Consider the following 53,467-nt stretch of genomic DNA (forward strand, 5'->3'; position numbering starts at 1 on the left):
GGGGGAGCTGCCGGCAGGCTGAGGGGGACGGGGCGCGGCGGAAAGCTTCGCAACCCGCCCTACGGAAGAACCTTCTCTCCGCCTTCCCACGGCGTAGCGAAGCGGAAGACCGTGGGACCGATCTCCTGCTCGCGACGCCTATCCTGCTGTTGGGAGATGGGTCCCATGGATCGCTGCGCGACCATGGGAAGGCGTCATTGAGAGCTGTAAGCTTTGAAGGCGAGTGGGAGACTGTAGGGCGGAACACCGTAGGTGGTTCGCCATGACGCGGTTGCGCCCAGGAACGGCGGCACGCTGCTCGAGCCGCCCTACGGTACTGCGCTTATAGGCAGTGAATAGCTTCGCCGGTCCGACCTACGGGGCGATGCTCCCCGTATGGAGTCTGCCCCTACTCCGCTGCTTGCTTCTCGTACTCTTCGCCTTCGGCGATGAGTTCCTCTGCCTGGCTCTGCAGGGTGACGTAGTCGACCTTGCCGGTGCCGAGGAGAGGGATCTCCTCGACGTGGAGCACCTTTTTCGGCACGGCGAGTTCGGGTACGCCGTGGCCTTGCGCCCAGGAGAGGAGTTCGGAGCGGTTGGGGTTCTCTTCCTCCGTAAGGAGAATGATCTGCTCGCCCTTCTTGGGATCGGGCATGATGACCGCGGCGTGGACGTTGTCCGGCCAGACCACCGAGGCGCAGTTCTCGACCACGGCCAAGCTGACCATCTCGCCGGAGATCTTGGCGAAGCGCTTCACCCTGCCGCGGATGGCCACATAGCCGCCGCCGTCGATCTGTACAACATCGCCCGTGTCGTGCCAGCCCCCTTCGAGCGCCGTCACTTCCTTGGTATCTGGATCGAGATAGCCCGCCATGATGTTCGGCCCACGGACGAAGAGCCTTCCGCCGCCGGAGAGCCCCTCGATATCCTCCAGGCGGCACTCGATGCCGGGCAGCACCTTACCTACCGTACCCGGACGGATGTCGCCGGGCTGGTTGACGGCGATAACGGGGGCGGCCTCGGTGGCGCCGTAGCCCTCGAGGACGGAGAAGCCGAACTTGCGCCGCGCCAAGTTCCTGGTCTCGTCGCGCACTTTCTCGGCGCCGCAGACGGCGTAGCGCAGGCTGCCAAGCGCTCCGTCCCTCGCCTGCTTGAGGTAGCGGGTAACGAAGGTGTCGGTGCCGAAGAGGATTGTGGCCTGGTGCTTACGGATCATCTCGGGGATGATCTTGACATGGAGCGGCGACGGGTAAGCCACCTGCTTGTGCCCGCCGATGAGCGGGAAGAGCGAGCCGCCGGTGAGACCATAGGAGTGGAAGATCGGCAGCGGGTTGAAGAAGATGTCTTCCGGCTCGAGCTGCACATGGTCCCTGATCTGCTCGACATTGGCAACGAGGTTCTGGTGGGTCAGCACCACGCCCTTGGGCTTTCCTTCCGTACCCGACGTGAAGAGAATGACCGCGGGGGTCTCCGGCTTGACGCCGCGGCGGACGAGGAAGGGCAGCTTCTCGCCGATGGCGGCGCGGATCTTCGCGCCCTTGCCGAGGCCGTCGCGGATCTCCTCCAGGATGTGAATCTCCGCCTTCGAGGAGAGCGCATCGACGAGCCCTTCGAGGCCGCCGATCTCGATGAACTTGGAGGAGGTGATGATGTGCTTGATGTCCGCGGTCTCGAGCGCACTGAAGAGCGCCTTCTCACCGGCGGTGAAGTTCAGCATGGCCGGCACACGGCCGTCGCAGTGAAGCGCCAGAAGCGTGATGACCCCGCCCGCGCTGGTCGGCAGCAGCACGCCGACATTCTCGCCGCGCTTGGTGAACTTGGAGAACGCGCTGCCGAGGGCGAAGGCGCCCCTGACCGCGTCCTGGTAGCTGATCTCGCGGCCCTCGGGCTCGACGAAGGCGATCTTGTCGCCGCCCACCTTGCCTTTAGTCTCCATGACCTTGGCGAAGACGGTGGAGCGGGAGCGCGCCCAGATCTTGCGGCGGGAGCGCTTGGCGGCGTCCTCGCGCGCCTTCTTGGCGGCCTCGATCTCCCGCGCATCGGCGGCGGCGATCTTCGCCTCGATGGCCTGGTTCTTCTTCTCTTCTTTCTTGTCGGCCTTCTTGCTGGCCTTGTCGGCAGCCTCGGCCTCCGGCTCCTTAACGGTTTCCTTCGGCTCGTCAGAAGCTTGGCTGTTCTCTGCAGCCTCTTCTTTTACCTTGTTTTGCTTTTCTGGCGCCGCACCGTCCATCACTGGCCTCCGACCTTCAACTCGTTCCGGCCTAACGCATAGGGGTTCGCATGCGACCTTTCAACGACGCACAGAAGAGCCTTAATGCCAAGGCCGCGAGGACCCAAACTTTGTTTCGGATTGAGACGCTGCTGGGCAAGCTGCCGAGCGTGGCGCTGAGCCTTGTGCTTCTGGGCCTGGCGGCAGCGATCCCGGCGGCTCTCCTCACGAAGAAAGAGGTCGAGACCGTGACCCCCGCCTATCTCGAAGTTGATGTATCCGGCGAGCCTGGGCGGCTGGCGAGCTACCGCCGAGAGGCTGCCCTGCCCAACTGAAGGCGGCTCACCCCTTGAACAAGATAGCGGTTTGACCGACAGGGGAGCGCCATGAAGGAACTTCCCGACCTCCCCCTCTACCGCCCGAATGTCGGCATCTGCCTGTTCAACCGGCGCGGCGAGGTATGGCTCGGGGAGCGGCTGACGGCGCCGGGCTCCCGTGAGGTGAACCCCTATCGGTGGCAGATGCCCCAGGGCGGGATCGACCCCGGCGAGGACATCGAGGAGGCCGCCTTTCGCGAGCTGCACGAGGAGACGGGTGTGCGCACGGCGCGCATTCTTCTGACGACACCGGGCTGGCTCGCCTACGACTTTCCCCCGCGCTACCGCCGCAAGGGCAAGAAATGGATCGGCCAGCGCCAGAAATGGGTGGTCATGCTGTTCGAGGGCTCCGACGACGAAGTCGACCTCAACGCCCACGAGCCAGCCGAGTTCGAGCGCTGGCGCTGGGCGCGGCTTGACGAGCTCGAAGGGCTGATCGTGCCGTTCAAGCGGCAGGTCTATGCCGAGCTGGTCGATGCGTTCAGGCCGCTGGCGGCGGTGATCGAGGGCGAGCTGCGTTAGGCCTCGGTCAGGGCGGTCAGGACGGCGTCCGGTTTCTGGTGGAAGAGGAAGGTGCCTGCTCCTGGCACGGTGCGCTGCTCGTAGCCCTGCTCTCTGGCGAACTCGGCAACCAGGCCGGGGGCGTTCTGCCGGTCCTCCTCCCCGACCAGCATGACGACGTCGCAGGGCGCTTCGGGGAGGAGGACCTTCCAGTTGGCGCTGGCGAGGAGCAGCTCCGCCACCGCCCCCTCCGGTCCGTTCTCGAGGGCGGTCTTGGTGCCGGACTTGATCAGGCTGCCGAGATGCTCGTCCGTGATGGTCCGGTAGTCGGTAGGCGTCGCTTTGAAGTAGCGCTCGAGGAAGGTGTCGTCGTAGTCGGCGATGGTCCGCGCCAGAGTCGCTCTGGTGTAGTGGCTGGCCACCGACGGAGCGTGGCGGGCGAGGAAGAGCGGTAGGCGCTGCTCGGGGCTCATGGCGAAGAACTGACGGGTGGTGAAGATCGGGATCACCCCTCCCGCCGTGACTAGCTTGCGCACAAGACCGGGGAAGTGGCGCGCAAAGGCGAAGGCGTAGGACGCGCCGCCATTGACGCCCAGTAGGCTGATCTTCCCTATACCGAAGTCCTGCAGAAGCGCATCGAGATCGTCCGCGAACGCCAGTGCGTGCCCTTTCCTTCCCTTCGCGCCGTCCGTGCCGCCGAGGTGAGGGCGCCAGGGAACGATGAGCCGGAGGCGCTTGTCTTGGAGAAGCTGGGCCGTTCCGGGCGCCAGGAGGTTGCCGCCGAAGAGGGGGTGGAAGACGAGGACCGGCTCACCGTCTTTCGGTCCGTAGGCGGTGTAGACGATGTTACGCCCGGACGGCGCACGGAAGCTGCGCTCCACCGGTCGTCTGCGGGCGCTGCCGACCTCCGCTGCCCCGCCGCCGTGGAGCTTCGAGTAGCCGACGAAGAGCGCGACGATGTCGAGGCGCGACTTCGCACCCAGCTTCTGCATCAGCCTCTTGGTCTGGTTGCGGACGGTGCCGAGGCTGGTCCCCCTCTCCTCCGCCACATCGCGAAGGTCCTGCCCTGCGATGATGGCCCTGGCGATGTCCCGTTCGGCGCCGCTGAGACTGAAGGTTTCAGCGAAGGCCCCGCCGCTCCTGCGGTTCCAGGTGAGGGCGATGGGCTGGGCGAGAAGCTGCTGCTCATGGGGAGGGCCGAAGGGGGTGAGGGAGAGGTGGGCGGTGCGCCCGCCCTCCTGCTCAGCCGAGAGAATGCCTGCGAAGCGCTCCCTCGTGCCGCCGCGCAGGGCCGAGGCCAGTGCCCGCTGCACCTTCTGTCCGCCAAAGGTCGCCGCCGGTAGGGGCTGGCCGGGCGTGACGGCGAGGTCGCTTTTGGCGCGCGCGTTCGCTTCGGCCACGACGCCCCGCCTGGTCAGGGTGAAGGCGGGAAGGCCGAGGCTCTCCAGCCGCTCCAGCATCTGGCGGGCCGAAGAAAGCTCCGCCCCTGCTCGCTCGAAGAGGTCGAGGGCGAAGCGGAACTCGCCCTCCACATCGGCGAAGGGGCCGCCCTCCTGCCTCTCGGACGCTGCGTAGTAGTCGGTCAGCCGCTCCTGCAAAGCATGGGAGAGATCGGCGTAGCTCTCCGGCGCTACCACGACGCGGTAGGCCAACGCGATCAGCTCGCCCCGGTCCGGTTTGGCCGTCGGCTCGTCAGTCGCTCGCGGCAGGGCGTTGGCCATGGCACTCCCGTTCAGAGGTAACGCTTCTGGGCGAAGCGCGCCGCGGGGTCAAAGAGCAATGGCCCAGATGGGCCAACCGTTTCCGATCCGCCTCAGCGCGGCAGCTCGCCCGCACCGATGGTCCGCACCAGCCTCACCGCCTCTGGCGAGGACCAGTCAGCGGGGCGGCGGAGGACACCGATCCGTCGCCCCCTGGCATCGTAGATGGCCGTGACGGGGAGGGTCAGCCTGCCGTCGCCCAAGGCCCGGCTGAGAGCGAGTTTCGGATCGAGAGCCACACCCAGCTCCTCCGCGCCGATCCGCTCCAGCATCGCCCTCTGTCGGCTGCCGTCGCCCCCCTCCTGAGCCGCGGCCAGCACCAGATAGTCGTCACCCAGCTCTTCCTGAAGCGCCGCCAGGGAGGGGAGCTCCTCGACACACGGCGCGCACCAGGTGGCCCAGAGGTTCAGGACCAGCACTTTTCCTGCTGCCATCTGGGACAGGCTCACCTGTCCCTCCGGCGTCTCCAAGGTGACCTCCGGCAGGGGGGCGGAGGGAAAGCTGCGCTCGAAGCTCGCCATCTCGCCGACGATATAGCGCGGGCTGTCCGCCTCCCAGGGCTTCGGCTTGCCGCCCATGGAGGAGAGCAAGACGAAGACGAGGGCGAGACCGCCAATGCCTGCAAGGATCTTCATCAGGGTGTAGGCATCAATACGCGGCATATGGGCCAAGCTCCTTTGGGTCAGCAGCTAGTGCTTTCCCGCGGCAAAGGCCACGTGGTAGGGCGCCGCCCATGAAACGCCGTATCCTTGCCGCCGCCGTCCTTCTCGTCCTCGCAGCCGGTTGCGGCAAGCGCGCTCCCCTCGACGTGCCGCCCCCGCCGCAGGGCGCCCTCGCCTCACCGGTGGGCTGAGCGATGCATCATTTCCAGTACCAAAACGGCGCCCTTCACGCCGAAGAGGTTCCCCTCGCCCGCATCGCCGAAGAGGTCGGAACCCCGGTCTATGTCTACTCGGCTGCCACCCTGCGGCGGCACGCCAGCGTCTTCCGCGAGGCCTTTCCGGCGGACACGGTGACCGCCTTCTCCGTCAAGGCGCTGTCGAACCTTCATGTGCTGAAGCTTCTCGCGAGCGAGGGCCTCGGCGCCGATGTAGTGTCGGTGGGCGAGCTGGAGCGGGCCTTGCGGGCGGGCATGAAGCCCGATCAGATCGTCTTCTCCGGCGTCGGCAAGAGGAGAGAGGAGCTGCGCGCCGCCCTTCGCGCCCGTATCCTCCAGTTCAACGTGGAGAGCGAGGCGGAGCTCCGCACCCTAAGCGAGGTGGCAGAGGAAGAGGGGATCGAGGCATCCGTCGCCCTACGGATCAATCCGGATGTGGATGCCCTCACCCTGCCGGGCATCTCCACCGGCAAGAAGGACGACAAGTTCGGCATTCCGTGGGAGCGGGCGCTGGAGACCTACACCCTCGCCCGTGACCTGCCCGGTTTGAAGCCGGATGGGCTCGATTTTCACATCGGCTCTCAGATCACCTCTCTCGGCCCCTTCGAGCGGGCGGCAGAGCGGGCGGCATCGCTGGTGCGGGAGCTGCGCGGGGCGGGCTTCGACATCCGTAGGCTCGATCTGGGCGGGGGCCTCGGCATTCCCTATGCGGATGGCGACCAGCCGCCCCTTCCCTCGGCCTATGCCGAGGCCGTGACCAAGATCACGGCAGGGCTCGATGTCCAACTCATCTTCGAGCCCGGTCGGGTCATTGCGGGCAATGCGGGGGTGCTACTGACCTCGGTGGTGCTGACCAAGCATCAGACCACGAAGAATTTCGTGGTGGTGGACGCGGCGATGAACGACCTCATCCGCCCCGCCCTCTACGGCGCGACCCACCGCCTTCTGCCGGTAGCGCAGAAGGAGGGTGATCCCTCCGCATACGCCTTGGTAGGCCCGGTCTGCGAGAGCACGGACAAGTTCACCGACGCAGCCATGCTGGCAGACCCCCAGGCTGGGGACTTGTTGGCCTTCGGCACGGCTGGGGCCTACGGCGCGGTGCAGGCGTCGCAGTACAATACGAGGCCGCTCGTGCCCGAGGTGCTGGTGGACGGTGGTAGCTACAAGGTGATCCGCAGACGGCCTACGCTGGACGAGATGCTGGCGTTGGAAGAGTAGTACCGAACATCGTCATCCCGGCCGTAGCGGAGCGGAGCGCCGGGACCCATGGACCAGTCGGTCCTCTTAAGTTGCTACCTCCGTCCAGGGTTCCCGGATAAGCCTCGCGGCTTTCCGGGATGACGGTGTAGCTGGGACTACCGCAAACGATCCTCACGCGGAGAGCTGTACGTGCCCTCCTCGTCATCATCGCTGCGGCGGCGGTCGTCGAGGTCGAAGGAGAAGCGCTCCAGCCTCGTCTCGAAGTCGCCGGAGGCGTCGAGGTCGCGGGTTCGCTCCTCGTCGGTTTCGCGGCGGCGACGCGAGGTGACGCGGTCGTCGCTGAGGGCTGCCGGGTCTCTTCGGTAGCGGCGCTCCTGGGACTCACGGCGCTCGGTAGGCTGACGGCGGCCGCCGCGCTGCTCGGAGAGCTCGCGGGCGAGCTCCTGCTCCTCCTCGCGCAGACGGCGGAGGCGGGCTTCGAGGTCCTCGGCGCGGCTCTCCTGACGGGAGCGTTCCTCCGCTCTGTAGTCGTCTTCGTCATCCTCGAAATAGAGGTCGCGGCCCCCGCCCTCATCGAAGCGCTCATAGCTGCGGCTCTGCGGCGCGTGATCGTCCTCAGGCAGAACATTGTGCAGGAGGTTCAGCGTGCCCATGAGGGTCGAGGGCGAGGTCAGCCAGACCCGCGCCCGGTGGCTGTCGCGCACGAGGTCGGGGAAGCGGTCGTGAAGGATCGTGTACGCCGCTTCCGAAGGCAGGAACAGGATCGCGCTGTCGGCGGTCTCGCCCCTCACAATGCAGCGGTCGGCCACAGAGAAGATCGAGCGTAGGACCGTTCTGCGGAAATCATCCTCGGCCTTCTTCGCCTGGGGCATGTTCTTGCGGACCGCGTCGCGGCTCGGCAGGCGGTTGAAGCTCTCGATGGGGAAGCCGCCGTCGATCGCCACCTTGGAGCGGCCGCCCGAAAGGCCGATCACGCAGTCCGCGATCTGACCGTTGGAGAGGCGGGCGTTCAGCTCGTACTCGTCATCGTCGAGGGTCGAACGGACGACCTCGGAGAGGCGCATGGTGACCGAGCCGTCGCTCTGGGCGCGCTCGAGGAAGCTGCGCTCCAGACGGCCGAAATCCTCTTTCAGCCCGTCGAAATTATCGCGGATCTGACCGATGGCGGCGTGGCTCGCCTCAACATCGCGGCGGAAGCTAAGGACCTCGTCATGCATGGAGCGAAGGTCGGCGCGGATCGGCGCCATCTCGTCGAGCCGCGTGCCAACCACGCGGGAGAGGTCGTCGAGCCGGTCGCCCTGGACCTTCATGTGATCGGTGACGCGCTCGACCATGGTGGTCAGGCTGTCGATGCGGCGGCGGGTGGCAGCCCCATCCTCGTCGTCGGTCTTGATGCCGTGCCGGTCGAGCTTGCGGTCGATGGAGGAGAGGAAGAGGTCGAGGCGGCTCGACTGCTCGTCGCGGATGCCGGTGAGCTGGCGGCGCATGTCGTCGCGCAGATCGTCGAGCCTCGAATGCTGACGACGCTCGCTCTCTTCGATGTAGTCCTTGATGAAAGGGGCCATAAACGGAGCGTCCTGGTCTTCGTAGCGTCCGGCGGAGAGCCTGTCGTCGTAGCTCGAGCTTCTCGTCTCCTGGTAAGAGGCCTGCTGCTGCGGCCTGTCCCATTCGGTACTGCTGGCTGGGGCCTGATAGAAATCGTCCCGGCGGCTCTCGCCGATGGCCGCCTCGCGGCGCGGCTCGACCCGCGGCAGGGGCTGGGGCTCGGGGACGGGTTCCGGCTCGGGCTCGGGTTCCGGCGTTCTCAGCGGCACCACGTTCGGCGCCGCCTCGGGGTCGCGGCTCATGGGCGGGGCGGCGAGCTCCGGCTCGTCGTAATAGGGATCGGGCTCGACCTCGGTGGTCAAGGGGCCTGGCTCTGCTCGCTCTTCGCGGGTGATGCGGATCGAGGAGAAGTCGTCGTCCCGGTCGGAGAAGCCGCTCTGGCTCGCCGTGTCGAAGCCCTGATCGAACAGGTCGCCGCTATCGTCGTAGAAGTTCTTGCGCCGGTTCAGGCGGAAATAGGTGATCGCCAGGGCGCCGAGCACGGCGAGACCCACCACCGCGAGGATGATGTATTGCAGGGTATGTCCACCACTAGCCATTGTCTCGTTCGCCCCCGTTACCTGCTCGAGCGCATCGCCCAGAGCCTCGTCCACGACGATCTCCACGCGCTGCATCCCGAATGGGTTCAAGTTCCATGCCATCCCAAATCACCGGCCACCGTTCCTGCCCCATCAACCCTTATCCGAACGCGGTCGGGACAGTGCTGAGCAGGTGTTATGTCATCAAACTTTCCCCAATGCGAGACGCGTGCCACCACGCGGCGCGCGCCAGAGTTGCAGGAAAGTCTTAGATTGTCGTTAGACTCTGGCCCGCCTCCTCAATATTGACCCCGAAGCCCCCGAAACTTAGGTGGAGTTCTATGGCTGTACGCGAGATTCTCACCGTCCCCGATCCCCGTCTGCGCGAGGTCTCGAAAGAGGTCGCCGCAGTCACCGACGAGACGCGGGCGCTCATGGACGACATGCTGGAGACCATGTACGCGGCCCCCGGCATCGGCCTCGCCGCCATCCAGATCGGTGTGCCCGAGCGGATCATCGTCATGGACCTCGCCGATAAGCACGAGGAGCCGCAGCCGCGCTACTTCGTCAATCCGAGGATCATCGACCCGTCGGAGGATGTCGCGCCCTATGAAGAGGGCTGCCTCTCGGTGCCCGACGCCTTCGAGGAGCTCGACCGGCCCGCGCGCTGCCGGGTGGAGTATCTCGACTATGAGGGCCGCCCCCAGGTGCTGGAGGCCAAGGGGCTGCTCGCCACCTGCATCCAGCACGAGATGGACCATCTCGAGGGCATCCTCTTCATCGACCACCTGTCGCGCCTGAAGCGCGAGCGCATCCTGAAGCGGCTGAAGCGTGAGGCGAAGGCCAAGGCGGCGGAGAAGCCTGAGAAGCCGGCCAAGAAGCCCTCCCTCCCCTTCCTGGCCGCGGAGTAGGACTTGCGCGTCGTCTTCATGGGAACGCCGGGTTTTGCCGCCCAGGCGCTGAGCGAGCTCGTCGGCGCAGGCCATGACATTGCCGCTGTCTACACCCAGCCGCCCAGGCCCCGCGGGCGAGGCCATAAGCTGCAGCCCTCCGAGGTCGGTGCCCTAGCCGAGGAGTACGGGCTGGAGGTGCGGACGCCGAAGACCATGAAGGCCCCCGCCGAAGCCGAAGCGCTGCGCGCGCTGGAGGCGGATGTGGCGGTGGTGTTCGCCTACGGTCAGATCCTTCCTCAGGCCGTGCTGGACGCGCCGAAGCTCGGCTGCCTCAACCTTCACGCCTCCCTCCTCCCCCGCTGGCGGGGTGCAGCGCCCATCCAGCGCGCCATCATGGCGGGCGACGAGGTGACCGGCGTTCAGGTCATGCGGATGGAAGCGGGGCTCGACACCGGGCCGATCCTCCTCTCCGAGACCGTGCCGATCGCCGCCGATGAGACTTTCGCTACCCTGCACGACAAGCTGGCGGGCGTCGGCGCCGGGCTCCTCCCCCGAGCCCTGGCGGCCCTCTCGCGGGGCGGGCTCGAGGAGACGCCGCAGTCCGAGGATGGGGTGACCTACGCCCGCAAGATCACCCCGGACGAGACCAAGGTCGACTGGAGCCGCCCCGCCGCGGAGGTGGACCGGCACATTCGCGGCCTCTCCCCCTTCCCCGGCGCCCATACGGCAATGGAGGGCGTCCGGCTCAAGCTGCTGATGAGTGCTATGGGCGGCGAGTCCCGCGATGCTCCGGGCACGGCGCGTCAGACCGAGGAGAGCCATCTAGCCGTCACCTGCGGCGATGGGCGCGAGGTGCTCGTCTCCCGCCTCCAGCGCTCGGGCAAGCAGGCGCAATCCGCGCCGGATTATTTTCGCGGCGCGCCGCTTCCTCTTGGTACGGTTCTTCAGTGATCGCCGAGCCCTTCTGGCGCTACCGGCTGGAGGTCGAGTATGATGGCGGCCCCTTCGCAGGCTGGCAGCGGCAGGAGAACGCGCCCTCGGTGCAGGCTACAATCGAGGACGCAGCCCTGGTCCTCGCCCCCGGCGAGGCGCACTGCTACGGGGCGGGGCGCACCGATGCGGGGGTGCACGCCCTCGGCATGACCGCGCATCTCGACATGCAGCGCGAGATCGACCCCTTCAAGCTGCAGGGCGCCCTCAACGGAATCATGCGTCCCGCCCCTGTCAGTGTTCTGTCAGCGGAGCTTACAGACAAGGACTTCCACGCACGGTTCTCCTGCACCGAGCGGCGCTATCTCTACCGCATCGTCTGCAGGCGTGCTCCCCTCGCGCTCGATGAAGGGCGGGCTTGGCGGGTGACCCAGGAGCTCGATGCGGAGGCCATGGCCGAGGCCGCGAAGCTGCTCGAGGGCACCCACGACTTCACCACCTTCCGAAGTGCCCATTGCCAGTCAAAATCGCCGGTGAAGTCGATCACCGAGATCCGCGCTCAGCGGCGCGGCGAGGCCATCGACCTCCACCTCCGTGCGCCGAGCTTCCTTCACAACCAGGTGCGCTCCATCGCGGGCTCGCTAGAGCGGGTCGGCATCGGGCGGTGGAGCGTCGGTGACTTCCGTGGGGCGCTGAAAGCAAAGGACCGTACACGCTGCGGCCCCGTCGCCCCTGCCCACGGTCTCTACTTCGTAGAGGCGGTCTATAGCTGAGCTTCGGGCTCCGAGGGCACCTCGATGGCCTCGACGGCGACCGGTTCCGGCAGAAGGCCCAGGACCGAGAAGATCGCGCTGGCCACGAGGCCTGCAAGGAGGGAGACCACCACCAAGAGCACCAACGTCCCGATGGTCGCCATGGGGGTGGTCTGGAGCGTCTCCCTCACGATCCCCCACCGCACCCAGATGATCAGCCCGAACACGATCAGTGTTCCAAGCTCGATCAGGGCTGGGACGCCGATCAGAACCGAGAGACCCATGAGAAGCCCTAGCAGCGTCCTGAAGGCGAAGGCGGCCCAGTTGAAGGCGATGATCAGCGGGCTGATCCGCCAACCCGCCCCCCTGCGCCTTGCAAGCCTCGTCAAGACGAAGAGCTGAAGCCCGAACCCCAGGAGCAGCGTCACCGTCTGCGTGATGACGGTAACGGCGGGGCTGAGATTCGCCGCCTCGGCGAAGGGCGTGTCGACCAGAAGCTGCCGCCCCACCATCGCCGCGAGAAGGTGGCCTGGGATCATCAAAGGCAGCGCCCAGAAGCTCGCGAACACCGCCTCGGCGGAGAGGTCGCGCCGCTCCTCCCAGCCGGGCTTCTTGCGCGCGAGGTCGAAGGCGAGGCCGATGCCGTCCGCGATACGCCTTGCGCTGATCATGCGGTCAGCTTCCCGTAGCGCTCGATGATGAGGGCGTAGATGTCCGTCAGCTTCTCGACATCTTTTGCGGGCACCTGCTCATCCACCTGGTGCATGGTGGCGCCGGGCAGGCCGAACTCGACCGTCGGGCAGACCTTCGAGATGAAACGGGCATCGGAGGTGCCGCCCGAGGTCGAGGGTTCGGGCGTCTTACCGGTCACCTCCTGTACGCTCGTCTGCACCAGGACGGTCAGTTCCTCGTCCTGGTTGAGGAACGCCTCGCCGGAGACGCGGGGGTTCCAGGACCAGCGCGCACCTTCGGCCGCGGCGTCGATGGCCTCGTGCAGGCTCTCGAGCAGACGCTCGCCGCTCCAGGTGGGGTTGAAGCGGACGTTGAAGCGCAAAGCGGCTTCCGCTGGGATCACGTTCTCCGCCGTCTCTGCCGAGGTGATCGCGGTCAGCTCAAGGTTGGAAGGCTGGAAGTGCTCGTAGCCATTGTCGAGGACCAGCACGCGGAGCGCCTCGGCAATGCGCACGGCGACGGGGATCGGGTTCTCGGCGCGGTCGGGGTAGGCGACGTGGCCCTGACGACCGGTCACGGTGACGACGCAGTTCATGGAGCCTCTGCGGCCCACCTTCATCATGTCGCCCAAGGCCTCGCGGCTGGTCGGCTCTCCTACCAGGCAGTGGTCGATCCGGTGGCCCTGCTCCTCCATCCATCCGAGCATCTTCTTGGTGCCGTCGAGGCCGGGGCCTTCCTCGTCACCGGTGATGAGGAGGGCGAGGGGCGGGGTGTCTTCGGCGCGAGCGACGGCAGCCACGAAGGCCCCGATGGCGCCCTTCATATCCGAGGCGCCGCGGCCCTTGAGCATGCCGTCCTCGACCTTCGGCTCGAAGGGATCGTTCTGCCAGTCAGCGGTTTTCCCCGGCGGCACCACATCGGTGTGACCTGCGAAACATAGCCTTTTGCCCCCCTCCCCGCGGGTCGCATAGAGGTTCGGCACCTCGCCGAAGGTCTGGCGGTGGACGGTGAAGCCCAGCTCCTTCAGCCAGCTCTCCAGAAGGTCCTGGGCGCCCTCGTCCTTCGGGGTGACCGAGGGGCAGGCCATGAGCTTCGACGCCAGAAAGAGCGGATCGGTGAGGTCGGACATGGGGAGCTGTTGAGCCGCGCCGCGCCGGGGGGTCAAGGCTAGGGTCCGGACCCTAGGCCGCTTCGGGGCTCAGCGCCTCGCCGTAGCGGCGGATGGCGGCGATCTTGTTCTCGAAGGGCTTCCAGTCGTCGCGTTCGGCGATGGCATCCCAGATGCTTTCTACCTCTTCGAGGAGAAGGGTCTGCGGTTCGTCGGCGAAGACCGGGTGGGTGAGCCGCTCAGGCCGCAGGGGCGAGCGCTCGTCAATGCGCACAACGACGTCTTCGGCACCATAGAGTTCGGCATGGGGCGAGCGCGAGCGCTTGTCCGCCCCGGCCCTGCCGCCGAACAGGTCGAAGAAGGCTCGCTCGAAGGGCAGACCCGTGCGGTGAAGGAAGATGAAGAGGTCCGAGGCGAGTTTGTGGTCCTCCTGCGGCTCTCGCTCCTCAATCCCTAGACGACGCAGCACCGCGGCCGCGAAGGCGTCGGCGTAGTGGTCGGGGAACGTCGCCAGCGCCTCCTGCAGCGCCTTCTCCTCGCCGATCAGCGAGAGCGCATGGGCCAAGGCCGCGAGGTTCCAGTAGAAGGCCTCCGGCTGACGCCCGAAGGCGTAGAGGCCCGTATGGTCGAAATAGGCCGCCGTGAACTGAGGATCGAGGGTGGTCAGGAAGCGCCATGGTCCGTAATCGAAGCACTCGCCCGTCACGTTCATGTTGTCCGTGTTGAGAACGCCGTGCACGAAGCCCGCCGCCATCATGCCGGCCACCTGCACCGCCATGCGTTTGGTGACGGCTAGAAGGAAGCCCGGCGGGTCTTCAGCGCCCGCCTCGGTCACGAGGTGCTCACAGCTATAGCTGAGTAGCGCCTGCATCCCCTCCTCGTCATCCATGGCCATCAGGCGCTGAAAGCTGCCAAAGCGGATATGGCTGTGGCTGAGCCTGACGAGGACGGAGGATCTGGTCGGTGAGGGCTCGTCGCCGCGCACCAGGCTCTCGCCGGTCTCGATGAGGCTGAGGCTCCGTGAGGTAGGCACGCCGAGGGCTTCGAGGAGCTCGGTCGCGAGCACCTCGCGCACGCCGCCCTTGAGGGTGAGCCGCCCGTCGCCCGTGCGGCTGAAGGGGGTCTGGCCGGAGCCCTTGGTGCCGAGGTCCATAAGGCGCCCCCGGCGGTCGCGGAGCTGTGCGAAGAGGAAGCCGCGCCCGTCGCCGATCTCGGGGTTGTAGCTACGGAACTGATGGCCGTGATAGGCCAGCGCTAGGGGTTCGGGCAGATTGTCCGGAAGCGGATCGAAGCGGCCGAGATGGCGGGTCCAGTTCTCGTCGCTCAGACCGTCCAGACCCACCTCGGCGGCAGCCCGATCGTTACGGAACCGAAGGACCGTCTGCGGAAAGTCCGCAGGCTTCACCGGTACGGCGAGTGTGTCCGCGATCGTGAGGATGGGCGGGTTGGAAGTCAGTTCGGTTTCTCCCTCACGAAGTCGCCTACCTCTCCCTTCGGGAGAGGTCAAAACCTGACCAGTCAGGTTTTGGGTGAGGGCTTGCCAGATCGGTTCTTCCGAACACCCTCACTCGACATCGAAGATGTCGATCTCTCCCGCAGGGAGAGATGGCCCCTGCGCCAGGCCGCTAGTACCGCGGGGCGTAGGGGTCGATGCGGAAGCTAAGGGGCGCGGGGTCGATGACCCTGATCCCGCCCCGGCCCAGCTCGAGCACAGCCAGCCCGCGCTCCACGACCCCTTCGGGCGTCAGGCGGAAGAGGCCGTCCGCGCCGATGAAGCCGTTGGGGTTGGTGAGCATAGCCTCCGAATAGGGGTTCGGCGCGCGGCTTTCGGCCAGGCGCGCGGCGATCAGCGTAGCATCATAGGCAAGCGAGGCGAGCCGCATGGGGCTCTCGCCGTAGGCGGCGCGGTAGCGGCTTTCGAAGCCCTTGGCCCGCTCGGGGTCGGGGGCGGCGAACCAGCCGCCGTTCAGCGCAGGCTCACCGGTCAGTCCGTCATTGTTCCAGGCGGAGACGCCGAGGAGCTTGATCTGGCGCACATCCACATCGTTATAGGGCAGAAGCGGCGCCAGCGCCCGGAGCAGCCTCCCCGATTCGGGCAGCAGCACCGCCTGGAAGCCGTTGAGCGCCGGATCGTAGCTGTCGAGCGGCACATCGGCCTGATTGAGGGGGCCGAGCCGCTGGGAAGGCGCGAGGTCACCGTAGCGGTCGGCGGTAGGCTGGCCGCCGATCTCGTCGAACGCCTCGTCGATGGCGTCCTTCTGCGGGCCGCGGGGGGTGACGTATTGCGGCACGAAGCCGGGGGCTGCGAACTCGGCCAGACGGCGAGCCGGGTCGCGCATGGCGTCGGCGTTGCGCTCATAGACCTCCTGATGGACCAGCGTGCCGCCGCCCTCATAGATCTCGTCGCGGAAGGCATCGGACACCCTGGCGCCGTACTCGTTAAGGGGCGCAAGCAGGCCAAACCGGGCGTAGCCCTGGGAAAGGGCGTACTGGGTCACCCGCTCGATCTCGGGCTCCGGCGGGAAGCTCAGGAGGTAGACCCCGTCCCCGGCCACCCGGCGGTCGGTGGAGAAGGCCACCACAGGCACGTTTCTGGGCCTCGCCACCGCCGCCACGGCGGACACGCTGTCGGCGTAGAGCGGACCGATGATGATGTCCGCGCCGCCTCTAATAGCGTTGGCGGCAGCGATGCGCGCGCCCTGGGGCGTGCCTTTCGTGTCCTCGGGAATCAGCAAGAAGCTCTCATTGCCGCTCTCGAAGGCCACCATCTGGGCGGCCTTCTGCATGGAGGAGGCAAGGTCCTGGATGCTCTCGTTCTGCGCGCCGAGCGGCAGGAGAAGCGCCACCCTGACGATCCGCTCCTCGTCGAGGTCGGGCAGGGTTACGGGCTCTTCAAGGCCGACGGGGTCCTCGGTGGCGACCTCGGGCTCCTCAGGCAGGCTGGTGCGGCTCGGCGAGGTGGTCTCGCAGGCTGCGAGAACGAACGCCGCCGAGGCAGCCGCGAGGAGGGAGAGGCGGAAGGGCTGACGCATGGAGCGGCTCCTGACAAACACGGTTCCGAAGGCTTAAACGTGCTTCGTGACGGTCACAACACGCTTTGCTAGATGAACACTCCTTCACAAGGTGCGGCCCTCGCCCTAGGCGGACCCCAATGAGCGACCGTGCCGCCATCAAACCCCTCTCTCCCGGCCTTCATGTGGTGGCGACGCCGATCGGCAATCTCGGCGATATGACGAGGCGCGCGGTCGAGGTGCTGACCCATGCCGACCTCGTCCTCTGCGAGGACACGCGGGTCACCGGCAAGCTGCTCTCGGTGCTGGGCATCCCCAAGCGCCCGCTTCTCCCCTATCACGAGCACAATGCGGAGAAGGTCAGGCCGCAGATCCTGGCGAAGCTCGAACAGGGCGGCGCCGTGGCGCTGGTCTCGGACGCGGGCACGCCGCTCATCTCCGACCCCGGCTACCGCATCGTGCGGGAGGCCAGGGACGAGGGGCATAAGGTCTTTACCGTCCCCGGCCCCAGCGCGTTGACCGCGGCGCTCTCCATCGCGGGCGCCCCCACCGACCGGTTCAGCTTCTTCGGTTTTGTGCCCAAGGGCCAAGGCCAGCGGGAGAAGTTCCTCGGCGAGGCACTTTCACGGGGCGAAACCGTGGTGGTCTACGAGACCGGGCCTAGGCTCGCTTCGACCCTCCAGGCTTTGGGACCCGTGCCGGTCAGCATCTGCCGCGAGCTGACCAAGCTGCATGAGGAGGTGGTCGAGGGCACCGCTGCCGAGCTGGCGGGCCGCTACGCCGAAGCCCCGCCCAACGGGGAGATCGTTCTCGTCATCCACCCGACCGAGCAGGCCGCCCCCGATCTCGACGAGGTGCTGGCCGAGCTCATGGCCGACCACTCCGTGCGCGAGGCCTCGAAGCTTGCCGCCGAGATCACCGGCCTGCCCAAGAAGGAGTGCTATGCCCGCGCCCTCGCGCTTCGCCCGTCAGAAGGCTGAGGCGCGCGGGCGGCTCGCCGAGCTTGCCGCCGCCTGGCTGCTTCGCCTCAAGGGCTACCGCATCCTGGCTGAACGCTTTCAAGCGAAGGGCGGCGAGATCGACATCGTCGCCCGAAAGGGCGGCGTCCTGGTCTTCGTCGAGGTGAAGCTCCGCCGCGACCTCGAAACCGCGAGGCTGGCGGTGACGGACGGCAACCAGCGCCGCATCCGCTCCGCCGCCGATGCCTGGCTTGCGCGGCATGAACGGCGGGCGGACGTGCCGCTGCGCTACGACATCGCGGCGGTGAGCCCTAGAGGCCTGAGGCACATCAAGGATGCCTTCCGCTGACCGAAAATTGCACGTCCTGAGGGCAAAAAGCGTTGGAAGCGGCCCGCGAACTCCATAGATGGAACCTGCCGCCTTAGGAGGTTCCCATGAACCGTCTTCCCCTTCTCGTCCTCTTTCTCGTCCTTGCCGCCTGCGCCCAGAACCGCACCTTCGGCGACCGCGTCGACGACAGCGCGGCGAGCCTCAACCTCAAATCCAAGCTGCTCTTCGACCGGAAGGTCGACACCTCCGACATCGACATGTCGATCTTCGAGGGGCGCCTGCTTCTCACCGGCACGGTCCGCTCCGACGGCGATGCGATCCTGATCGAGGAGAAGGCCAGGGAGATTGGCCAGGTGCGGGAGGTCATCAACGAGCTGGCCGTGCTGCCCAAGACCACGGTCAAGCAGGGCGCGAAGGACGCGCTGATCGACCAGAAACTCGAAGCCGCCCTCCTCGCCGATACGGGCGTGGCGTCCAGGAACTACCGCGTCTTGGTGAGCCAGGGCACCGTCTATCTTCTCGGCGTCGCCCAGGGCCCGAACGAGCTGCGCCGCGTCACCGGGCAGGCCCAGGCCATCGACGGCGTCACGGAGGTGGTCAGCCACGTCATCTATCTGCGCGACCCCCGGCGGGACATCTGATGGGCAGGCGCTCATGAGGATCGCCTTCCAGACCGACCCCTTTGCAGGCCTGACGACCAAGGGAGACACCACCTTCGCCCTGGCCCTCGAAGCGCAGGCGCGGGGCTTCGAGCTTTGGGAGTACGAGCCGAGGGATCTGCGCCTCGAAGGCGATCGGGTCACGGCGAGGGCTGCCCGCCTTCTGAACCTCAAGGATCAGCAAGGCGGCCATGCGGAGCGCAGCGAGGCTGCCGATCTCGACCTCGCCGAGATGGACGTGATCCTCATCCGCCAGGACCCGCCCTTCGACATGGTCTACATGACCGCCTGCTACATGCTGGAGAAGCTGCCCGAGAGCGTGCTAGTCCTCAACGATCCGGCGGAGATCAGGGGCGCGCCCGAAAAGCTCTTCGTCATGGACTACCCGGAGCTGATGCCCCCCACCCTCGTCACCGCCGACGAGGAGGCGCTGAGGGCCTTCCGCGACCGGCACGAGGACATGATCCTCAAGCCGCTCTACGGAAACGGCGGTGCGGGGGTGTTCCGCGTCAGGCCCGGCGACGAGAACTTCTCCTCCCTGCTGGAGATGTTCCTCGCAGGCCCCCGCCCCCTCCCCGTCATCGCGCAAGCCTACCTCAAGGAGGTGCGCGGCGGGGACAAGCGCGTCCTGCTCCTCGACGGCGAGCCCGTCGGCGCCATCAACCGGGTACCTGCGGAGGGCGAGGCACGCTCCAACATGCATGTGGGCGGCAGAGCCGAGCCCTGCGAGCTCTCCGAACGGGACCTCGAGATCTGCGCCGCCATCGCACCGGAGCTGAAGGAGCGCCGCCTGGTCCTCACCGGCATCGACGTCATCGGCGGCTACATGACCGAGATCAACGTCACCAGCCCCACCGGCATCCGCGAGCTCAAACGCTTCGGCGGGCCGGACATGGCGGCGATGTTCTGGGACTGGTGCGCTCGGGAAAAGCTTCCTCTTGAGACTACGCGAGCCGAGTCTAGTCTGTAGCCTATTAATACCTACGATTTGCAGAGATTGTTCGAACGCACTCTCTCAACTTAACCTACCGAACAAGAAGAACGTAGCGATACTGCTTCTACTCGCTGCGCGGTCTTCTTGAATGCAGAAAGCTGCTCCTCATTCATGTCCGGTTCTTCTCGAGGCAGCCAGGGCGCAACGAATGCCAGACTATCGCAGGCGCTTTCATGGTCGCCGTACAAGGAGAGGGCTTCGGCAATGACGAGCTGTTGAGAGGACAGGCCAGCATTGCGCCGGTAGTGCACAAGAAAGCGTACGGCCTTGATAGCTACCTCGTCAGGCTTCTCGTTCAGCTTCGTATAGGTCTCAATATAGTGTAGGTTTGCCGTTGGGTTGGTTGGGTCCAACCGAAGTTGCTGTCCGAAATACTGTCTGGACTGACGGAGATCGCTGGGATCGGCAGTCTTATCCAATTGCTCTTCAAAGCCTGTAAACCGATGGAAATGGGCGTCTCCGGCGATCTTTAAGGCTTCCGGGTCGGACGGAAAGAGAGCCAGCGCTCGCTCACCAACCTCGATACTGCGATCGAAATCCTTCTCGGCAAAAGAAAGGGCCAGTCTCACCGCCAGTGTGGTCAGGGTCTCGCCGAACTTCCTCTCGTAGCTGCCGACCTGCTTCGTCGCCCAGTTCTTATGCCGGCTATTATCCCTCACAAAAGCCGTCATCGCACGTAGCTGAGCTGCTTGTGTTTCTTCCCCCGACAGTCGGCGGACACTGATGGATTGGCTGGAGACAGCATCGGTGAACTGAAGCTTGGCGACTGGGTAGCTTCGGCTTGCAAAGTAGCGCTCAGCTTGCTCACCGAACTCTTCTACGCTCATCTTGAAGGCTTGCTCGAAAGCCGTAAGCGGTTCGGTACCGCTGTTAATAAGCTCCAAGTACCTAGGAACTTCGACATTAAGCTTGTCATTGAACTGAATATAGTGAACGCCTAGCCAGCTCTGGCCATAGAAATAAGAGAGATAGTTCGGCGACTTGTTCTTGCTGCTCGGATAGGACCGCACTGCGCCGAGCACGACCTTCCAGTCGATCCAATCCTCACGGCCGCCCAGTACATAGCCGAACTTGCTACCTGGGATGCCGATCGTCACCTCGTCGCCATCGGCCTCGAAAGAACTCAGAAACTCCGCAAACCCCTCATTGTACCAACGCGGCACGTAACGCGTGGAGTACGAGTTCATGATGTGATGGGCGAACTCGTGCAGGGCAGTAGCCCGGCTTCCGCCGCGGGAGCCGAGACCATCCATCGTATCCATGATGAAGACCGGTCCATCGCTGCCGAGCGTGTAGACACCTGAAATCCCACCCGAGCCGGTCAGCTTGGACATGCCTCGGGCGCCTTTGATCCCGAAGACCTCGACCGGACGAGCTTCGGGCTGAGCATCCGCTCCCAAGACATTGAGAACGGTGTACCGGTAGAGCTCCAGCTCACGAACCAATCGCACGGCATCGGCTTCTTTGGCCTGCCCCGCGAAATGAAAGTTGGGGGATCGGACTTCCACCCACGATGCGGCAGCCTGCCCGGCGCACGACAGAACAACCAGTATCGGCAAGATACAGCGGTACATGAACACACCTACCCTTATACTCGAAGCTTCAACTACTTCTCGCTGAAATGCTAGGGCCACGCGCTATGCGATAAGCGAAAAAATCCGGAAACCTCCCTGCACTAGGGCGTCGTTCCAACTCTCCATAGGCAACTACGGGCTCAAGCGCTTCGGCGGGCCGGACATGGCGGCGATGTTCTGGGACTGGTGTGCTCGGGAGCGAGCTGCGGAGGCTCGGTAACCTCGCCGCGGCGTGGACCGAACGCCAGGGTGAGCCACTTTGGAGACAACCATGCTGCTTGCCACCGCCGCTGCCGTCGCAGCCCTCACCCTTTCCGCGCCGCAGCCGACCACGCTGATCACCGCCTACGCCGCATCGCTGCAGGAGAGCGAGGTTCTTCTCTCCGGCACCTTCGAGGGCCGCGAGGGCAAACGCGGCCAGGGTACGGCGCGGATCGTCCGCGAAGGCGAGCGGATGTTCCTTGAGTTCGAAGGCTTCCGCACCAGCCGCGGCCCGCAGCTCGAAGTCTGGATCACCGACCGCACCGTGCGCCGGAACGAGGACGTCAAAGGCTCTGGGTACGTAGATCTCGGTGATCTCGAAAGCCACCGCCGCGGTACCCAGCGCTACGAACTGCCCGAAGGCTTCGACCTCTCCAGTGCCGCTAGCGTGACGATCTGGTGCGAGCCCTTCGAGATCCTGTTCGCCTCGGCCGATCTTTCCTAGGGTACTGACAAAACAGCTTGCGTTCGCGGAACGTCTCGGCAACACCGGTCCTCGGGAACGAGGGAGGCGCCGATGGTTGCCGAGGTGACGAGCTTTGCCTTCGAGGGCGTGGAAGCCCGCGAAGTGACCGTGCAGGCGCATCTGACCGGTGGTCAGCCCGGCTTCGTCATCGTCGGGCTGCCGGACAAGTCCGTGAGCGAGGCGAAGGACCGGATCAGCGCCGCGTTCTCGGCCATCGGGCTGGGGCTGCCGCCCAAGAAGATCACCGTGAACCTCGCGCCGGCCGACCTGCGCAAGGAGGGAAGCCATTTCGACCTGCCCATCGCCCTCGCGCTGATGGCCGAGATGGGGGCTATCCCCCGCGATGCGGTCGGCGGGATGGCGGTGATCGGCGAGCTAGGTCTTGACGGCTCGATCGCCAAGACCGTGGGCGCCCTGCCTGCCGCCATGGCCGCGAACGCCCTCGATCTGGGCCTCATCTGCTCGGACAAATCCGGCGCCGAGGCCGCCTGGGCCGGAGAGAGCGTGCCGCTGATCGCGGCGCCAAGCATCATCTCCCTCGCCAACCACTTCAAGGGGACGCAGACCCTGCCTGCGCCGAAACCGGGCGCGGTGCTGACCGAGACCGGTGTTCCCGACCTCTCCGAAGTCAAAGGTCAGGAAACAGCCCGGCGAGCCCTGGAGGTCGCCGCTGCGGGTGGACACAACCTCTTGATGACCGGGCCTCCGGGCTCGGGCAAGAGCATGATGGCCGAGCGTCTGCCGGGCCTCCTGCCGCCGCTCTCCCTGACGGAGATGCTCGAGGTCTCAATGGTGCAGTCCGTGGCCGGGCTGATCGAGAACGGCGCGTTGCGCCGCACCCGGCCCTACCGCGCTCCGCACCATTCAGCCTCCATGGCGGCCATGGTAGGGGGCGGCATCCGGGCCAAGCCTGGCGAGGCGTCCCTCGCCCACCGGGGCGTTCTCTTTCTGGACGAGCTGCCCGAGTTCAGCCCCGCCGTGCTCGACAGTCTGCGCCAGCCGCTCGAGACCGGCGACATCCTCATCGCCCGTGCCAACGCCCATGTGCGCTACCCGGCACGCTTTCAGCTCGTCGCCGCGATGAACCCCTGCCGCTGCGGCTCGGTCTGTATCCGCGGCAAGGGCTGCGGCGCGAAGTACCGGGCGCGGGTCTCCGGGCCGTTCCTGGACCGGATGGACATCTCGGTGGATACCCCGCCTGTCTCGGCCCTCGACCTGACCAGCGCCGCGGAAGGCGAGAGCACGGCGGCGGTGGCGGCGCGGGTCGCCGCGGCCAGGGCGGCTCAAGAGGAGCGGGGGGCGATCAACGCCGCCCTCGGCCAGCAGCAGCTCGGCGAGGTGGCCAGCCTCGACGAAGCCGGGCTCGGGCTTCTGCGACGGGCCTGCGAGCAGCTCAAGCTCTCCGCCCGCGGCTACACCCGCATCCTGCGGGTCGCCCGGACCCTTGCCGATCTCGAGGGTAGGGACAGCGTCGGGCGCGTCCATATCGCCGAGGCCATCAGCTTCAGAAGCGCTGAACCGGCTGCCGAAAAGGCCATGGGCTAGGCAAAGGGGAGGGAAACCATTCTGTGCCATGTTCCGCGCGGGGTTGGCGGAACGAGAGATCATGACGGATACGCTCATCAAGCTGGTGCAGAGCTTCCCCTGCCCGGCCTACCTGCTCGACAGCCGCACGGGCGTCGTCCAGGCGATCAGCCCCCCCGCCGCCGAACTCGGCATCAACGTCGCCAGCGTCTTCGCCGAAGACGAGATGCCGGAGGGGTGGTCCTTTACCAGGGGGCAGGACGATAAGAGCGGTCGGCTCGACATCGTTCGAAGAGCGCCCAAGGGTGAGGAGGAGCTGCAGCGCTTCGCCGTGATGGGGGTGCCTTCTGCCGGAAGCTGCCTCTACCTCCTTCTGCCCGCTGGCGCCGCGGGAGCGAATGGGGAACCTGGTGACAGCTCGCCTCAGCAGACGACGCAGGCAGTGGGCAGCGCTTCTGGGAAGCAAGCCGACCGATCCGGCACGGACCGGACGCTGCAGTTCCTGGCCACGATGAGCCACGAGATGCGCACGCCTCTCAACGGCATTCTCGGCATGACCGAGCTGCTTCTCGAGACAGGGCTCGACCCGAACCAGACGAACTTCGCGGGCAACATCAAGACGAGCGGTGTGGCGCTTCTCGACATCATCAACGCCATCCTCGACTATGCCCGTCTCGATACGGACGACACAGCGCCGGTCAGCGAAGTTTTCGACGCCAGGCTCGTCTGCGAGGAGATCGCCGAACTGCTCGCGCCAAAGGCCGCGGCTAAGAACGTCGAGATCACCACCCTCATCCACCCCAGCACCCCGGCGAGGGTGCGGGGCGATGCCTCCAAACTGCGCCAGCTCCTCGTCAACCTCGTGGGCAACGCCGTGAAGTTCACCGACAAGGGCGGCATCATCGTCACTATGCAGAGCGTCAACTCGCCTGCTGGTGCGGGTGAGCTGATGATCGACGTCATCGACACTGGAACCGGCATACCGCAGTCGCTGCTTCCGCGTCTTTTCGATGCCTTCACCCGCGACAAGAAGGCGGACGACAGGTCGATCGAGGGTACGGGCCTCGGCCTGGCCATCGTCAAACAGCTTACGGACAAACTCGGCGGATCGGTCAAGGTATCGAGCCAGGAGGGAATGGGCTCGACTTTCGTTCTCCGCCTTCCCTTTGCGGAGGCCGTCCCCGCCCCGGCGCCGAAACGCCCCCTCGAGGGAAAGCACACGCTGATCCTGACGCCCAACCCCGTGCTGGGCCGTGCCCTCAGCCTCAAGCTGAGGCTCGCGGGTGCGCTGTCGACCGAGATCGTAGGATCAGTGGATGGAGCAGCCGAACAGTTGGGCGTAGCGGATACGGACGTTTTCCTTTGCGACTTCCCCCTCGCCGAAGCCGCCGCCCCGCTGGCGAGCAAAGCCAAGCGGTGCGTGCTGCTGCTTCCGGCGTCCGAACGTCCGCAGCTCGGCCGGTTCAAGGCGTTGGGCTACCCCGTCTACCTGACCAAGCCCATCCGCAGGCGAAGCCTCATGCGTGTGCTGAGCGATGAGGACCTCTCCATCACCCAGGCGGAACTCGACGCGATCGAGAAGCAGCGCGAGGACCATGCGAGGAAAGCTGCGCCGAGCCGCATCCTTCTGGCGGAGGACAACGAGATCAACGCGGCCCTAGCCAAGGCCGTCATCGAGCGGGAAGGTCACCATCTGACCATCGTCAGCGACGGCGCCGCCGCCGTCGATGCCGTCCGTACGGGATCGTTTGATATCGTGCTGATGGACATGCACATGCCCGTCATGAGCGGCATCAAGGCGGCGGCCATGATCAGGCAGGAGGAGTCCGGCAGCCGACTACCGATCGTGGCGCTCACCGCCAACGCCCTGCCCGAGGACGAGCAGGCCTGCCGCGAGGCGGGAATGGACGCCTTCCTCAGCAAACCCTTCGATCCGAACGAGCTGGCCCGGCTTATCCTTCTCTACACCGATAAAGAGGGTAGTGCCGAGGTGAGCTCGGTCGTCAGATAGTCGAGCAGCAGCCTGCCCGAAGGGGTCGCTGCGAGCCGCCCTTCCCTATGCTCAAGGTGGCCGGATGCGATGAACGGTTCCGCCGCGCGCAGAACGCTGCTCTGCCAGTCGCCTAGCCTGTGAAGACATAGCCCGGCGACGGGCCGCAGACCCCCTGCCAACGTTTCGACGAGAACTTCCTCCTCCGTCAGGGGCGTGAAGGAGAGACGCTCATTCAAAGGCAGTGCGGCATAGCTCTTCGGTTTGGCTGCTCCCTCGGTGGCCAACCTCTCCGCCCCCTGACCGAGCCGCCCGTGGGCACCGGGGCCGATGGCGAGCCACTCCGCCCCCTGCCAGTAGAGGGAGTTGTGCACGGCTTCGGAGCCTGGACGTGCGTGGTTAGAGACCTCATAGGCTGGAAACCCCGCGGCCTGCGTGATCTCGCCCGTCAGCTCGTAGAGATCAGCCTGAAGATCGTTAGGGCTCGGAACCAGTCTTCCCCGCTCCGCCGCCAGACCGAAGGGCGTGCCCGGCTCGATGGTAAGCTGGTAGAGCGAGAGGTGGTCCATGCCGTAGCTCAGCACTTCCCGCAGTTCCGCCTCCCACGCCCGCGGGGTCTGACCCGGAAGCGCGTAGATCATATCGGCACTGACCGAGGGGAACATCCCGGTCGCCTTTATAAGCGCGTCCCTGGCTTCCCTTGCGTCGTGGTTGCGGCCCAAGAAGGTCAGACTGGCATCCGAGACGCTCTGCACACCAAGCGACAGGCGGTTGAAGCCGAGTTCGGACAGCTCCTTGAAACGCGCTGCGTCATCGGGGTTCGCCTCCACCGTCAGCTCGGCGCCGCTCTCGATCCCAAAGAGATCGTCAGCGGCACGGAATACCCGCTCCGCCACGTTGGCGGGGACCAGCGAGGGGGTACCGCCGCCGAAATAGATACTGCGCAGAGGTCGCTTTCGGGTGTACTCCGAGAGCGCCTTCAGATCTTCCGCCAACGCATCGGCCCACGCCTTCTCGTCCACCGCGCGGTTCTTGGCCACGGTGAAGTCGCAATAGGGACAGATCCGTGCACAGAAGGGCCAGTGAACATAGAGGCCGAGCGGTGTCACAGACCGAGCTCGGCGCGCAGGGCGTCGAGCGCCCTTGCCCGGTGGGAGAACCGGCGCTTCTCCTCGGCGCTCATCTCGCCGAAGGTCCGGCTCTCACCCTCCGGTACGAAGCAGGGATCGTAGCCGAAGCCCCCCTCCCCGCGCGGCGGGAAGACGAGCCGACCCCTCACCTCACCGCGGCTGAGCACCCGCCGTCCGTCCGGCCACTGCAGGATGAGAAGGGAGCGGAACGCAGCGCCCCTGTCCCCGCCTGCCGCTTCGACCTCGCGCTGAAGCCTCGCCATGGCCGCTTCGTAGTCGCGCTCCTCTCCGGCCCAGTCCGCGGAGTAGACCCCCGGTGCGCCGCTTAGTGCATCCGCGCTGAGCCCCGAATCATCGGCCAGCACGGCAAGGCCCGAAGCCTTCGAGGCGCTCTCGGCCTTCAGACCGGCGTTCTCCTCGAAGGTGGTGCCGGTCTCCTCCACCTCGGGCAGACCGAGCTCGGCGGCGGTGACGACTTCGACCCCCACACCTTCCAGCATGGCTGCGATCTCGGCGACCTTGCCTTGGTTTCTGGTGGCCAGAACCAGTCTGTTCTGCGGGAAAAGGACCATTCGCCTCACCTATCTGTCATCTCGGGCGCAGTGCACCGGCTTGCGAGTGCATGAAGTTTCGTTCATCAACCCTCGACCCGGCGGGGCTGGAGGCGTGACGCGCAGCCTGCTTTCGCCGCTAGCAAAACGCGCCTAAGGGGCAAACCCGCCGCATCACCGCGTCGGCCCGCGAAGAGCGTGTAAAAGAGGAACGTAGCAGGGCGTGACCATCCGCGTAACTTTGGACAAGATGCTGGCCGAGCGCGATATGTCGCTCACCGAGCTGTCCGAGCGTGTGGGCATCACTATCGCCAACCTCTCCATCCTCAAGACCGGCAAGGCGAAGGCCGTGCGCTTCACCACGCTGGAGAAGATCTGCCAGGTGCTCGACTGCCAGCCAGGGGACATTCTGGAGTACGAGCGTACGGAGTAGCTTCGCTCTTCCCACGCGCCCCTGCTTCGGCTAGGGGCGGCGACCGGTTTTCCACAAGTCCTGTCACAAGGCGGAAGAGAGACATGTCCCAGACCCTCCTGAACCTCAGCCCCGAGCTGAGCACTGATCAGCGCACCTCCCTCATCGGCCTGTCGCGGCCCGAGATCGCGAGCCAGCTCGAAGCCGATCTCGGTTTGGCCGAGAAGGAAGCCCGCATGCGGGCGCGGCAGATCTGGGGTTGGATCTACAATCTCGGGGTCACCGAGTTCTCCGCCATGACCAATATCGGCAAGGGCCTGCGCGAGAAGCTGGAGCTGTGGTACCGCATCCCGCGGCCAGAGATCGTCGAGCGCAAGGTCTCCGTGGACGGAACGCGCAAATATCTCCTGCGCTTCGCCCCCGGTATCGAGGCCGAGGCCGTCTTCATCCCCGGCGTGGGCCGCGCAGGTGCATTATGTGTCTCCAGCCAGGTAGGCTGCACGCTGAACTGCACCTTCTGCCATACGGGCACCCAGGCCTTGGTCAGGAACCTGACAGCTGAAGAGATTGTGCTGCAGGTCCTAGCGTGCAAGGACGATATCGAGGAGTGGCCCTCCGGCAAGGATGAGCGCAAGCTCTCCAACATCGTGTTTATGGGGATGGGCGAGCCGCTCTACAATCTCGAAGGCGTCGCCCGCGCCATCGACCTTATCTCCGACGGCGAGGGCATCTCCATCAGCAGGCGGCGGATCACGGTTTCGACCTCGGGCGTCGTCTCCAAGATGCACCAGCTCGGCGAGGAGACCGAGGCGATGCTGGCGATCTCGCTCCACGCCACGAATGACGAGCTGCGCGACGAGCTGGTGCCGATCAACAAGAAGTGGCCCTTGGCCGAGCTTCTGGATGCGTGCGCCCGCTACCCCGGCACCACGAACTCGCGTCGCATCACCTTCGAGTATGTCATGCTGAAAGGCGTGAACGACAGCGATGCCGAGGCGCGCGAGCTCGTCCGCCTGCTGAAGGGCATACCGGCGAAGATCAACCTCATCCCCTTCAATCACTGGCCGGGCAGCGCCTATGAGTGCTCCGACTGGGGACGGATCGAAGCCTTCGCCGACATCGTCAACCAGGCGGGCTACGCCTCCCCCATCAGGACCCCGCGCGGCCGCGACGTAGGCGCGGCCTGCGGACAGCTCAAGACCGAGAGCGTCAAGAAGCGGGCTAGCGAGAGGCGGTTGGAAGCGGCGGGCTGACGGCCCACCGGGGTCGTGCTATCCTCCTATCGCAGGCAGGAGCGTATTGGGTGGCAAGGAATCTGGACATCGGGCTCGGCGCCCTGACCGAGGACCTGTTCGGGCTCAACATCCGTGGGGTCAGGACGGTCGCGGCGACCTTCATCCAGCCGCGAGAAGTCTTCGACGCGGCACGCCATCCGACCTGGCTGGACCGCTACACCCCGACGATCCGGCTGGCCTTCTTCATGCTCTCGCTGACGGCCGTGTTCCGTTTCCTATGGGCCAGCGAGGAGGGTGCCTTCGCCGCTGCGATCACCGAGCAGTTCGTCGACCTCGCCGACGATCTCGGCGACGACTTCGACCCCGCGGCGGCGATGGAGCGCTATTTCGGCGTCTATGCCGCTATGATCCCGTTCGCTTGGCTTGCCACACAGTCGCTTCTATCTCTGGTCCTGCGGGTCTGGGGCAAGGGAACGGGGGCGGTACTGCGGCTGAGGCTGCATATGACAGCTCTCATTCCCAGCACGCTGTTCGGCCTTCTGTTTCTCCTGACGATGCCAGTTCTCTTCAAGGATGTCGCTGCGCTCTTGTCGGCGTGGACCTTCGCGTCCAGCGGCCTGATGGTGGCGCTTGATGTGACGACGTCGTTCCGGGGTGGTGTCGGCGGCGAGACAAGGACCGGCCGGATCGTTCGTGCATCGACTTTCGGACTGTTTGTCTTCCTCGCCAATGTCGTCGTCAGTGTTGTAGCATCTGCCGTGGCCTACGCCGCCGTCATTCTAGGGTCCGGTCACCGAAACTTCGTGTGAAGGGAAAGTGGTCGGAGCGGCAGGATTCGAACCTGCGACCCTCTGCTCCCAAAGCAGATGCGCTACCAGGCTGCGCTACGCTCCGATCAGGGCGCGGCCCTAGTGCAAAAGGCCCGGCGGCGCAACGTGCCTCTTGCGGAAGGGTGCCCGCTTCGCCACAAGCCGGGCCATGTTCGCACGCATCTACCGCCCCTCCCGCACCGCCATGCAGTCCGGCAAGGCCAAGTCGGACGAGTGGGTGCTCGAGTTCGAAGAGGCCTACGCCAAACGCTTCGACCCGCTCATGGGCTGGACCTCCAGCCAGGACACCCGCGCGGGCCAGGTGCTCCTCCATTTTGAGACCAAAGACCAGGCCGTCGCCTACGCCAAGCAGCACCAGATCCCCCACCAAGTGATCGAGCCCAACCAGGGACCGCGGACGCTGAAGGCCTATGCGGACAATTTCTCGTCCAGCAGAAGGCGCCCCTGGACGCACTGATTGATCTCACGCCGCGCACCGCCTCCGGCGGGCGGCCTGACCGGCCGGGCACCTGCTTAGCTGCCTTCCTGCGGCACCGTTATCCTTTAAAGCGTTAGCTAGTCGAGCGTTGTATTACCCATGCGCTTTCCCACGGTCGCGAAAGCGATCCGTGGGACCCATCTCCTAACGCCGCCCTTCTGCGACTGACTCAGGAGTTGGGTCCCCCGTTCTCCGGCTGCGCCTACGCCGTGGGAAGGCGTATGGCGACAGCAGTTGCGATACCCCGCACGCCAATGCCCCACTTGAGCCCATCCCCAACCCCCGCTACGTGCCGCGGTTCTGGCCCCTTAGCTCAGCTGGATAGAGCACTCGCCTTCTAAGCGAATGGTCGCAGGTTCGAATCCTGCAGGGGCTACTTTTCAACTTGGCCTACCGCCTCGCTATCTGAGGCCGGTATCGTTCTCACGGCGCGCAGCGCCACCGGCGGGGCTGGCTTGACCGGCCTGGAACCGCAGTCGCTGTCCTTCCCGCGGCGCGGCCGGTTTGCGGCAGACCTCCTACGACATTTCAGCGTGGTAGACCCCCCTTGCGATCGCCCGTGCCACCACGTCCCCAGCGAGACTGCCGAGCTCCGTCAGCAGCGCCAAGTTGGCGCCCTCCCCCTTCTCCGCGGTCGAGAGCGCGAAGATTACATCTCCGTCCGTCGGGCCGTGGGCGGGTCTGAGAGCCCTCGCCAAACCGTCCTGCGCCATGATCGCCAGCCTCTTGAGGTCCGGGGCCGAGAGGGGCGCGTCGGTTGCTAGGACTACCAAGGTCGTGGCCTGGCGCACCGCAGCGGCCTTGGTGTCCGGGGGGAAGCCTTCGGCGATGGGCAGCTCTGGCCACGCCCTGCCCCCGAACTCGGCCTCTACTTCGTAGGGCGCAGCCCAGAAGGCGTTCGTGCCCGGCAGATAGGGCGAGCCGAAGCTGTTCACTGCCGCTAAAGCTCCCACGACATGGCCGTTCGCACTGCGGGCGGATGCCGTTCCCTGCCCGCCGGGATGCGCACCCGCCAGGGCGCCGAAACCTGCCCCCGCCCGGCCTTCCGGCACGATCGTGCCGATGTCGGCCAGGGCCTGAGCGGCTAAGCGCCGGTAGGGCGGGTCCGTCCCCCAAGCCTTGTCGCCGCCATTGGCGAGATCGTAGAGGATCGCGGCGGGCACGATGGGCGAAACCGGAACCCCTTCCGCCTTGCTGAGACCAAAACCCCTGCCCTTCGCGCCAAGCGCCGCCGCCACCTGGTCCGCCGCGGCCAGACCGTAGACCGAGCCGCCGGCCAGGGTCAGCGCGTCGATCCGATCGACCAGGGTCGAGAGGGCCAAGGCATCGGTCTCGCGGGTGCCGGGGCCGCCGCCGCGCACGTCGCAGGCCGCCCTCGCAGGCCGGTCCGGCAGGATGACCGTGACCCCCGTGCGCGCTTCCTCATCGGCAGCACAGCCCACTTTCAGGCCGGGAACGTCAGTCAGGCTTCCGGACGCTGCAGTTCTCATCGCTTGCCTCCTGCCTTCCGCGGGCCTTACATCCCGCATCGAACCGGGGAGAGCTGGGAGCAAGCATGAAACACAGTCGTTTGTGGTGGGCCGCCTGCCTACTCGCCGCCTGTTCGAACGGCGAGGATGCGAACCGGCCCGAACCGGCGGCGGAGGTCCGGGACGAAGCCGAACTTCCCTTCGTCGTCGTCACCGCCAACCCCATGGCCACTGAGGCAGGCGCGGAGGTACTGCGCCGGGGCGGCAGCGCCCTTGATGCCGCCGTGGCCGTGCAGTCCGTCCTTGGCCTTGTCGAGCCGCAGAGCTCGGGCCTCGCAGGCGGCGCCTTCCTCCTCTTCTACGACGCCTCCAATGGCGAGGTGACCGCCTTCGACGGACGCGAGAGAGCCCCGCTCAGCACGTTCCCCGAAGTGTTCTATACGGAGGAAGGGGAGCCGATGGGCTTCTACGAGGCGGTGACCTCGGGCTTCTCCGTAGGCGTGCCCGGCGCTGTCGCCATGCTCGACACGGCCCACCGCAAGCACGGCAGGCTCGAATGGCAGGAACTCTTCGGCGAGGCAGAGCGTCTCGCCACGGAAGGCTTTCCGGTCCCCCAGCGGATGCATGATACCATGCTGCGCTTCCGCGACTTCAGGGCCGAGCCGGGCGCCGCAGGCTATGTCACGGAGGACGGCGAGCCGAAGCCCATCGGCACCATGGTCACCAACCCCGCCTATGCGGAGACCCTGCAGCGTATCGCCGAGGGCGGCGCCGCCGCCTTCTACACCGGCCCCATCGCCGAGGCGATCATCGCGCGGGTGAACGAGAAGACCGGCGCCGAGACCCTCACCCTTCAGGACTTCGCGGACTACCGGGTGGAAGAGCGGGAGGCCGTCTGCGCTATCGTCTTTGAGCGGAAGATCTGCTCCATGCCGCCGCCGAGCTCCGGCGGGGTGACCATGCTGCAGATCGCCAAGCTCTACGAGGCGAAGGCCGGAGCGATGCCGGTGGAGGACAGCCTTCTCGCCTATATCGAAGCCAGCCGTCTCGCCTATGCCGACCGCGGACGTTACCTTGGCGACCCCACCGCCATGGGCACGGAGAGCCTCAGCGCGGAGGACCTGACCGCTACCCTGGTCTCCGACCGCTACCTCGAGGGCCGCGGGCAGCTTCTGGGATCGGCACCGGCGGAAGACGTGCAGCCTGGCGAGCCAGGCGGCGCCCTGATGCGAGAGGGTTTCCTCCAGGACAGTTCCTACGAGCTTCCCTCCACCTCGCACTTCTCGATCATGGATACGGACGGCAACATCGTCAGCATGACGACCACCATCGAGTTCCCCTTCGGCAGCCAGATGATGGCGGCGGGCATGGTGCTGAACAACCAGCTCACTGACTTTTCCCGCGTCCCGTCGGAGAACGGACGGGTTGCCGTCAATGCGCCGGGTCCCGGCAAGACACCGATGAGCTCGATGACCCCTGCCCTACTGTTCGAGGCGGACGGCACCCCACTCGGCGCCATCGGCAGCCCAGGCGGCCCTGCCATCATCGGCTATGTCGCCAAGCCGCTGATCGACTTCCTGGCAGCAGGCGTGCCCCTGTCCGAAGCGGCTTTGCGGCCTCACGTGGTGGTCCCTCGCGGCACCGTCGTGGTGGAGGAAGGCCATTCGGAGCTTGCCGACGAGGTCCGCGCCCTCGGCTACGAAGTGCGTGAGAGCTCGCTCGCCTCCGGCCTCTACGGCTTCACGATCAGCGAGGACGTCATCGACCCCGTGGTCGATCCGCGTAGGGAGGGTTCTGTGGTGGTAGGGGAGGAGTAGCTCCTTTCGCCCGTTTGTAGACGCTCACGTTTCTTGCAAACGCAGGTGCCCCCCTCCGCCCTCCGGGCACCTCCCCCACTCGCGTAGGGGAGGGAAGAAGTGACCGGCGCTGACTCTCATGTTGGCTCCCACTCTAGAGGGGAGCTGCCGGCAGGCTGAGGGGGAGTGGCCACCAGCGCCTACGTCTCCGTCTGCATGCAAACAATGCAAACGCCTTCCTACAAGCTCTCCAGCCGCTTCTTCGCTTCGGTGAGCTGCGCAAGCTCCGCACCGAACTTCTCGACCCGCGCGCGCTCCTCGGCCACCACCTCCGGCGGGGCTTTGGAGATGAAGCGCTCATTGCCGAGCTTGCCTTCGGCCTTTTTGAGCTGCCCCTGCGCCGCGCCGATCTCCTTGTCGAGACGGGCGATCTCGGCCTTCAGGTCGATGACGTCGGCAACCGGCAGCGCGTAGGTCATACCCCCACTGACGATCTGCACCGCCCCCTTGGGCGGCTCGGCGGCAGCGGTAATGGTTTCGATCCGCGCCAGCCTCTTGATCGCCGCCTCCTGGGAGGCGAAGTCGGGCGCACCGGCGCCGATGGCATAGAGGTCCAGCTTGGCCGAGGGCGGAACATTGACCTCCGACCGGGCACTGCGGATGTCGGAGATGAGAGCGATGGCCGACGCCATCTCCTTGCTCGCCTTCTCGTCCGTGAACGCCGCTTCGGGCCAAGACGCTGCGTCCAAGCCCATGCCGCCCTCCTTCATCGCCGCGTAGAGCTCGCGCGTCACGAAGGGCATGAACGGCTCCAGCGTCAGCAGGATCGTGCCGAGGGTCATGCCCATGGCTGCGCGGGTCTCGGCTTGTGCTGCCTCGTCGCCATCGTCGAAGATGGGCTTGGCGAGCTCCAGATACCAGTCGCAGAACGTTCCCCAGGCGAACTGATAGGCCGCCGCCGCAGCCTCGTCGAAGCGGAAGGCGTCGAGGGCGCGGGCGATCTCCGCCGTCATCTTCGCGCCCTCGCTGGCGATCCAGCGGTTGAGCGGCAGCTTGAACTCCTCCGGGTTCGGCGCTTCGGCAGGAATGGGGGCCGATTTCATCTGCATGAAGCGGGCGGCGTTCCAAAGCTTGGTACGGAAGTTGCGGTAGCCCTCGACCCGCTGCTTCGAGAGCGACAGGTCCCTCCCCTGCGTCGCCTGGCTGGCCAGGGTGAAGCGCAGGGGATCGGCGCCGAACTCGTCGATATACGCGAGCGGGTCCACCACATTGCCTTTGGACTTGGACATTTTCTGTCCGTGCTCGTCGCGGACGAGGGCGTGGATATAGACCGTCTCGAACGGCACCTCTTTCCTGAAATGCATCGCCATCATCATCATCCGCGCCACCCAGAAGAAGATGATGTCGAAGGCCGTGGAGAGCACGGAGGTTGGGTAGAACGCCTTCAGCTCCTCGGTGTCCTCGGGCCAGCCGAGGGTCGAGAACGGCCAGAGCGCCGAGGAAAACCACGTATCGAGAACGTCCGTGTCTTGGGTGAGGTCCACGGCCTCTTCGTAGTGCTCGGTGGCGTCGCGGTGCGCCTCGGCCTCGTTCATGGCGCAGAAGGCGTGGCCGTCCGGCCCGTACCAGACCGGCACCCGGTGACCCCACCAGAGCTGGCGCGAGATACACCAGGGCTCGATGTTCTCCATCCAGTTATAGTAGGTCTTGGACCAGTTTTGGGGCACGAATTTCGTCTGTCCCGAGCGTACCGCTTCGATGGCGGGACCGGCGAGGGTCTTCGCATCGACCCACCACTGATCCGTCAGCATAGGCTCGATCACCACGCCCGAGCGGTCGCCGAAGGGCTGCATGATGAGCTTGTCCTCGACCCCGCGGGAGAGGCCCAGCTCCTCGATCTCGGCGACCACCATCTTGCGGGCCTCGAAGCGGTCCACCCCGTCAAAGCGCTGCGGCACGCCGTTCTCTTCGGTGGCGATCATGTTCGCCTCCTCATCCATCAGCATGAGGAGCGGGATGTCGTGGCGCTTGGCTACCTCGAAATCGTTGAAGTCGTGGGCGCCGGTGATCTTCACCGCGCCGGTGCCGAGCTCGGGATCGGGATACTCGTCGGCGATGATGGGGATCAGGCGGTCCACGATCGGCAGGCGGACCATCTTGCCGATGAGATTCTTGTAGCGCTCATCGTCAGGATGCACCGCCACCGCGCCGTCGCCCAGCATGGTCTCGGGCCGGGTCGTGGCGATGACGATCTCCTTGATGCCGTCCACCTCTCCATCTGCCAGCGGATAGGCGAAGTGCCACATCTTGCCCTGGACCTCGCTGTTCTCCACCTCGAGGTCGGAGATCGCGGTCTGGAACTTCGGGTCCCAGTTCACCAGCCGCTTGTCCCGGTAGATGAGATCTTCCCTGTAAAGATCGACGAAGACACGCCGCACGGCCTCGCTGAGGCCCTCATCCATGGTGAAGCGCTCACGGGACCAGTCGAGGGAGGCGCCGAGGCGTTTGAGCTGGTCCTTGATCTGCCCGCCGGACTGCTCCCTCCACTGCCAGACTTTCTCCACGAAGGCCTCGCGGCCGATATCGCGGCGGTGGGGCTCCTGGCGCTCGGCCATCTGCCGCTCGACCACCATCTGCGTGGCGATACCTGCATGATCGGTGCCGAACTGCCAGAGCACCCGCCTGCCCTGGCGGCGGCGATAGCGGCAGAGAATGTCCTGCAGCGTGTTGTTGAGCGCGTGGCCCACATGGAGGCTGCCGGTCACATTGGGCGGGGGGATGACGATAGCGTACGGCTCGCCCTCGCCGGAGGGCTTGAACAGTCCCGCCTCCTCCTGCTCGCGGTAGAGTTCGGGCTCGCGGGTCTCGTGGTCGAAGGATTTGGGCAGGTCTCGCATAGGCTCTTCTAGACCAGCGCCGCGCGCAAAAGAAAAGGGGCGACCGAAGCCGCCCCTTCCCCAAAGGCCCGAAGGCCTGATGCTTCTCAGCTTACCACTCGTAGCGGATGCCGATCCGGGCGGAGTAGAACGAGCGGTCGAGCTCGACGTCGCCGGTGTTCGGGAAGAGGCCAGTGTCGCGGTCGCTCAGGAAGTTGTTGAAGCGATAGACACAGGCGCCTTGCGTTGTGCAGGTCGTGCGCGGCGCGTCGCCTTCAAGAGCGGTGGCACCGTCGACACCGTTCGCGGCAACGTCGGCAACGGAGACGAGGTCGGCGCTGACGAGCGCTTCGTCGTTGTTGGACGGACCGTCGCGGAAGACGCCCCACTCGCTGTTCAGAAGGTTGCCGATGTTCTCGATGTCGAGAACGAACTTCAGTCGGTTACCTTCGAAACGCTTCACGCCGAAGTCCGCGAAGGGCAGGTCCTGCTCGAAGTGGAAGTCCCAGAACTGGTTCCAGGGGCTTTGGTCGTCGTTGCGGGCCTGGATGCCGGAGCTGAGACCACGGCGGTCCACTTCCGCGAAGAAGGTGTCCTGATCGAAGCCGCTGGCGAAGACCACTGCAGCATCGTTCGGACCCGTCGGAATGTAGACCGGGTTGTTGTCGAACGGCGTCTCACCGTCGCCTGCACGGCCGAACAGCGCGTTGTCCGCATCGACGTTGAAGGCATAGGTGAAGGGCGCGCCCGACTGGATGTCACCGAACAGTGCGAACTGCGTATTCAGGCCAGGGATGATCTCGACATTGTAGTCGAAGAAGATCTTGAAGGCGTGCTCGACTTCGAAGGGAGAGACACCGGCCGAGGGGAAGTTGCGGTCGATGTCGGTGATGGCGCGCCAGTTGGAGATGCCGCGCGAACTGGTGCCCGGCGTGACCGTCTCGACGTCTTGGTAGGCGTAGCTGACCTGGAAGCCGAAGCCAAAATCGTACTCCTTGGCGAGGGTGGCCGTGAAGGTGGTGCTTTCGCCTTCATCGAAGTTGTCGAGCGCGACGACGTTGGAGATCTCCAGCGCGTCGAGGTCGGCATAGATGATCCGGCCATCGGGTGCGACACCGGTCGGCTGGGTCTCGGACAGCTGCGTCTGGGCGAGGTTGCGCCAGAGGAAGCCGTTCTTCGTGCGGTTATGGAGAACCTGCAGCGTGAGCAGGTAGTCCGTGCCTAGATCGAGCGGGATACCGAAGCGGTTCAGGTCCGCATCGAAGGACTGGTCCAGGCGAAGCGAGGCCTTCCAGTCAGACGGAATCTCGAAGTCGGGCGAGATCACGTCGATCGGCACGAAGGTGTCGAGGGTGATCGCCGCCACTTCGTCCTGAAGCTCCTGCGGGATCTCCGAGACACTGGTGATGTCGAAATTGCCGCGAACGTTGGAAGCAAGACCTTGGAAGGCGTTCGAGACCCAGACCTGCGGGTTGCCGCCGGAGAAGAGGCCGAAGCCGCCGGTCAGCTTGGTGCCGTCGAAGGGGTTGTATTCGAAACCGACACGGGGCTGCCAGAGGTCCAGACCATCGAGGTTCTGGGCCGAGCTGAAGCCGTATTCGTCCTGGAAGGAAGCCGAGTCGATGGGCTCGTCATCCTGGGTGTAGAGCTCGTAGCGAAGACCGAAGTTCACCGACAGCTCGGGGATGATCTGCCACTGGTCCTGGGCCGTGAACGACCACTTGTTGAAGCCCCATTCGGCAGCCGCGTCGTTGGCATTGTTGGTCGGCGCATTGTTGTAGTCGATGCGCACGTCCTCGCCGCTCAGGAGCTGATCGTAGCTATCAAAGCGGAACTCGCCGTTCGAACGCTGAACGAAGAGGTTGAAGAGCTCGTAGTTCTCGAACTCGACGCCGAAGCTGATGTTGTGGTCTTCGATCGTGTAGTCGGCACGGCTGAAGAACTGCAGGCGCTCGTCTTCGAAGTCGTTGGCATGACGGAAGCGGTCGCAGGAGCCGGTCAGGAAGACATCGCGATCTGCACCACCTGCAGCAGCCGGATCGATGGCACCTTCGAGAGGCGTGCCGACAAGGTCGTCAGCGGAGAGACGAATGTCGATCTCACCTGCGTCGGGGTTGCCGCAGATCTGGTCGCGGGAGTTGTCTTTGTAGTTCACGCGGAACTGCGTGGAGAAGTCCGGCGTCCAGTCGGAGAACACTTCGGCGGTGTAGACTTCGACTTCCTGGGGAGCTTGGTACCAAGCGCTGACGAACTCGAGACTCGAGATGGAAGCAAGCTGACCTTCTTCGGTGGACTGATAGGTTACCCGCGCGCGGTGATCGTCGTTAATGTTCCACTCGAGGGTGCCAAGGAAGCGCTCGGATGTAGTTGGAGCTGAGACATTGCCAGGGCGGCCACCCATATCGATACCGTAGGTATCGAAGACGACTTGGTTCAGACCGTCGAAGAGACGCTGGGACACGCCGTCTTCGGCGTCGTCATCGGAGAAGTTGATGCCGCGCGAGCTGTCGAACTCGTCGTAGGAGACGAAGAAGAACAGCTTGTCCTTGATGATCGGACCACCGAAGGTGAAGCCGTACTCTTCTTCCTCGAACGGAGCGAGGTCGACGTCGACACCTGCGGGGCTGTCGCCACTAAAGCTTTCGTCGCGGTAGTAGTAGAAGGCCGAGCCGTGGAACTCATTGGTACCGGACTTAGTGACGGCGTTGACGAGGCCGCCGGTGAAGCCCGAAGCGAAGACCGAGTAGTCGGCGGCGACGATCGAGGCGCTCTCGATGGCGTCGAGGTTAATGGGCGAGCGGGCCGTCGGATAGGTCGAGCTCGACAGGCCGAAATCGTCCTGCAGCAGCGCACCATTGATGGCGAGGCCGTTGAAGCGCGGGTTGGCGCCGGCGACCGAGAGGTTGCCCTCGCCGCCGGACTGGGCGAGCGGGTCACGGTTCAAGGTGGCGATCAGGTCGCGCTGAACCGTCGGCTGGCTGAGGATGTCTTCGCTCGAGAAAGCCGAGCCGACACCGTTGTTGAGGTCGAGGCGGCTGCTGCGCTGTGCACGGACGACGACAACGTCGCCGGATTCGACGGCGAGGGTGATCGAGTTGGTGGACGGCTGCAGACGGACGCCTTCGCGGCGCACTTCACCATCGGCCGTCTCGGCGACGATGATGTAGGGACCGCCGACGGCGAGGCCGCTTTCGAAGAACACACCGTTGGAGGAGGTGCGGGCACGAGCGACGCGGCCGGTCCTGGTGTCAGTGATGGTCACGGTGACACCGGCAACCGGGTTGCCGGAAGCGTCTAGAACCTGACCGTTAATGTCCGCAGCGGTGAACTGTGCGTGGGCTGCAGGCGTCAGCGATGCAGCGATGGCAAGGGCGGCGGCGCCGCCTGCCCAACGATGATTGATCATGATAGTACCCCGATTGATTCTGCCTTGGGTGGCAGAAGACGCGGCGCCGTTAGTCGGGACGTGTGACAGTTTCCAGGGGGTTTTATCTCGGTTTTGTGAAGGCGTTCGGACTCCCTGCAAGGTGATGCAGAGAGTCCACACTTTACGACAGGACGGTTACATTTTCGGCGGAATCTCCAGCCCAAGTTGTCCGAGAATGTCGCGGAGCTGGCGCGAGGTGAGCGCCGTGAGGGCCAGCCTGCTGTTCTTCACTTCGGCTGATTCCTCGTCGGCGATGCGGCAGGCGGCGTAGAAGCGCGAGAAGGCCTGGGCGAGGGAGAAGGCGTGCTCGCAGAGGAGATGCGGCATGCGCTTCTCGTACGCGCCGCGATGGGCGTCCTTGTAGCTCAGGAGCTGCATGGCGAGCTCGCGCTCAGCGGGCTCGGCAGGGGCCGCGGCAAACCCCAGGGCTTCCTCTTCGCTCGAACCTGCCCGGCTCAGCACCGAGCCGATGCGCACGGCGGCGTAGAGGAGGTAGGGGCCGGTCTTGCCCTCGAAGGCGACGAAGCGGTCGACGTCGAAGACATAGTCCGTGGTCCGAGGGTTGGAGAGGTCGGCGAATTTGAGCGCCGCCAACCCTACCTGCCGGGCGACCTCGGCGCGCTCCTCGCCCGTCAGCGAGCCGTCCCCCTCCTTCAGCCGCTCCTCGGCCTTCTCATCCACCATGGCGAGAAGGTCCGAGAGGCGTAGGACGCCCCCCTCGCGGGTCTTGAAGGGGCGGCCGTCCTTCCCGTTCATCGTGCCGAAGCCCGCGTGCTCCATCCGGTCCTCCGGATAGAGCCCCATGGCGGCGGCGGCGCGGAAGACCTGGACGAAGTGCTCGGACTGGCGCTTGTCCACCACATAGACGCAGCGCTCGAAGCCGTCCCTCTTCCGCTCGACAAGGGTGGCGAGATCGGTCGAGCCGTAGCCCACCGAGCCGTTAGACTTAACGATGAGAAGCGGCGGGATGTCCTTCTTGTCGTCCTCGCGGGCGACCCTGACCACGCGGGCGCCGTCGGAGAACTCCAGGAGGTTCTGCTCCGCCAGCTCGTCCACCATGGGCTCGATCAAATCGTGGACCGAGGCCTCGCCGCGCCAAAGCTCGAACTCGACGCCGAGCCTGCCGTAGTCCGCCCTTAGCGCCTCCTGGCTCACCGCTACGAAGTGCTGCCAGAGGGCGCGGTAGCCGGGGCGCCCCGCCTGAAGCTCGGCGGTCGCCTCCTGCGCCTCGGCCATGCGACCAGGGTCCTCCTTGCAGGCGGCCGAGGCGACGGGGTAGATCTCGGCCAGGTCCGCCACGCTCACCGGGCTCTCCTCCGGATAGCCTTCGGTCACCGCCCTGTCGAAATAGACGAGGTCCGGCTGGCGGCGTTTGATCTCGGCGATGAGCTGGCCCATCTGCAGGCCCCAGTCACCGAGATGGATGTCGCCCACCGCCTCGTCGCCCGCCCGGCGGAAGATCTGCTTCAGGCTCTGCCCGATGATCGCAGCGCGCAGGTGACCCACATGGAGCGGCTTGGCCACGTTCGGCCCGCCATAGTCGAGGATGACCTTTTCGGACGTCTCGCGGCGATAGGCACCCTGGTGCTCGTCCTGCTGCAGCTCTCCGAGGAGCCCGTCGAGCAATCCTTGCGATGGGGTGAGGTTCAGGAAGCCCGGCCCCGCCAGGGTCACCTCGCTGAAGGCCTCATCGGCGTCGAGCTTCGCCTTCACCGCTTCGGCGAGCTGGCGCGGGTTCTGCTTCGCCTTCTTGGCCGCCGCCAGCGCGCCGTTGCACTGGTAGGGGGCGAGGTCCGGGCGGTCGGAGACCTTCACCGCGCCGTAGGAGGCGTCGAGGCCCTGCGCCTCGAAGGCTTCGCCGACGGCGGCGCTCAAGCGTTCGGAAAGGGAGAGCATCAGGACTCCGGGAACTTCAGGCTCTTGCCCGACCGGTTGAAGCGGTACTGCGCCTCGGTGAGCTGGAAGCCGATGGAGATCTCGAAATTGGTGCCGGAGGTGTTCTCGCCCCGGCGGGGGATGACGATCTCGTCGATGCTGCGCTCCAGAGAGACCACCCGCTCACCGGCCCTGAACGTCACGGGTACCTCGAAGACCTCCTTCTCGATCACGTCGCGATTGGTGCGCATGACGGCCACGAAGAAGGGGATGTTGATCGTCTCCGCGGCGCTGGCATCGGCACGGCCCACCGAGAGCGCGAGGTCCACATCCGCCCGGATCGGCACGTCGGCATAGTAGCGGCAGCTCGTCTGCACGTCGTCGATCTCGCCGGAGAACTTTACCGCTTCGAGGCTCGGATCCTCGCCGCCGAACTCGACGAAGCGCGAGGCGAGGTCGAGCACGAAGATGTTCGGGCAGGGCGCGGGGTTGGCGAGCCTCGCCGCCCGCTGTCGCTCGGTGCTTGCGCAGGCGGCAACGCTCAGAAGCGCGAGAATGGTAAGAGCGGCAGCGCGCATGAGGACCTCCACGGGCGGGGGTGAGAAACTTGGCGGTGGAACGCCGAAAGACTTTCCTATAGACGGGGCGGGTTCGAACGCGAACCCTGGCAGACCAATGAACGCGAAAAAACCTCTGACCCTCCGCATGGCCGCCCCCAGGGGCTTCTGTGCCGGTGTCGACCGGGCCATCGAGATGGTCGAGAAAGCCATCGAGCGCTACGGCGCGCCGGTCTATGTGCGCCACGAGATCGTCCACAACGAGACCGTGGTCGCCAGGCTCAGGGGCCTCGGCGCCGTCTTCGTGGACGAGCTCGACGACGTCCCTGACGACAGGCCCGTGCTGTTCTCCGCCCACGGGGTGCCGAAATCCATCCCCGCCGAGGCCGAGCGTCGCAAGCTTCTCTATCTCGACGCCACCTGCCCTCTGGTCAGCAAGGTCCATATCGAGACCGAGCGCCACCATAAACGAGGCGCCCATGTCCTACTGATCGGCCATGCGGGCCATCCGGAGGTCGAGGGCACGATGGGCCAGCTCCAGGGCGGCGCCATGACTTTGATCGAGACCGAGGAGGACGCGGAGCGCTTCGAGCCTCCCGCGGGCACTCCCCTCGCCTATGTCACCCAGACCACGCTGTCGGTGGACGACACGATCAAGATCGTCCGCGTTCTGCGGCGGCGCTTCCCTGAGATCTGGGTACCGCACAAGGATGACATCTGCTACGCGACGACGAACCGGCAGGAGGCGGTGAAGGCGATCGCCTCGGACGCCGACCTTCTCTTCGTCGTCGGCTCGCCCACCTCGTCGAACTCGCTCCGCTTGGTCGAAGTCGGCCAGCGCGCGGGCTGCCCCGTGGGGCGCCTGATCGAGAACGTAGGCGCCATCGACTGGACCATGGTCGAGGGGCTCAGCCCCACCATCGTCGCCCTCACCGCAGGCGCCTCGGCCCCCGAAAGCGCCGTGCAGGGCGTGGTGGCCGGCTTCCGCGAGCGCTACGACGTGACCGTGGAGGAGGTCGAGACCACCCGCGAGGACGTCGAGTTCAAGCTCCCCCGCGAACTCGTCTGACCCCGCACCCATGGCGGTTCTGACCGAGGTCTCGGACGAGCAGGCCGGGGCGCTCTGCCGCCTCTACGGCCTCGGCGAGCTCGACGCCCTGACCGGCATCCCCCAGGGTATCGAGAACACCAACTACAAGCTCATGGCGGGCGGCAAGCGCTATATCCTCACCCTCTTCGAGGGGCGTACGGATCTGAGCGAGCTGCCCTACTTCCTCACGCTGATGAACGAGGTGGCGGAGGCGGGACTGCCCGCGCCGCGGCCGCTCGAGCAAGCTGAAGGCGGCATGCTGACGGAAGTGGCAGGCAAGCCCGCGGCGATCCTCTCCTTCCTGAGGGGCAAGGACATCCCCGCCCCCACACCTGAGGATGCCCACGGGGCCGGAGCCTTTCTGGCCCGCCTTCATCAGGTGACCGCGAACACCAGTCTGCACCGGCCCAACAGCATGGGTGTGGCAAGCTGGCAGGTTATGGCGAAACGGCTGAGCGGTCGGTTAGACCATTTCGCAGGCGGCCTCGAAGCGGAGGTGTCCGACGTTCTTTCGGAGCTCACCGTAAGCAAGCCGTCCGGCCTGCCGCGCGGCGCGATCCATGCGGACTACTTCCCCGACAACCTCCTCTGGTCGGACGGGGCGATCTCAGGGGTCATCGACTTCTATTTTGCGTGCACGGACGACCTTGCCTATGATCTCGCCGTGGCCATGAACGCCTATACGCCGGAGGACAGGCCCGACGAGGGTCAGGGCGATGCCCTCCTCGAAGGCTACGAGACCGTCCGCCCCTTGACGAAGGCCGAGAAGGCCGCCCTCCCCGCCTTTCTCACCGGCAGCGCCTTGCGATTTTTCCTCAGCCGCGCGACGGACCTTGTCTTCCCCCCTCAAGGCGCGCTCTACCAGGGAAAGGATCCGCTGCCCTGGCTGGAGCTGATGCGGAAGAGAAGAGAGAAGATGGGAGCCGCCACATGATCGAAGCGTATACGGATGGTGCCTGCTCCGGCAATCCCGGCCCCGGCGGCTGGGGCGTGCTTCTGACCGGGAAGGGAGCGGAGCGCACCTTCTGCGGCGGCGAAGCGCAGACCACGAACAACCGCATGGAGCTGATGGCGGCGATCCGCGCGCTCGAGGAGACCGCCTCGGAAGGCCCGATCAGGATCACCACCGACAGCCAGTACGTGAAGAACGGCGTGACCACCTGGGTACACGGATGGAAACGCAATGGCTGGAAGACGGCGGCCAAGAAGCCGGTCAAGAACCAGGACCTTTGGCAGCGCCTGGACGACCTCGCCTCGTCCCGCGACGTTACCTGGGCCTGGGTCAAGGGCCATGCTGGGCACGAGGGCAACGAGGCCGCCGACCAGCTCGCGCGCGAAGGCATGGCGCCGTTCCAGGGCTAGGGGTCGGGCGGCTCATCTCTCCCTTTGGGAGAGATCGACATCTTCGATGTCGAGTGAGGGCGAGTGGTGACTGAGCTACGGACTTAGAACGCCCTCACCCGAAGCCTGCCATGCAGCCTTCGACCTCTCCCGGAGGGAGAGGTGACCCTGTGACCGCCGCGATTTGGACAAGCGGAACAAAAAGGTTAACCTCCTCGGAAACCTCAGCAGCCCCAACGACGGAGACTGTCCATGCGCGCCCTGCTTCTTGCCCTCCCCCTCTGCCTGGCTGCCTGCGCGGGCGGTCCCACCGGGCCGGAGGCCGCCAAGCGGTTCGACCGTTTCGAGGCGGTCGAGACCAACGACTTTCGCAGCTACGAGCAGGTGCAGGTGATCGCCCCCGAGGCGGGCGAGGAGCTGCAGGCAAGGGCCGACCGCCGCCTGCCCACCCGCTCCTTGGAGCGGGAGATCGCCACACGCGACATCGAGTACAAACTCGCCGATCTGCGCGAGGAGATCGAAGAAGCGCTGGCGCGCGAGGTGGAGCTTGTCGAGGAGGGCGGCCCTGGCATCCTCACCGTGCGCACCATTCTAACCCAGCTCGAAGCCAACCGCCCGACCCAGGCGGAGCTGGCCGCTCAGCCGGGGCTCGACTTCAACTCGATCTCCGAGGGTAGGGCTTCGGTCAGGATCGAGCTCAGCGAAGACGGGCGTCTTCTCGCGGTGATCGAAGATGCCGACAACGTCACCGGCCTCAACGATCCGCGCATCCTGCCTGGGGCGGGCATCTGGACGACGGCCGACCAGCACTTCGACGCGGTGGCGCGCAAGCTCACCGCTCTTCTGAAGGGCTAGAGCAACGAACCGCGAAGTGTGAACCGGTTCGCGGTGGAAAGCTGCTGCAAAAGCTAGAGCGGGTCAGTTGACCCGGTGCGGGTTCAAACCGCTCTAGCTCTGTAGGCCTCGTGCCCCTGGGCGCGCAGCTCGCAGGCCGGGCACGTGCCGCAGCCATAGCCCCAGGGGTGGCGGCGGATCCGATCGCCTAGATAGCAGGTATGCGTGTGCTCTTCGACCAGGGCGACCAGCGCTTCGCCGCCCATGTTCTCCGCCAGCCGCCAGCTCTCCTCCTTGGTGAGGTGCATGAGCGGCGTTTCGATGCGGATGTCCTGCCCCAGCCCTTCCTGGAGTGTCCGCTCCTGCGCGCGCAGCGCCGCGCTGCGGCAGTCCGGGTAGCCTGAGTAGTCCGTCTGGCACATCCCGCCGACCAGCGTGCCGATGCCGCGCCGATGGGCTAGGGCTGCGGCAGCGGTGAAGAAGGCGAGGTTGCGCCCCGGCACGAAGGTGTTGGGTAGGCCGTCCTCGGCGGTGCGGATCGTCATCTCCTCGGTCATCGCCGTGGCGCCGAGCGCACTGAGATAGCCAAGGTCGATCATATGGTCGCGGCCGAGGCGCCCTCCCCTCAACGCGGGCAGCTCACGGATCTTCTCCAGCACGATATCGCGCTGGCGAAGCTCCACTTCGTGGCGCTGGCCGTAAGTGAAGCCCACCGTCTCCACACGGGCGTAGCGCGCAAGGACGAAGGCGAGGCAGATCGCGGAGTCCTGGCCGCCGGAGAAGAGAACGAGCGCTTTGCGGTGATCGAGCATATGGGCGCCGTTAGCCGAGCGGATGCTCGCCGAAAAGATGCGGCCATTAACGGCATCTTCACGGCAGCAACCTAGGGTTGGTCATGGCCGGGAGGACATCCTTCCCTCACCAAACGCTGCAAGGGGCGCTCTCTTCCCAGTGCAGCTTCCTCGCGGCCATATCGGTGCGTGCTGCGGCGCAAGGGTTGCCCTGCCCCTGCCGCAGCACGTGCCGCACTTCTTTCGTGTGATCTCTAGTGGCGGTGCTCCCGCGAGCCGAAATGACCGGGCGCATGCTCGTCCGCATGGGCATGGTCGTGCTGGTGGGTCGTCCACATCATCACCACCGCGAAGATCGCGCCGAACGCATAGGCCGTGATGGCCGAGCGGTAGCCGAGCTCACCGAACTCCTCCGGCAACTGGCTGGCGCCGACGAAGAGCAGCGCCCCGGCAGCAAAGCCCAGGCCCAGCGCGAGGTTCTCCTCACTCAGCTCCGGAAGCACCGACAGCGTGGCCAGTGTGCCTACGGGCGTCGTGACGGCGGCGCCGAGCAGCGCCAGAAGGACCGCGGGCACCATGGGTATCTTCGCTGTCCGCAGGATCAAGAGCAGCACGATGCCCTCGGAGAACTCGTGAATGATGAGGCCGACGGAACCCAAAAGCCCCGCCACAGGGTCGGCGGAGAAGAGAAGCCCGTACTCCATGCCGTCGATGGTGCTGTGCGCGGCGATGGCAAAGAAGGCGGCGAAGGCGCGCCCGTGCGGCCTTCTGGCGAAGCGCCCGAAGGTGAAGAAGACGAAGTAGCCCGCCAGTACCGCCAGGGGCGCCGCTTCGCTACCGGCGAAGGCCTCGGGCAGGATGAACAGCGCCGTGCTGAGAAGGATACCGGAGGCGAGCGCCGCCAGGGTAGCGCGGTGCCGCTCCGCCACGCCGGGCCTGGTGCTGACCAGCACGATGCCGAGGGAGGCCATGAGCGCAGCCGCCACGCTGGCGACCAGCGCAGGCGGCCAGCCGAACGGCAGGGCTGTTGCCTCCAGTCCCAACAAAGAAGGCCTCCCCAGACCGATCCGCCACCAGAAGTGCGACGTCGCATACTGTCGCGATTGTGACAAGGCGAAATCGAAACTGTGTAACGAAAGTCAGACTGCCCGAAAGCCCTTTTTCCTTGGCACTTTGAGCCGAACGGGGCAGCGTCGGAGGCAGCTTAGGAGAGTGTCATGAAGGCTTTTCGTGATGGGACAATAACGGGAGCGCTCCTGCTTGCACTCGCGGCATGCGCGAGCGGAGAGGCTTTGGGCGACCAGGCAGCCAATGGTGCCGTGCTGCCCCAGGACGATCTGAATGTGGGCGAGGAGCTGTCCAGCGCCTGCTTCACCGGGCAGGTGAACGCCTTTGCCCAATGGGACGGCGGCGAGGGGATCATTCTGCGTCGGGGCGTGAACGACCGCTACCTTCTGACCTTCGTCGAGCCCTGCCTGCCCTTGGGCGACGCCCAGTCCATCGCCCTCGGCAACGGCCCCGCAGGCAGTAGCTGCATCGGCAGCGGCGACCAGGTGTTCTTCTCCCGCTCCGTCTTCGGGACCAGGGGCGCCTCCCCCTTCGACCAGGGCGTGTGCCGTGTCCGTGCCGTCTTCCGCTATGACGACAGCGGCACCGGGGGGGAGACCGAATGAACACCCCCCTACCCGCTCCCCTTATCCTGCCCTTTCACGGCAACACCCCGAAGATCGACCCTTCCGCCTTCGTCGCGCCTGGCGCGGTCCTGATCGGCGATGTCGAGATCGGACCTGACGCCTCGGTCTGGTACGGCTGCATCCTGCGCGGCGATACCAACAAGATCGTCGTGGGCCGCGGCTCCAACGTCCAGGACGGCACGATCTGCCACGTCGACAAGGCCTCGCGCGGCGGCACCCCAGTCCTGATCGGCGAGAACGTCCTCGTCGGTCACCGCTGCATGCTGCATGGTTGCCGCGTGGAGGATGGCGGCTTCGTTGGCATGGGCGCCACCATGCTGGACGAGGCCGTGGTGGAGAGCGGCGCCTTCCTCGCCGCCGGGGCTTTCCTATCCAACCGCAAGCGCGTCCCCTCCGGCGAACTCTGGGGCGGGATGCCCGCGAGAAAGCTACGCGATCTCAAGGAGGGGGAGGACAAGATGGCCCTGATGGGCGCGGCCTTCTATGTCGAGGAAGCCCGCCAGCACCGCGAGGCCATCGAGCAAGCAGGCGGTTGACGCTACGCGCCGGCGAGCCTAATCCGCATCTCCCGGATGGGGCTATAGCTCAGTTGGTAGAGCGCGTCGTTCGCAATGACGAGGTCAGCGGTTCGACTCCGCTTAGCTCCACCATTTTCTGATCTCACGCGCCGCAGGCGCTCCGATGGGGCGGACCGTTACGGTCCGGGCACCCGGTCGGCTGCCTTCCCGTTCCGCCGCCGAGCTTCGAAGGGTTTGCATTAGATGCGCTTCCGCTCTCCTTCTAACGCCTCCCACGGCCTCGACCGTGGGACCCATCTCCCACCGGCGAACATTTGACAGGCTTCAGAAGATGGGTCCCACGGTCTGCGCTTCGCTTCGCCGTGGGAAGCGCTGAGAGAGGCTTCACTGCGACATGGGTCCCTCACAAAACCCGGCGCCCCTCGCCTGGCGGCAACCAAGCCCTCCTGCTCGTGTTCTCACGGGGCACAAAGGAGCCTGCCCATGCGTCCGTTTCTTCGCCTGATCCGTCCCTTGATCGCCGCTCTCGCTAGGCTCGCCTAGCGCAGGAGCGCCGCTACCTGCCGGCCCGCTTTCTGGCGTCCCTCGGATAGCGCCTGACGCAACGGCTCGTCGCGGTCGTAGATGTCTTCGAGGAACTTCACGCGTCCTTCGGTGTCCGGCCAGACGGTGAGGTAGGCGACATAGACCGGAAGCTTCTCCGGCAGGAAAATCTGCTCCCTGCGCTCGCTGGCCAGTAGCTCGTCTATCGCTTCTCGGCTCTCATAATCCGTCCCCTCCAGCACCCACTCGGCCAACTTCGCAGGCTCTTCGACCCTGATGCAGCCGTGGGAGAAGGCGCGCTCGGTGCGCCCGAACAGGCTTTCCGCCGGGCTGTCGTGGAGGTAGACGGAGTAGCGGTTGGGGAAGATGAACTTGATGAGCCCGAGCGCGTTGCTGGGACCGCCGCGCTGACGCACCCGCCAGCTCTCGTCTCCGTCTACGGATGACCAGTCGATGCTAGCCGGATCGACGAGCGGCGCCTGTTCCTGCCAGCCCTCGACCACCTCCATGTTCTTGCGCTCGAGATAGGTCGGGTCCTTCGCCTGGGCCGGTGCCACCTCCTCGACAAGGATCGAGCGCGGAATGTTCCAGTACGGATTGGCGACCACATACTCCATCTCGTCGGCGAAGACCGGCGTCTGGTTGTAAGTCGTACCCACCACCGTTCTGATGGAGAAGACCCGCTCCTCCCCCTCGAATGCATCCACCGTGTAGTTGGCGATGTTGACGAAGAGATGCCGCTCCGCAAAATCTTGGGGTAGCCATCTCGCCCGTTCGAGGTTGAGACGGATCGCCTCGACCAGCTCATCCGGCGTCTCGTTCATCCGTGCAAGCGTGCTCGGCCCGACCACACCGTCCGTAGCGATCCCGCGGCTCTCTTGAAAGGCCTCGACGGCGGCTTTCAACTGCAGCGTAAAAGCGGGTTCCACCTCACTTTCGATCGGTAGGCGGTAGAAGCCCTCCGCAGCCAGGCGCTCCTCGACCGCACGGACATCGGCGCCCTCGTCGCCTTCCTCCAGCACCTCCGCGGACAGAGCCAGCGGCTCCCAGGCCTCTTCCTCCGCATAAGCTATATAGGTTCGAAGAGCCTCGTTGAGCTTCATCTCGATGAGGTTGTCCGTTCTCAGCGACTGAAGGAAGTCGGAGACCGAGCTCGCCAAGGCTGCCTCCCGTAGAAGCTCCGCGCGTGAGGCCTCGCCTCGCTCCAGCTCCTCCTCCGTATACACGATCAGCGGGTCCGACACGCCGTCTCGAAGGTCCGAGGCCAGCGCGGTGAGGGCCAGCGCACCGGCGGCCTCGAGCCGGTCACCGCCGAGGGGCGCGGCGGTCTTCATGGCGGAGAGGCCGTAGTCTTCAGGGTTGAGGCCCGCGGCCTCCAACTTCTCGATCTCTTCGATCAGTTGACGGATATTCTCTCTTCCCCGCTTGTCCGCGGTGAAAAGCCTCGTTCCGCCCTCGTCATAGTAGCGGTGAATCAGGTCGGGGACAGCGGCGGCGAGCACATGCTCAGCCTGCGCTGCGACTTTCTTCTCATGATCTGACGCAGCCCCTTCGGGTGCGGCGAGACAAAGGCCGGAGATAGCAGCGAGGAGGAGAGCGGGTCGGGCTGACGCAACGATAGACATGGAGAGCTAACCCCTCTCCGCGAGTTAAGGTTCGCCCGTGAGCGAAGAGGTCGCTTGGGGCGCCCTTCTAGTTGCGCACCCGGCGCCGATGCTCGTTCGGGGTGAAGCCTGTCCAGCTCTTATAGGCGCGGGAGAAGCTTCGGACATCGGCAAAGCCGAGTTTGACGGCGATCTGGGCCAGGGGCTCGGCGGTTCGAAGCATCACCTCCGCCTTGGAGGTCAGCGCCTGGGTGCGGATGAGCCGGAAGCTCGCCCCCTCTTCGCATAAGCGGCGCCTGAGGGTCGCCACCGACATGCCCAAGGCCCTCGCGACCCCCGACTGATCGCCGGTGCCCTCCTCGATCAGAAGGCGCACGCGCCCCGCAAAGGTGCGCTCGTCCACCCGGCCTGAGAGCATCCTGATCTGCTCTTCGGCCACGGCCTCGTGGCTGAGGGTGCTGGGCGGGGGGAAGGTCTGCACACGCTCCGCCGCCGTCTGGTCGTAGAAGAGGCCGTAGCGCTCTCTGGCCAGGCGGGTCTCGGCGTAGTTGTCGAACGGGACCGGCGAGGGGCCGGTGGTGCGCCGCAGCTCCACCGCGCGGAAGCCTCCTGCCGCAGCCTGGGGGATGATGAGGCGCAGCACCGCATGGATGCGCAGCAGCGCCGTCTCCATCGAGAACTGTGCGAACTCGGGGTCGTCCTCAGGGTTGAAGAGGGCGCGATCGTCGAGCACGAAGCCGAGAAGGCCAGGCCGCGCTTCGATCTGCGCGACCTCCCGGCCCTGCTGGGCGTTCACGGCCATCGCCATGGTGCGCATGGCGTCGCGCAGCGTGCCCCTGGTCGGCAGGCGGGACATGGCGAGGTCGATGCGGCCGCCGAGAATGCCGGGGTTGTAGGAGCTCGATTCGATCGATGAGGAGAACCGACGCTCGGCCAACCGGTTGAGGCCGGACTGGAGCTGCAGGAAGCCCTTGAGCGGAAGGGTGCCGCTGCTCTGCGGCAGGGCCACGCCGATCTCGTCCGCCATGGCGTCAACATTGACGCCTGCCCGGTCCGCCCACCGGCGCAGCGCCCGGAGCGCAGCGGACGGCACTTGGTCTCCCATCGAGGTCCGATCGTCCATCCTTCGCTCCCTTCCGCGCTTGAATGAGCAGATAGATCGCGCAAGCGAGAGGGAAGGCGGGAAGGCCAATCGTGATGGATTGTTACAGCTTTCCCCAGTCTTTTCAGTTCTATGCGTTACGCACTACCGCTTTCACCTCGGCGTGACGGTCGAGGGTAGGACGATTGGGCTCAGTCGTGAGCAGTGATGCCCCGATCGTGGCTAAGGTGGAAAGGGCGAAGCCCGGCAGGATCGCGGCGAGAGCCTGGTGGCTGCCTTCGGGGCCGTAGATCCACAGAAGCACCACCGCCGCCCCGGTGACCATACCGGCCAAGGCTCCCGCCCTGTTCATGCGCTTCCAGAAGAGGCTCAGCAGGATCACCGGGCCGAAGGCCGAGCCGAAGCCGAACCAGGCGTTGGAGACCAGGGTGAGGATGTTCGAGCTGCGGTCGAAGGCGAGCAGGATCGCCACCAGCGCCACGCCCAGCACCGACACCCGGCCGATGGTCACGAGCTGCTTCTCGCTGGCGTCGCGCTTCAGGAAGATCTTGTAGAGGTCCTCGGTCAGGGAGCTCGATGAGACGAGAAGCTGGCTGGAGATGGTCGACATGATCGCGGCCAGGATTGCCGCCAGAAGGAAGCCCGCGACCAGCGGGTGGAAGAGGACCTGGCTGAGAAGGATGAAGATGGTCTCCGGATCGAAGCGCTCCGCTCCGCCGCGCTCGGCGAGGTAGGAGAGTAGCTCTCCCGGCTCCTCCTCTCGGTAGGCGCGCCCGGCTAGACCCACCCCGACAGCGCCCAGGACCGAGATCAGCATCCAGCTCATGCCGATATGACGGGTCATGGCCATGTCCTTCACCGAGCGGATGGCCATGAAGCGGACGATGATGTGGGGCTGACCGAAATAGCCTAGGCCCCAGGCCAGAAGCGAGACGAGGGCGATGCCGCCGATCGCTTGCGAGCTGCCGTCCGAGGTCGCCTCGCGCATCATGGAGAGAAGCGCCGGGTTCTCGTTGTGGAGCGCCGCCGCCGCTTCCCCGATGCCCCCCAGCACCATAAGGGTGGCCACGGGCACGAGGATAAGAGCGGCGAACATGATGCAGCCCTGGACGAAATCCGTCAGCGATACCGCCAGGAACCCGCCGAACAGCGTGTAGGCGACCACGACGCCCGCGGTGAGGAACAGCCCGAGCCGATAGTCGAGGCCGAAGCTCGCCTCGAACAGCTTGCCCCCCGCCACCATGCCGGAGGAGGTGTAGACGGTGAAGAAGATGATGATCACCACCGCTGAGAGCACGCGGAGCACACGGCTCGTATCGCCGAAACGCTTCTCGAAATAGTCGGGGATGGTGATCGCGTCGTCCGCCATCTCGGTATAGACGCGGAGGCGCGGGGCCACGAGCAGGTAGTTCAGGAACGCGCCGACCAGGAGGCCCACGGCGATCCAAGACGCGCTGAGCCCCGAGACGAAGATCGCGCCCGGCAGCCCGAGCAGCATCCAGCCCGACATGTCCGACGCCCCCGCCGACAGAGCCCCCACCGCCGGGCCGAGCTGGCGTCCGCCGAGCAGGTAGCCCGCGCTGTCATCGGTCGAGCGGCGATAGGCGTAGTAGCCGATCCCCAGCATCAGCAAGAAGTAGAGACCGAGGGAGACGAGAGCTTCGACGTTCATGAATGCCCCAATGCGCAACAAAGGGGCGGCATAACGAACGAGGCGCGGCGAGTCACCCGAAGCGGGCAGCAGGGAGCGAAGCTGTGCCTGAAGGGGGGATAAGGCCGTAGGGCGGTCAGCTCGCAGAGTTGGCCGCGTTTGCGAGACTCGGCGCTTAGAACGCGGCCAGCTTCGCTGACCGCCCTACGGGTTGGGTCCTTGTTGCAGCGCCCGTTCCTTAGCACTCACTTTCCCTATAGCGCTCACCACGGCGAAGACCATGGTGCCCAGCTCCTATGGGTGCGATCATGTTCAGCCTTCAGGTGATGGGTCCCACGGTCTTCGCTGCGCTGCGCCGTGGGAAGCGGGCTTGAGGGGCGGAGGGGTTGGGTAGCGACCAGCACCCGTAGCTGCCCGTAGGCAGTTCACCGGAAGCGGGGAGCGCGTGGGCGTGGCCACGGCTGGTGTTGTTGGTTCAATCTAGGGTCGGCCGTGGCCTGAAGTGACCAAACC

General features: G+C 65.7%; 45 protein-coding genes and 3 tRNA genes. 26 read left to right on the forward strand and 22 right to left on the reverse strand.

What is annotated here, in order from left to right:
- Nucleotides 1-388: 388 nt before the first annotated feature.
- Nucleotides 389-2,209, reverse strand: coding sequence for an AMP-binding protein (locus NOG11_RS13240; protein ID WP_256620258.1), 1,821 nt, complete (start codon nucleotides 2,207-2,209; stop codon nucleotides 389-391).
- A gap of 50 nt (nucleotides 2,210-2,259) precedes the next feature.
- Here NOG11_RS13240 and NOG11_RS13245 point away from each other — a divergent pair, with 50 nt between their 5' ends.
- Both NOG11_RS13245 and NOG11_RS13250 read left to right on the forward strand, forming a co-directional pair.
- On the forward strand, nucleotides 2,260-2,523 hold the full coding sequence (locus NOG11_RS13245) for a hypothetical protein (RefSeq protein WP_256620259.1): 264 nt from the start codon (nucleotides 2,260-2,262) through the stop codon (nucleotides 2,521-2,523).
- Between the two features lie 51 nt (nucleotides 2,524-2,574).
- Nucleotides 2,575-3,087, forward strand: coding sequence for an RNA pyrophosphohydrolase (locus tag NOG11_RS13250; protein WP_256620260.1), 513 nt, complete (start codon nucleotides 2,575-2,577; stop codon nucleotides 3,085-3,087).
- Here NOG11_RS13250 and NOG11_RS13255 read toward each other — a convergent pair.
- Nucleotides 3,084-4,787, reverse strand: a complete 1,704-nt coding sequence (locus NOG11_RS13255) for a bifunctional helix-turn-helix transcriptional regulator/alpha/beta hydrolase (RefSeq protein WP_256620261.1) — start codon at nucleotides 4,785-4,787, stop codon at nucleotides 3,084-3,086. The two genes, NOG11_RS13250 and NOG11_RS13255, sit on opposite strands and share 4 nt — an antisense overlap.
- Before the next feature lie 92 nt (nucleotides 4,788-4,879).
- Entirely contained in the window at nucleotides 4,880-5,488 is a 609-nt protein-coding gene (locus NOG11_RS13260) for a TlpA disulfide reductase family protein (RefSeq protein WP_256620262.1), read from the reverse strand.
- A 194-nt stretch (nucleotides 5,489-5,682) separates the two neighbouring features.
- Between NOG11_RS13260 and lysA the strand changes: the two genes are divergently transcribed.
- Complete coding sequence (gene lysA / locus NOG11_RS13265; protein WP_256620263.1) at nucleotides 5,683-6,921, forward strand: diaminopimelate decarboxylase; 1,239 nt, start codon at nucleotides 5,683-5,685, stop codon at nucleotides 6,919-6,921.
- A gap of 137 nt (nucleotides 6,922-7,058) precedes the next feature.
- Here lysA and rmuC read toward each other — a convergent pair whose 3' ends face one another.
- A complete protein-coding gene (rmuC, locus tag NOG11_RS13270; RefSeq protein ID WP_256620264.1) occupies nucleotides 7,059-9,149 on the reverse strand; it encodes a DNA recombination protein RmuC in 2,091 nt (696 codons plus the stop codon).
- 218 nt (nucleotides 9,150-9,367) lie between these two features.
- On the opposite strand from rmuC, the gene def reads away from it, so the two are divergent.
- The 3 genes from def to truA are packed head-to-tail and all read left to right on the forward strand — an operon-like array spanning nucleotide 9,368 to nucleotide 11,622.
- The gene (gene def / locus NOG11_RS13275) at nucleotides 9,368-9,937 is read left to right on the forward strand and encodes a peptide deformylase (RefSeq protein WP_256620265.1); all 570 of its coding nucleotides are present in this window, start codon (nucleotides 9,368-9,370) and stop codon (nucleotides 9,935-9,937) included.
- 3 nt (nucleotides 9,938-9,940) lie between these two features.
- A complete protein-coding gene (gene fmt, locus NOG11_RS13280) occupies nucleotides 9,941-10,870 on the forward strand; it encodes a methionyl-tRNA formyltransferase (RefSeq protein ID WP_256620266.1) in 930 nt (309 codons plus the stop codon).
- Entirely contained in the window at nucleotides 10,867-11,622 is a 756-nt protein-coding gene (gene truA, locus NOG11_RS13285; protein WP_256620267.1) for a tRNA pseudouridine(38-40) synthase TruA, read from the forward strand. Before fmt ends, truA begins: the two co-directional genes overlap by 4 nt.
- Here the strand turns inward: truA and NOG11_RS13290 are convergent.
- From NOG11_RS13290 to NOG11_RS13305, 4 genes are all read right to left on the reverse strand, one after another.
- Complete coding sequence (locus tag NOG11_RS13290; RefSeq protein ID WP_256620268.1) at nucleotides 11,613-12,272, reverse strand: hypothetical protein; 660 nt, start codon at nucleotides 12,270-12,272, stop codon at nucleotides 11,613-11,615. The two genes, truA and NOG11_RS13290, sit on opposite strands and share 10 nt — an antisense overlap.
- Nucleotides 12,269-13,402, reverse strand: a complete 1,134-nt coding sequence (gene dapE / locus NOG11_RS13295; RefSeq protein ID WP_256620269.1) for a succinyl-diaminopimelate desuccinylase — start codon at nucleotides 13,400-13,402, stop codon at nucleotides 12,269-12,271. The genes NOG11_RS13290 and dapE overlap by 4 nt, the downstream gene beginning before the upstream one ends.
- Nucleotides 13,403-13,454: 52 nt before the next feature.
- Nucleotides 13,455-14,837, reverse strand: coding sequence for a protein adenylyltransferase SelO family protein (locus NOG11_RS13300; RefSeq protein WP_440590428.1), 1,383 nt, complete (start codon nucleotides 14,835-14,837; stop codon nucleotides 13,455-13,457).
- A 169-nt stretch (nucleotides 14,838-15,006) separates the two neighbouring features.
- Nucleotides 15,007-16,413 carry a penicillin-binding protein activator gene (locus tag NOG11_RS13305; RefSeq protein WP_256620271.1) on the reverse strand — a complete coding sequence of 469 codons (1,407 nt, stop codon included), beginning with the start codon at nucleotides 16,411-16,413 and terminating at the stop codon, nucleotides 15,007-15,009.
- 119 nt (nucleotides 16,414-16,532) lie between these two features.
- Here NOG11_RS13305 and rsmI point away from each other — a divergent pair, with 119 nt between their 5' ends.
- From rsmI to gshB, 4 genes are all read left to right on the forward strand, one after another.
- Nucleotides 16,533-17,372, forward strand: coding sequence for a 16S rRNA (cytidine(1402)-2'-O)-methyltransferase (gene rsmI, locus NOG11_RS13310; protein ID WP_256620272.1), 840 nt, complete (start codon nucleotides 16,533-16,535; stop codon nucleotides 17,370-17,372).
- A complete protein-coding gene (locus tag NOG11_RS13315) occupies nucleotides 17,335-17,700 on the forward strand; it encodes a YraN family protein (protein WP_256620273.1) in 366 nt (121 codons plus the stop codon). The genes rsmI and NOG11_RS13315 overlap by 38 nt, the downstream gene beginning before the upstream one ends.
- Before the next feature lie 86 nt (nucleotides 17,701-17,786).
- On the forward strand, nucleotides 17,787-18,323 hold the full coding sequence (locus NOG11_RS13320) for a BON domain-containing protein (RefSeq protein WP_256620274.1): 537 nt from the start codon (nucleotides 17,787-17,789) through the stop codon (nucleotides 18,321-18,323).
- 13 nt (nucleotides 18,324-18,336) lie between these two features.
- A complete protein-coding gene (gene gshB / locus NOG11_RS13325; RefSeq protein ID WP_256620275.1) occupies nucleotides 18,337-19,311 on the forward strand; it encodes a glutathione synthase in 975 nt (324 codons plus the stop codon).
- 50 nt (nucleotides 19,312-19,361) lie between these two features.
- Here gshB and NOG11_RS13330 read toward each other — a convergent pair whose 3' ends face one another.
- Nucleotides 19,362-20,909 carry a tetratricopeptide repeat protein gene (locus tag NOG11_RS13330; RefSeq protein ID WP_256620276.1) on the reverse strand — a complete coding sequence of 516 codons (1,548 nt, stop codon included), beginning with the start codon at nucleotides 20,907-20,909 and terminating at the stop codon, nucleotides 19,362-19,364.
- 271 nt (nucleotides 20,910-21,180) lie between these two features.
- Here NOG11_RS13330 and NOG11_RS13335 point away from each other — a divergent pair, with 271 nt between their 5' ends.
- From NOG11_RS13335 to NOG11_RS13345, 3 genes are all read left to right on the forward strand, one after another.
- On the forward strand, nucleotides 21,181-21,615 hold the full coding sequence (locus NOG11_RS13335; RefSeq protein ID WP_256620277.1) for a DM13 domain-containing protein: 435 nt from the start codon (nucleotides 21,181-21,183) through the stop codon (nucleotides 21,613-21,615).
- 72 nt (nucleotides 21,616-21,687) lie between these two features.
- Nucleotides 21,688-23,181 carry a YifB family Mg chelatase-like AAA ATPase gene (locus NOG11_RS13340; RefSeq protein ID WP_256620278.1) on the forward strand — a complete coding sequence of 498 codons (1,494 nt, stop codon included), beginning with the start codon at nucleotides 21,688-21,690 and terminating at the stop codon, nucleotides 23,179-23,181.
- A 61-nt stretch (nucleotides 23,182-23,242) separates the two neighbouring features.
- On the forward strand, nucleotides 23,243-25,171 hold the full coding sequence (locus NOG11_RS13345) for an ATP-binding protein (protein WP_256620279.1): 1,929 nt from the start codon (nucleotides 23,243-23,245) through the stop codon (nucleotides 25,169-25,171).
- On the opposite strand, the gene hemW is transcribed toward NOG11_RS13345, so the two are convergent.
- Both hemW and rdgB read right to left on the reverse strand, forming a co-directional pair.
- Entirely contained in the window at nucleotides 25,123-26,259 is a 1,137-nt protein-coding gene (gene hemW, locus NOG11_RS13350; RefSeq protein ID WP_256620280.1) for a radical SAM family heme chaperone HemW, read from the reverse strand. The genes NOG11_RS13345 and hemW overlap by 49 nt on opposite strands.
- A complete protein-coding gene (rdgB, locus tag NOG11_RS13355; protein WP_256620281.1) occupies nucleotides 26,256-26,852 on the reverse strand; it encodes an RdgB/HAM1 family non-canonical purine NTP pyrophosphatase in 597 nt (198 codons plus the stop codon). Before rdgB ends, hemW begins: the two co-directional genes overlap by 4 nt.
- A 229-nt stretch (nucleotides 26,853-27,081) precedes the next feature.
- Between rdgB and NOG11_RS13360 the strand changes: the two genes are divergently transcribed.
- From NOG11_RS13360 to NOG11_RS13370, 3 genes are all read left to right on the forward strand, one after another.
- A complete protein-coding gene (locus NOG11_RS13360; protein WP_256620309.1) occupies nucleotides 27,082-27,264 on the forward strand; it encodes a helix-turn-helix domain-containing protein in 183 nt (60 codons plus the stop codon).
- Between the two features lie 83 nt (nucleotides 27,265-27,347).
- On the forward strand, nucleotides 27,348-28,496 hold the full coding sequence (gene rlmN / locus NOG11_RS13365; RefSeq protein ID WP_256620282.1) for a dual-specificity RNA methyltransferase RlmN: 1,149 nt from the start codon (nucleotides 27,348-27,350) through the stop codon (nucleotides 28,494-28,496).
- A gap of 50 nt (nucleotides 28,497-28,546) precedes the next feature.
- The gene (locus tag NOG11_RS13370) at nucleotides 28,547-29,287 is read left to right on the forward strand and encodes a hypothetical protein (protein WP_256620283.1); all 741 of its coding nucleotides are present in this window, start codon (nucleotides 28,547-28,549) and stop codon (nucleotides 29,285-29,287) included.
- 8 nt (nucleotides 29,288-29,295) lie between these two features.
- Here the strand turns inward: NOG11_RS13370 and NOG11_RS13375 are convergent.
- Nucleotides 29,296-29,372 (reverse strand) — tRNA-Pro (locus tag NOG11_RS13375).
- Between the two features lie 84 nt (nucleotides 29,373-29,456).
- Here NOG11_RS13375 and NOG11_RS13380 point away from each other — a divergent pair.
- Together NOG11_RS13380 and NOG11_RS13385 are read left to right on the forward strand one after the other, a co-directional pair.
- On the forward strand, nucleotides 29,457-29,765 hold the full coding sequence (locus tag NOG11_RS13380; protein ID WP_256620284.1) for an ETC complex I subunit: 309 nt from the start codon (nucleotides 29,457-29,459) through the stop codon (nucleotides 29,763-29,765).
- 323 nt (nucleotides 29,766-30,088) lie between these two features.
- Nucleotides 30,089-30,162, forward strand: a tRNA-Arg gene (locus NOG11_RS13385).
- Between the two features lie 142 nt (nucleotides 30,163-30,304).
- Here NOG11_RS13385 and NOG11_RS13390 read toward each other — a convergent pair.
- Nucleotides 30,305-31,276 carry a P1 family peptidase gene (locus NOG11_RS13390; protein ID WP_256620286.1) on the reverse strand — a complete coding sequence of 324 codons (972 nt, stop codon included), beginning with the start codon at nucleotides 31,274-31,276 and terminating at the stop codon, nucleotides 30,305-30,307.
- A 65-nt stretch (nucleotides 31,277-31,341) separates the two neighbouring features.
- Here NOG11_RS13390 and NOG11_RS13395 point away from each other — a divergent pair, with 65 nt between their 5' ends.
- Nucleotides 31,342-33,072, forward strand: coding sequence for a gamma-glutamyltransferase family protein (locus NOG11_RS13395; protein WP_256620287.1), 1,731 nt, complete (start codon nucleotides 31,342-31,344; stop codon nucleotides 33,070-33,072).
- Between the two features lie 218 nt (nucleotides 33,073-33,290).
- Here NOG11_RS13395 and NOG11_RS13400 read toward each other — a convergent pair whose 3' ends face one another.
- From NOG11_RS13400 to NOG11_RS13415, 4 genes are all read right to left on the reverse strand, one after another.
- Nucleotides 33,291-35,948 carry a valine--tRNA ligase gene (locus NOG11_RS13400; RefSeq protein ID WP_256620291.1) on the reverse strand — a complete coding sequence of 886 codons (2,658 nt, stop codon included), beginning with the start codon at nucleotides 35,946-35,948 and terminating at the stop codon, nucleotides 33,291-33,293.
- A 91-nt stretch (nucleotides 35,949-36,039) separates the two neighbouring features.
- Entirely contained in the window at nucleotides 36,040-39,333 is a 3,294-nt protein-coding gene (locus tag NOG11_RS13405) for a TonB-dependent receptor (protein WP_256620292.1), read from the reverse strand.
- Between the two features lie 156 nt (nucleotides 39,334-39,489).
- Entirely contained in the window at nucleotides 39,490-41,250 is a 1,761-nt protein-coding gene (gene argS, locus NOG11_RS13410; protein WP_256620293.1) for an arginine--tRNA ligase, read from the reverse strand.
- Nucleotides 41,250-41,807: a hypothetical protein gene (locus NOG11_RS13415; RefSeq protein ID WP_256620294.1), complete on the reverse strand. Its 558-nt coding sequence runs from the start codon at nucleotides 41,805-41,807 to the stop codon at nucleotides 41,250-41,252. Before NOG11_RS13415 ends, argS begins: the two co-directional genes overlap by 1 nt.
- A gap of 127 nt (nucleotides 41,808-41,934) precedes the next feature.
- Between NOG11_RS13415 and ispH the strand changes: the two genes are divergently transcribed.
- The 4 genes from ispH (at nucleotide 41,935) to NOG11_RS13435 (ending at nucleotide 45,072) form a co-directional block, all read left to right on the forward strand.
- Nucleotides 41,935-42,855, forward strand: coding sequence for a 4-hydroxy-3-methylbut-2-enyl diphosphate reductase (ispH, locus tag NOG11_RS13420; protein ID WP_370468294.1), 921 nt, complete (start codon nucleotides 41,935-41,937; stop codon nucleotides 42,853-42,855).
- Nucleotides 42,856-42,865: 10 nt separating this feature from the next.
- Nucleotides 42,866-43,810: a homoserine kinase gene (locus NOG11_RS13425; protein WP_256620296.1), complete on the forward strand. Its 945-nt coding sequence runs from the start codon at nucleotides 42,866-42,868 to the stop codon at nucleotides 43,808-43,810.
- Nucleotides 43,807-44,238, forward strand: coding sequence for a ribonuclease HI (gene rnhA / locus NOG11_RS13430; RefSeq protein ID WP_256620297.1), 432 nt, complete (start codon nucleotides 43,807-43,809; stop codon nucleotides 44,236-44,238). The genes NOG11_RS13425 and rnhA overlap by 4 nt, the downstream gene beginning before the upstream one ends.
- A gap of 231 nt (nucleotides 44,239-44,469) precedes the next feature.
- Nucleotides 44,470-45,072, forward strand: a complete 603-nt coding sequence (locus NOG11_RS13435; RefSeq protein WP_256620298.1) for a DUF3313 domain-containing protein — start codon at nucleotides 44,470-44,472, stop codon at nucleotides 45,070-45,072.
- A gap of 83 nt (nucleotides 45,073-45,155) precedes the next feature.
- On the opposite strand, the gene queC is transcribed toward NOG11_RS13435, so the two are convergent.
- Complete coding sequence (gene queC / locus NOG11_RS13440; protein WP_256620301.1) at nucleotides 45,156-45,863, reverse strand: 7-cyano-7-deazaguanine synthase QueC; 708 nt, start codon at nucleotides 45,861-45,863, stop codon at nucleotides 45,156-45,158.
- 233 nt (nucleotides 45,864-46,096) lie between these two features.
- Nucleotides 46,097-46,885, reverse strand: a complete 789-nt coding sequence (locus NOG11_RS13445; protein WP_256620302.1) for a ZIP family metal transporter — start codon at nucleotides 46,883-46,885, stop codon at nucleotides 46,097-46,099.
- A 174-nt stretch (nucleotides 46,886-47,059) separates the two neighbouring features.
- On the opposite strand from NOG11_RS13445, the gene NOG11_RS13450 reads away from it, so the two are divergent.
- From NOG11_RS13450 to NOG11_RS13460, 3 genes are all read left to right on the forward strand, one after another.
- Nucleotides 47,060-47,515, forward strand: coding sequence for a DUF6491 family protein (locus NOG11_RS13450; protein ID WP_256620303.1), 456 nt, complete (start codon nucleotides 47,060-47,062; stop codon nucleotides 47,513-47,515).
- On the forward strand, nucleotides 47,512-48,072 hold the full coding sequence (locus tag NOG11_RS13455) for a gamma carbonic anhydrase family protein (RefSeq protein ID WP_256620304.1): 561 nt from the start codon (nucleotides 47,512-47,514) through the stop codon (nucleotides 48,070-48,072). Before NOG11_RS13450 ends, NOG11_RS13455 begins: the two co-directional genes overlap by 4 nt.
- Nucleotides 48,073-48,110: 38 nt before the next feature.
- A tRNA-Ala gene (locus tag NOG11_RS13460) sits at nucleotides 48,111-48,186 on the forward strand.
- A 407-nt stretch (nucleotides 48,187-48,593) separates the two neighbouring features.
- On the opposite strand, the gene NOG11_RS13465 is transcribed toward NOG11_RS13460, so the two are convergent.
- From NOG11_RS13465 to putP, 3 genes are all read right to left on the reverse strand, one after another.
- Entirely contained in the window at nucleotides 48,594-50,222 is a 1,629-nt protein-coding gene (locus NOG11_RS13465) for a L,D-transpeptidase family protein (protein WP_256620305.1), read from the reverse strand.
- Between the two features lie 67 nt (nucleotides 50,223-50,289).
- The gene (locus tag NOG11_RS13470) at nucleotides 50,290-51,324 is read right to left on the reverse strand and encodes a helix-turn-helix domain-containing protein (protein WP_256620306.1); all 1,035 of its coding nucleotides are present in this window, start codon (nucleotides 51,322-51,324) and stop codon (nucleotides 50,290-50,292) included.
- A 109-nt stretch (nucleotides 51,325-51,433) separates the two neighbouring features.
- Nucleotides 51,434-52,975, reverse strand: a complete 1,542-nt coding sequence (putP, locus tag NOG11_RS13475) for a sodium/proline symporter PutP (protein ID WP_256620307.1) — start codon at nucleotides 52,973-52,975, stop codon at nucleotides 51,434-51,436.
- Nucleotides 52,976-53,467: the final 492 nt, after the last annotated feature.

Origin of the sequence: Parvularcula maris (genome assembly GCF_024505085.1) — a bacterium.
GTDB classification, from domain to species: Bacteria; Pseudomonadota; Alphaproteobacteria; order Caulobacterales; family Parvularculaceae; genus Parvularcula; species Parvularcula maris.

Excerpts from the sequence above, each read along its gene's own strand:
- NOG11_RS13240 (WP_256620258.1), bottom strand. The coding sequence starts at position 2,209 with ATGGACGGTGCGGCGCCAGAAAAGCAAAACAAGGTAAAAGAAGAGGCT.
- NOG11_RS13245 (WP_256620259.1), top strand. The coding sequence starts at position 2,260 with ATGCGACCTTTCAACGACGCACAGAAGAGCCTTAATGCCAAGGCCGCG.
- NOG11_RS13250 (WP_256620260.1), top strand. The coding sequence starts at position 2,575 with ATGAAGGAACTTCCCGACCTCCCCCTCTACCGCCCGAATGTCGGCATC.
- NOG11_RS13255 (WP_256620261.1), bottom strand. The coding sequence starts at position 4,787 with ATGGCCAACGCCCTGCCGCGAGCGACTGACGAGCCGACGGCCAAACCG.
- NOG11_RS13260 (WP_256620262.1), bottom strand. The coding sequence starts at position 5,488 with ATGCCGCGTATTGATGCCTACACCCTGATGAAGATCCTTGCAGGCATT.
- lysA (WP_256620263.1), top strand. The coding sequence starts at position 5,683 with ATGCATCATTTCCAGTACCAAAACGGCGCCCTTCACGCCGAAGAGGTT.
- rmuC (WP_256620264.1), bottom strand. The coding sequence starts at position 9,149 with ATGGCATGGAACTTGAACCCATTCGGGATGCAGCGCGTGGAGATCGTC.
- def (WP_256620265.1), top strand. The coding sequence starts at position 9,368 with ATGGCTGTACGCGAGATTCTCACCGTCCCCGATCCCCGTCTGCGCGAG.
- NOG11_RS13290 (WP_256620268.1), bottom strand. The coding sequence starts at position 12,272 with ATGATCAGCGCAAGGCGTATCGCGGACGGCATCGGCCTCGCCTTCGAC.
- dapE (WP_256620269.1), bottom strand. The coding sequence starts at position 13,402 with ATGTCCGACCTCACCGATCCGCTCTTTCTGGCGTCGAAGCTCATGGCC.
- NOG11_RS13305 (WP_256620271.1), bottom strand. The coding sequence starts at position 16,413 with ATGCGTCAGCCCTTCCGCCTCTCCCTCCTCGCGGCTGCCTCGGCGGCG.
- rsmI (WP_256620272.1), top strand. The coding sequence starts at position 16,533 with ATGAGCGACCGTGCCGCCATCAAACCCCTCTCTCCCGGCCTTCATGTG.
- NOG11_RS13315 (WP_256620273.1), top strand. The coding sequence starts at position 17,335 with ATGCCCGCGCCCTCGCGCTTCGCCCGTCAGAAGGCTGAGGCGCGCGGG.
- NOG11_RS13320 (WP_256620274.1), top strand. The coding sequence starts at position 17,787 with ATGAACCGTCTTCCCCTTCTCGTCCTCTTTCTCGTCCTTGCCGCCTGC.
- gshB (WP_256620275.1), top strand. The coding sequence starts at position 18,337 with ATGAGGATCGCCTTCCAGACCGACCCCTTTGCAGGCCTGACGACCAAG.
- NOG11_RS13330 (WP_256620276.1), bottom strand. The coding sequence starts at position 20,909 with ATGTACCGCTGTATCTTGCCGATACTGGTTGTTCTGTCGTGCGCCGGG.
- NOG11_RS13335 (WP_256620277.1), top strand. The coding sequence starts at position 21,181 with ATGCTGCTTGCCACCGCCGCTGCCGTCGCAGCCCTCACCCTTTCCGCG.
- NOG11_RS13340 (WP_256620278.1), top strand. The coding sequence starts at position 21,688 with ATGGTTGCCGAGGTGACGAGCTTTGCCTTCGAGGGCGTGGAAGCCCGC.
- NOG11_RS13345 (WP_256620279.1), top strand. The coding sequence starts at position 23,243 with ATGACGGATACGCTCATCAAGCTGGTGCAGAGCTTCCCCTGCCCGGCC.
- rdgB (WP_256620281.1), bottom strand. The coding sequence starts at position 26,852 with ATGGTCCTTTTCCCGCAGAACAGACTGGTTCTGGCCACCAGAAACCAA.
- NOG11_RS13360 (WP_256620309.1), top strand. The coding sequence starts at position 27,082 with ATGCTGGCCGAGCGCGATATGTCGCTCACCGAGCTGTCCGAGCGTGTG.
- rlmN (WP_256620282.1), top strand. The coding sequence starts at position 27,348 with ATGTCCCAGACCCTCCTGAACCTCAGCCCCGAGCTGAGCACTGATCAG.
- NOG11_RS13380 (WP_256620284.1), top strand. The coding sequence starts at position 29,457 with ATGTTCGCACGCATCTACCGCCCCTCCCGCACCGCCATGCAGTCCGGC.
- NOG11_RS13390 (WP_256620286.1), bottom strand. The coding sequence starts at position 31,276 with ATGAGAACTGCAGCGTCCGGAAGCCTGACTGACGTTCCCGGCCTGAAA.
- NOG11_RS13395 (WP_256620287.1), top strand. The coding sequence starts at position 31,342 with ATGAAACACAGTCGTTTGTGGTGGGCCGCCTGCCTACTCGCCGCCTGT.
- NOG11_RS13400 (WP_256620291.1), bottom strand. The coding sequence starts at position 35,948 with ATGCGAGACCTGCCCAAATCCTTCGACCACGAGACCCGCGAGCCCGAA.
- NOG11_RS13405 (WP_256620292.1), bottom strand. The coding sequence starts at position 39,333 with ATGATCAATCATCGTTGGGCAGGCGGCGCCGCCGCCCTTGCCATCGCT.
- argS (WP_256620293.1), bottom strand. The coding sequence starts at position 41,250 with ATGCTCTCCCTTTCCGAACGCTTGAGCGCCGCCGTCGGCGAAGCCTTC.
- NOG11_RS13415 (WP_256620294.1), bottom strand. The coding sequence starts at position 41,807 with ATGCGCGCTGCCGCTCTTACCATTCTCGCGCTTCTGAGCGTTGCCGCC.
- ispH (WP_370468294.1), top strand. The coding sequence starts at position 41,935 with ATGGCCGCCCCCAGGGGCTTCTGTGCCGGTGTCGACCGGGCCATCGAG.
- NOG11_RS13425 (WP_256620296.1), top strand. The coding sequence starts at position 42,866 with ATGGCGGTTCTGACCGAGGTCTCGGACGAGCAGGCCGGGGCGCTCTGC.
- rnhA (WP_256620297.1), top strand. The coding sequence starts at position 43,807 with ATGATCGAAGCGTATACGGATGGTGCCTGCTCCGGCAATCCCGGCCCC.
- NOG11_RS13435 (WP_256620298.1), top strand. The coding sequence starts at position 44,470 with ATGCGCGCCCTGCTTCTTGCCCTCCCCCTCTGCCTGGCTGCCTGCGCG.
- queC (WP_256620301.1), bottom strand. The coding sequence starts at position 45,863 with ATGCTCGATCACCGCAAAGCGCTCGTTCTCTTCTCCGGCGGCCAGGAC.
- NOG11_RS13450 (WP_256620303.1), top strand. The coding sequence starts at position 47,060 with ATGAAGGCTTTTCGTGATGGGACAATAACGGGAGCGCTCCTGCTTGCA.
- NOG11_RS13455 (WP_256620304.1), top strand. The coding sequence starts at position 47,512 with ATGAACACCCCCCTACCCGCTCCCCTTATCCTGCCCTTTCACGGCAAC.
- NOG11_RS13465 (WP_256620305.1), bottom strand. The coding sequence starts at position 50,222 with ATGTCTATCGTTGCGTCAGCCCGACCCGCTCTCCTCCTCGCTGCTATC.
- NOG11_RS13470 (WP_256620306.1), bottom strand. The coding sequence starts at position 51,324 with ATGGACGATCGGACCTCGATGGGAGACCAAGTGCCGTCCGCTGCGCTC.
- putP (WP_256620307.1), bottom strand. The coding sequence starts at position 52,975 with ATGAACGTCGAAGCTCTCGTCTCCCTCGGTCTCTACTTCTTGCTGATG.